The following is a 55,464-nucleotide window of genomic DNA, read 5'->3' as shown; positions in this document are numbered from 1 at the left end:
GGAACGCCGTCGACCCATTCGAGCGTCAGCACTTCGCGATCGGTGCGGCTCCAGTCGACGCTGGGCACGTGAATCTCCGGATCGCCGGCGACATTGTCGGCGAATTCGGACGCGGCCGCCGCCTCGAGACGAAAGTCGGTTTCAAGCCTGACGGTGCGCGCGAGCGTATCGACGACCTCGATCATGCGCAGCCGGCGCGCTTCCGACGAATAGCGCTCAGCCAGCCGCGCGACGCGATACATGTCGCGCAGATCGAGCGCGAATCGGCCTTCAATGCCCGGCCGCAGCACCTTCACCGCAACCTTGCGCACGCCCTCCTTGTATTGCGCCTGGGCGACATGCACCTGCGCGACGGAGGCGGCGGCGACAGGCTCGCCGAACGACACAAACAGCTCGTCGATGCTGCGGCCCAGCGACTTTTCGATGATGGCGACGGCCTTGTCGCGGCCGAACGGCTCCATCCGGTCCTGCAGCGCGGTCAGCGCATCGGCGATCTCGCCCCCGACGATGTCGGGGCGCGTCGCCAGAAACTGCCCGAGCTTCACATAGGACGGGCCGATTTGCGCCAGCGCGCGCACCAGCGCCCGCCCGGCGCCGTCGCGCTTGCCGCCCGCGAAGAGATTGGCGAAACGCACCAGCGGCGCCGCGGCCGGCGGCAGCAGCGCCGGATCGAGGAGCGCAAAGACGCCTTCGCGCGCCATGATATAGCCGGCGCGCGCCAGACGATAGAAATGACCGACGCCAAGGATCACGAACCCGCCGCTCTTTAGATCACGCTGCAGTCGGGCGGAATCGCCCAAAAAGCAGATAAGGTGATCGAAGCCAAAGATTAGAGCGCGGCGTCACGCGAAAAACCGGGTCCCGCTTTTTCGCAGCGCGCTCTTTTGAGATCAGCTCTTCCAGCCGGAATGGATCGCGACCACGCCGCCCGTCAGCCGCTCGAAGCCCGTGCGCCGAAAGCCCGCCTTGCGGATCATCCGTTCGAATTCTTCCGCGCTCGGGAATTTGCGGATCGATTCGACGAGATAGCGGTAGGGCTCGGAATCTCCCGCGACAAGCTTGCCGATCGCCGGAATGACGTTGAACGAATAGGCTTCGTAGAGCTTGTCGAGGCCCGGAACGGCGACCTGCGAAAACTCAAGGCACAGGAAGCGGCCGCCGGGCTTCAGCACGCGATGGGCTTCGGCGAGGGCGACGTCGATGCGCGGCACGTTGCGAATGCCGAAAGCGACCGTGTAGCTGTCGAAATGCGCGTCGGGAAACGGCAGCGATTCGGCATTGGCCTGCACGAACTCGACGCCGGAAACGCCGCGCTCGCGCGCACGATCGCGGCCCACTTCGAGCATATCGCCATTGATGTCGAGCACGACGATTTCCGCGTCATGCGCCGCGCTCGCGGAGATACGAAAAGCGACGTCGCCCGTGCCGCCCGCGACGTCGAGATGGCGAAAGCCCGTGCGCCCCCGCGCATTGACCTTGGCGACGAGCGTGTCCTTCCACAGCCGGTGCATACCTGCGGACATCAGGTCGTTCATGATATCGTAGCGCCGGGCGACCTTGTGGAAGACGTCGTCGACGAGGCCCTGTTTCTCGTTCAAGGGGACCTCGGAATAGCCGAAATGGGTCGAGCCCTCTCGCTCGGAAGTTCGATCAATCATCAGGCGCTCGGGTGACGAGGAAGGAAGGGGAGGGTATAGCCTGTCGCCGAGCCGGTGGCTACGCCCGCGCCGCCCCAGCCCGCCGGCTGTCTGACGGGGTCAATCCACTTCATGCCAGAGCTGCCCGAAGTCGAAACCGTGCGACGGGGATTGGCGCCCGCGCTCGTCGGCGCGACGATCGAGCGCGTCGAACTGAGACGCCACAATCTGCGCTTTGCTTTCCCCGAGCGCTTCGCCGCGCGTCTTCAGGACCGGCGCGTTCTCGACCTTCGCCGGCGCGCGAAATATCTCCTCGCCGATCTCGACGACGGCCATTCGCTGATCATGCATCTTGGCATGAGCGGCTCGTTTCGGATCGATGAAGAAACGCCAGGCGCGTTTCACCACAAGCGCGACAAAAACGCCGTGCATGACCATGTCGTCTTGCATCTCGATCATGGGCGGCGCGTCGTCTACAACGACCCGCGCCGTTTCGGCTACATGCTGCTCATCGCCACGCACGCCATCGATGAGGACAAGCTCTTTCGCGGCCTCGGCGTCGAGCCTTTGAACGGCGAGCTCGACGCCGCGTTCCTTGCCCGAGCCTTTGGCGGACGCGCGGCGCCGGCGAAGGCGCTGCTGCTCGACCAGCGCCTGATCGCCGGCCTCGGCAACATCTACGTCTGCGAGGCGCTGCATCGCGCCCATATTTCGCCGCTGCGCGCCGCGGGCTCGCTCGTTCTCGCCAGCGGCCGGCCGACGGCGGCGCTGGCGCGGCTGCCGGAGGCGATCAAGGATGTCTTGACGGATGCGCTGAAGGCCGGCGGCTCGTCCTTGCGCGATCATCGCCAGATCGACGGCTCGCTCGGCTATTTCCAGCACAGTTTCCGCGTCTACGACCGCGAAGGCGCCGCCTGCCCGACCCCGGGCTGCAAGGGAACGATCACGCGCGTCGTTCAATCCGGCCGCTCGACGTTTTATTGTCCCGGCTGTCAGAAGTAACGCCCTTGCGAGGCGGCCCGCGGCGAGCTTAATAACCCCCATGTCCCAAAATGCAGTCGCGCCAAAGCCGACGCTCGCCGTCGCCGGCCTTTCTAAAACTTATGGCGATCGCCGGGTGGTCGGCCCACTCGATTTCTCGCTGGAGGCCGGCTCCGTCTGCGGGCTGCTCGGCGGCAATGGCGCCGGCAAGACCACGACGATCGGCATGGTGATGGGGCTGATCGAACCGACCCAAGGTTCGGTCCACGCTTTCGGCTGCGACATGTCGCGCGAGCGCTACGGCGCGCTCGGTCGGATGAACTTCGAAAGTCCCTATGTCGACATGCCCCATCGCCTCACCGTGCGACAAAATTTGCGCGTCTTCGGCATGCTCTACGACGTCGCGGATCTTAACGCGAAGATCGAACAGCTTGCGAAGGATCTGGCGCTGGGCGATTTCCTCGACCGCCAGACCGGGCGCCTGTCCGCAGGCCAGAAGACGCGCGTGGCCATCGCCAAATCGCTGATCAACGACCCGCAGCTCTTGCTGCTGGACGAACCGACGGCGTCGCTCGACCCCGACACGGCGGACTGGGTGCGCGCGCGGTTAGAGGCGCATCGGCGCACGCATAATTGCGCCATTCTGCTCGCGTCCCACAATATGAGCGAGGTCGAACGTCTGTGCGACCGTGTCCTGATGTTGAAGGACGGGACGCTCGTCGACGATGATTCGCCCGCAAGCCTCCTGGCGCGCTATGGCCGCGACACGCTCGAAGAAGTATTTCTCGACGTCGCCCGCGGCCGCGTCGACGGAGCCCCGGCATGAATGTTTCCGTCAAGCGCATCGGCGCGATGGTGCTGCGCTACGCCTATCTCCTGCGCGCGTCCTATACGCGCGTGCTCGACATCATCTATTGGCCGACCGTCCAGCTCCTCACCTGGGGATTTCTGCAGACCTATCTCGTGCGCGCCGGCGCTCTCGCGGCCCCTGGCGGGGCGGCGCAGGCCGCCGGCACGCTGATCGGCGCCATTCTTCTGTGGGACATTCTGCTGCGCGGACAACAGGGCTTCTGTTTCTCCTTCATCGAGGAATTGTGGTCGCGCAATCTCCCCAACATTCTGATGAGCCCGCTGCGGCCGGCGGAATTCGTCGGCGCGCTTGTGGCCTTGAGCCTCATTCGATTGGCCGTCGGCGTCCTTCCCGTCACGATCTTTGCGATCCTGTTCTTCGGCTTCAATCTCTGGGCGCTCGGCATCGCTTTCGCCGCTTTCTTCGTCGTGCTGATGCTTTTCGCCTGGAGCATCGGCCTCTTCGTCTCCGGCATTCTGCTGCGTTATGGACTTGGCGCGGAAAACCTCGTCTGGTCGCTGATGTTCTTCGTGCAGCCGCTGGGCGCCGTCTATTATCCTGTGACCACGCTGCCCAACTGGCTGCAGCCGATTTCGTGGATGCTGCCGCCGACCTATGTGTTCGAAGGTCTGCGCGGCGTATTGATCGATCACGTCGTCCGCTGGGATCTGCTGGCGCAGGGCTTCGCGATCGACGTCGTGTTGTTCGCGGCCGCATCGGCGGCGTTCGGCCTGCTGCTGAAAAGCGCACGGCGCGCCGGCACGCTGCTGCAGACGGGAGAATGACGATGGCCGCGAGCCGCGCCGACTCGGCGCTCCATGCGCGCGGGCTTTTCGAGAGTCGCGCCAAAGCGCGCGAGGCGATCGAGGCCGGGCTTGTCACCGTCGACGGCCGCATCGTCAAAAAGCCCTCCGAGCCGATCGCCGCCGACGCGCATATTGTCGCGCAGGCGGCTTACCCCTGGGTGTCGCGCGGCGGCGTGAAGCTTGCGCATGGGCTTGAACAGTTCAGCGTCGATCCGACGGGGCGCTTCTGTCTCGACGTCGGCGCTTCGACGGGCGGATTCACCGACGTTCTGCTGACGCGCGGCGCGCGCCATGTCGTCGCCATCGACGTCGGTCACGGGCAACTTCATGCGCGGTTGCGCGGCGATCCGCGCCTGACATCGCTTGAAGGGCAGGACGCGCGCACGCTGACGGCCGCGCATCTTGCTGAGCCGCCGAGCCTGATCGTGATCGACGCGAGCTTCATTTCGCTTAGCGTCCTGCTGCCGCAGGTCCTTTCGCGCGCCGCGCCGCGCGCCGATCTTCTCGCGCTGATCAAGCCGCAGTTCGAAGCCGGGCGCGCTGCGGTGAAGAAGGGTGTGGTGCGCGACGAGAAGATTCACGCACAGGTTTGCGCGCGCATCGAAGGCGACATCGAAGCTTTGGGCTGGCGTGTAAGCGGCGTCATTCCTTCCCCGATCGAGGGCGGCGACGGCAATCGCGAATTTTTGATTCACGCGGCACGATCATGAGCGTGGAGCGTCTTCGCGTCGAACGGCTTGGCAATCGCGGCGAGGGCGTGGCGCTGCTCGGCGCGCGGCGCGTCTTCATTCCTTATGCGCTGGCCGGCGAGACCGTGACGGCGGAGGTCGACGGCGAGCATGCCCGCCTCGTCGACATCGTCGAAGCGTCGCCGCAGCGCATCGCGCCGATCTGTCCTTACTTTAGCGATTGTGGCGGCTGCGCCGTTCAAACGCTGCGCGCCGACGCCTATGCGGACTGGAAGCGCAGCCTCGTCGAAACGGCGCTCGCCAATGCGGGGCTGACGCTCGACGTCGCGCCGACCGTCGACGCGCATGGCGCCGGCCGGCGGCGCGTGACGTTTCACGCGCGATCTGACTTCCGGAAGGCGCAGGTCGGCTATATGGCGGCGCGTTCGCATCGCATCGTCGAGATCGAGGCCTGCCCCTTGCTCGCGCCCGAACTTGCCGGCGCGCTGCCCGCCGCCCGCGCGATCGCCGCAATTCTCGCGCCGCGGGGCAAGCCGCTCGACATCGCCGTCACGGCGACCCTCGGCGGCCTCGACGTGGAGCTGCGCGGCGCCGGGCCGCTCGACGATTTCGAAATCCGTGCGCTGCTCGCCGCGGCTGACGCGCATGATCTCGCGCGGCTGACGAATCACGGCAAGCTTATCGCCCTACGCCGGGCGCCGCAGATCAAAATCGGCGAGGCGACGCTCACGCTTCCGCCTGGCGCTTTCCTGCAGGCGACGGAGGCAGGCGAAGAAACGCTCGCGGCCCGCGTTCTGAGCGCGACGGCGAAAGCGCAAAACTTCGCCGATCTGTTTTGCGGCGTCGGCGCCTTCGCGCTTCGGCTGGCGCGGCGCGCGCAAGTGAAAGCCTATGATACAGACGCCGGCGCACTCGCGGCGATGCGCGCCGCGGCGCATGCGACGCCAGGTCTGCGCGCACTCGAAGGCGTCGCCCGCGATCTCTTCACGCGTCCGCTCAGCGCCAGTGAACTCAATGAGTTCGACGCCGTCGTGTTCGATCCGCCGCGCGCCGGGGCCGCCGCTCAGGCGGCTGAAATCGCGCGATCGGAAGTTCCGATCGTCGTCGCCGTCTCCTGCCATGCACAAAGTTTCGCCCGCGACGCCGCAATTTTGCTCAAAGGCGGGTACGTCATCCGGGAAATCACGCCGCTCGATCAGTTCCGCTATGCCGCGCATGTCGAGATCGCAGCCGTTTTTGAGAAGTCGAGTGGACGCAAATCCGCAAAACGGCGTCTGCTTGGATGAAATTGTCGGCGCCGGCGTCGCTCTTGCGTGCCAAGAATGTCACAGGACAGTCAAGAAACGCAGAGGCGCGGCCGGGTTCTGGCAGAGCGGAGTTGCCGGGCGCCCAAATCAGGCATAGGATTTGCGAGTGCTCCAGCGTAGCCGGAAATTCAATGATTTCCGAGGTCTGGAAGGAGAACGTCATGATGAATGCGCTTATCGCCGCGACATTATGCAGTATCGTCCTCGCAAGCGCGCCTGTCGCCGCGCGCGCTTATGTCTACGCCCGCCGCAAAGATGATCGCCGCCGTCCCTATCGCTAAGGACAGCGCGACAAAAAGGGCGCATCTTACTGACTGTGACAGCCAATCGGTCTGACGCGCCTCTTTTGCTTTCTCGTCTCGCGGCCATCGTCGGCGAGGCGGCCGTCGTAACGGATGCGACGGCGATGTCCCCTTACCTGGCTGAGCCTCGCGACCTCTATCATGGCCGCGCGCTCTGCGTTCTCAAGCCAGGAAGCCCGCAAGAAGTCGCCGGCGTCCTGGCGCTGTGCAACGAAACCGGCGCGTCCGTAACGCCCCAGGGCGGCAACACCGGACTCGTCGGCGGACAAACCCCCGACCCAGCCGGCGCATCCGTCGTGCTCTCGCTCGAACGTCTCAATCAGATTCGCGCCGTCGACGCGACGGCCGACGCGATGACGGTCGAGGCCGGCGTCACGCTGTCGCAGGCGCAAGACGCCGCGCAGGCCGCCGACCGCTACTTCCCGCTTTCGCTGGCCTCCGAAGGCAGCTGCACCATCGGCGGCAATCTCGCGACCAACGCCGGCGGGGTGCATGTCCTCGCCTATGGCTCGATGCGCGATTTGGTGCTGGGCGTCGAGGTCGCGCTTGCCAACGGACGGCTGCTCTCGACCCTCGGCGCCCTGCGCAAGGACAACACCGGCTACGATTTGACGCGCCTGTTTGTCGGTTCGGAAGGCACGCTCGGCGTCATCACCGCCGCGACGCTGAAGCTTTTCCCGCCCCCGCGCTCCCACGCCGTCGCCTTTCTCGGGCTCCGCGATCCAGCTCAGGCGCTTTTGCTGCTGAACTTCGTCAAAGGCCGTGCGGGTCCGATGCTCCACGCCTTCGAACTCGTGTCGCGGCAGGGCCTCGAACTCGTCCTGCGTCACATTCCTGGGGCGCGCGATCCTCTGGCGCAGCCGCACGACTGGTATGCGCTGATCGAGCTTGCCGCCTTCGCCGATGGCGAAGCCGAGCGCGCCGCAGCCGAGATTCTCGCCGCCGCCATCGACGCCGATCTGGCCCAGGACGCGACCCTGGCGCAATCGCTGGATCAGGCGCGCGCGCTCTGGAAGCTGCGCGAAAGCATGTCGGAAGCCCAGAAGCGCGAAGGCGGCTCGATCAAGCACGACATCGCCGTTCCGGTGAACGCGATTCCGCGCTTCATCGAGGAGGCTGGGCGACGGCTGCGCGACGCTTTCCCGCTGGCGCGGCCGGTGCCCTTCGGCCATATGGGCGACGGCAACATCCACTATAATGTCTCGCAGCCTGTCGGCGCCGATAGAGCGGAATTCATCGCGCGCTGGGCGGAGGTCAACGCCATCGTCCACGGCGTCGTGCATGAGTTCGGCGGCTCGATTTCCGCCGAACATGGAATCGGACGGCTGAAGCGCGATTTATTGCGCGAAACGAAAGACCCCGTTGCGCTCGACGCCATGCGCGCCATCAAGGCGGCGCTCGACCCCAACGGCATCCTCAATCCGGGCGTGTTGCTTTAGCTTCGGCGTTGCGGACAGACGATCTTCACCGTGATCCCGTCCCTGTAGATGAAATATTCGACGCAAGACTGGCCATTGACGTCGACCGGCCGCTTGCCGACGTCGGCGGCGCGCAGGAAATCCGTCATCGACGTATGGCCCTTGTCGTCCCAATCCATTTCCGCCCAGTCGTAGCCTTGCCGCCAGGCCGTGATGGCGCGCGAAAGGAAAAAGAACGCCGGAATCGCCAGGAGCGCGGCGATGGTCGTCACAATGAGCCATTTGCCGAAGCGCGCCGACATGTCATCCTTTCCTGGAACGTTTCACCTCGGTGAGCGCCCATTCAGCGGTTTTTTCCCGACAGGCCGCGCCCTGAAGGCTTTCCTCAGTTTCTTTCACGACGATGTCGCCATGAAAGGCGCGGCAGATTCTGCCTTCCAGCGGATAGGCCTGGCCCACCGGGGTGAAGGAGCCCTTCGCGCCGCTCTGCGGATTGTCCCAATTGACGCTCGTCCCGCTTCCTTGCGGATCGAGCGCGGTGCTCAGCGCGGCGATGGCGCGGCGCTGATCTTCCGAATCGAGCGCGCCGGACAGTTTGGGAGGAGATTTTGGAATCGCGCTTGTGACGTCCGACGCGACGCGTTCCGAATTCCACATGACGGAAGGGTCGGAGGCCATGGGCACGGCGATCGAACAGCCGGCGAGGCCGCCGGCCGTCGCCGTCAGGACAATGAGCCTTGCGCCGCGCGACATTTGAGCAATGACGCAAGCGGCGGTATGTCTGACGCACTGGAACTGCAAAGCGCCACCTTTGAAGCGCCGATCTTTGAATCGGCTTGAGAAAGGACTCTCGCTTGAACGCGTTAACGTCGGGTGACTTTGTCGAGGCCGCCGAACCTTTCGCATTGTTTGGTCAATGGTTCCAGGAGGCTCAACTCAAGGAGCCGAACGATCCCGAGGCGATGGTCTTGGCGACGGCCGACGCGCACGGCCTGCCCGACGCGCGCATGGTGCTCCTGAAGGAATGGACGCCAGAGGGTTTCGTCTTCTACACCAACGCCGAGAGCGCCAAGGGGCGCCAACTCGAGGCCAACATGCAGGCGGCGGGGCTCTTTCACTGGAAGTCGCTGCGCCGGCAGGTGCGGCTGCGCGGACCCGTCAGCCGCGTCAGCGACGCCGAGGCGGACGAATATTTCGCCAGCCGGCCGCGCGATTCCCGCATTGGCGCGTGGGCGAGCCAACAGTCGCGCCCGCTGGAAAGCCGGTTCGCGCTCGAAAAGTCCGTCGCCGTCTTCGCCGCCAAATATGCGGTGGGCGGCATTCCCCGCCCGCCTTATTGGCGCGGCTTTCGAATTGCGCCGGTCGCGATGGAATTCTGGTCCGATCGGCCGTTCCGGCTCCACGACCGCGTCCGCTTTTTCCGGGCCGAGCCGGGTCAAGATTGGCAAAAGGAGCGGCTCTATCCATGACAGGGCAAGCAAAGCGCGCGACGGCGGCGCTCGTTGTGGCGGCGGCCGCGGCGCTTTTTTCGGCCGAGGCCGCCGCGCAGGATCCTTTCGATTTCCTTTTCGGCGGCGGCTACGACGGCCCCCGCCGCGCCCGACGCGCGCCCAGCGCGCCGAGACGGTCGGAACGTCCGCCGCCGCGCAAGCGGGACGGCGCCGCGCAGACCCAAACCAAGCGTCAAAATCAACAATCCCCCGGCGCGCCAGCAACCACCGGCGCGCCGGCGGCGCCAAGCGGACCGGAGGGGCCGCCGCCGCCCTACGATCCCCAGATCACGCGGCTCTCGGAAGTCCTCGGCGCGCTGGCCTTCCTGCGCGACCTCTGCGGGTCGGGCGACGGCGAGGAATGGCGGGGGAAGATGTCGGCGCTGCTCGACGCCGACGCCCCCAGCGGCGCGCGCCGCCAGAGGCTCATGGCGTCGTTCAACCACGGATTTCGCGGCTATGAGCTGACCTATCGGGCCTGCACGCCCAACGCCAAGACGGTGATCTCCCGCTATCTCGCTGAGGCGTCCCGGCTGACCCGCGACATCACCTATCGCTACGGAAACCCCTAAGCGGACTCGCGAAATTAACCTTCCGGCGAGCGTCGCCTCGCGCGGCGCGGGCGGCTTCTCTAGAGTGGCGTCATGAACGAATTGAACGTCGCCTCGCTCTACGACTTGGGCGGGGACCAGCACCGAGCCGCCCTCGCCTATGTCACCGAGGCTTTCGCCGAGGCGATTCTCGCGGGGATCGAAAGCGATTCCTTCGCGCATGCCGCCCTCTGCGCGGCGTTGCGCGAACTGGTGGCCACCTATGGCGAGGAATCGGTGGCGGTGTTCGCGGAAACGCTGCCCGCGAGGCTGCGGGCGGGGGAATTCACCACCGGCTTGAGACATTAGATCACGCTGGATGTGGTCAACGTCCGAATGCGGATCAATCTCAAAAGTTTAGGGCGGGCTCTGCGCCGAAATCGCCGCCACTTTTGCGTAGCGCGCGCCAGTCGCTTGCGGTTATTCGCCGCGTCCCCGCGAATGCGGACTGACTTTTGCACTGCAAGGCCCTAGAACGCCGGACGCCGCGGGCGTAGACGCCCGGCGGCTTTGCACAGCGACTCCTGCGCCTTAAATCCGAAACGACATGCCCCGCACGCTTCTGTGTCTCGCACGACACGGCGAGACCAACTGGAATATCGAAAGGCGCTTTCAGGGCCAGTTCGACATTGCGCTGAACGCCCGCGGACGCGCGCAGGCGGCCGCCCTGGCGAAGGAGCTCGCCGGCGCGCATTTCGACAGAGTCTATTCGAGCGACCTGCGTCGCGCGCTCGCGACAGCGACGCCGATCGCCGGCGCGCGCGGCCTCGACGTCGCCAAGACCCCAGCGCTGCGCGAGAAAGACGACGGCGTTTGGCAGGGCCACACCCATGCGGAAGTGCAGGCGACGCACGCCGACATCTATCCGAACTATCTGACGCGCCGGCCGGATTTCGCCGCGCCGCAAGGCGAAAGCCTGGAACATTTCGCCGAGCGGGTGCGCCGGGCTTTGACCCAGATCGCCCGGGAAAGCGCCGGCGAGACCGTGCTCGTCGTCGCCCATGCGGGCGTGCTCGACATCGCCTGGCGCCTCGCCGCCGGCAAGAGGCTCGACGAAAAGCGCGAGCATCCGGTGCTCAACGCCACGCCGAATTGGATCGCTTATGAGGACGGGAAATGGTCGCTCGTCGACTGGGCGACGCCGGAGGGACGCGCCGAAATCGCCGCGCCATGGGACGGCCGCGAACTGCCACGCCGCGAAGCCGCGCGCGCCTTGATCGTCGATCAGGATAACGACGTCCTGCTGATGCGCTACGCCGGCGGGCTCACGCCGCATTTTCTGGCGCTCGGACATCATCACTTCTGGGCGACGCCGGGCGGCGCGGTCATGGAAGGCGAGGACTTCGAGTCGGCGCTGCGTCGGGAGGTCTATGAAGAGACGGGCCTCACCCTTCTCGATCCCGGTCCGGTCGTCGCGACGCGCGAATTTCCGATGGAGATCGGCGACGACTGGCATCAGGCGGCAGAGCGCTATTTTCTCATCCGCACCGAACGCTTCGCGATCGAGCCGCGCGACCTGACCGAGGAGGAAAAAATCCATGTGCTCGGCTGGCGCTGGTGGAGCGCGGACGAGATCGCGGTCTCGCACGATCTGATTTTCCCCGAAGGGCTCGAGGCGCTGCTGCGAAAGGTCAGCAAGTGATGGGCGCGCTCGAGGCGCGCTCGCACGCGCCTCTCCGGCTATTTCGTCATAAAGACGTCCCTGCGCGGGAATTTCTCGAAGACCGACGGATCCTGCCCGAAATTCGTCGCGAGAATGTCCGTCGGATTGCCGGCGATCCATTGCGACAGATCGATCGTCTGATAATGCGCGTTGTTGAAGACGATCAGCACGCGCACCGTCTCGGTCCCGACATTTTCGAGCGAATGACCCATGCCCTGTGGAATGTAGCCGACGTCGCCTTTCGAGAACGTCTCCTGGCGCCAGCGGCCCTTTGACCCAAACAGCGTGACGCAAAGCTGGCCGCTCAGCACATATTGCCATTCGGACGCATTGGGGTGCCAATGCAGTTCGCGAAGCGAGCCTGGCTCCATTTCCAGAACGACGCCGGTCATCGTCGTCGAAATCGGGAATTGCGAGCCGTCGACGCGCCACTCGATTCCGCCGGGGAACGTCTCGAAGGGCTTCTGCGACAGAAGGCTGTATTTGTGGGTGAGCGGCGGCGGCTTCCATCCCTGCAACGGTCGCGTGGGGGTCTCCGGCGGATTATTGCCCCGTGCGAAATAGACTTCCTGCTTGGGGAAACTGTCGAAGGTCGACGCCGGGACGCCGAAATTCTTGGCGAGCAGCTCCTTGGGCGCATGGCCGAGCCAGTCGCTGATGCTGAAGGTGCCGAATTCGGAGAAATAGCCGTTGTCGAAGACGAGGATGAAATGACACAGGTCTTTTCCCAGCGTCTCGATGACATGGCCATGGCCGCGCGGAAAATACCAAAGATCGCCCGCCTCAAAGTCATTGGTCTCCGAGCATCCCGCCGGATCGATGACGGTGGTGCGCACCCGTCCCTCGGTGACGAAGCCCCATTCGGCGGCGGTCGCGTGCCAATGAAGCTCGCGCATGACGCCCTGCTCCATGCGCATTGAAACGCCGGCGATATCCTTGGAGATCGGCAGCTGCGCGACGGTCGCTTCCTTGCCATAGCTGGCGCCGTCGACGCGTCCTTGAGATTTTTCAAGCTCGAACTTGAACGTCGGCAGCTCGGCGCCCGAGGTCACGGGATCGGGCACATTGTTATGGAAGCTCGTGTGTCCGCCTTCCGAGCTTATCGGGATCGTCAATGAGAACATTACCAGCCCCCGCTATTCTGACTGTGTGTCGCAATCTCTCGTCGCATGACAAGCACATCGGCTGATTCTGAATCGCGACGGCTCAGCTTGCGAGCATGCCTGCTCGGATCGCGCGCGACAAGCCGCGGCTGCGGCGACTGCGCTTCGCCCCGCCGATGAAATTCTCCCGACGCGATTTACATTGGTGACAAAGGGAAGCCTTAAGGCGAAAACTTCTTGCGCAGAAGCGGCCCTTCCCGGCCTTGCCAAGTAGATCCTGTGCCCGGCCGTCCCGGCCCCTCGTGGAGACAAATGTGACGCCAGCGACGACCGCCAACGCGCCCGCTCCGCAACGCGGCGATATGCGCCGCTCCGTGCATGTGCCCGAAGGCGGCAGATTTCTCCGGCGGCTCTTCGTGTTTCTGGGTCCCGGCTATCTCGTCGCCACCGGCTATATGGACCCCGGCAATTGGGCGACGGCGCTCGCCGGCGGCTCGAAATTCGGCACGGCGCTGCTTTTCGTCGCCGTGCTGTCGAGCTTAATGGCGATCGTCCTGCAATCCCTTGCGGCCCGGCTCGGCGTCGGCGCGGAGCTGGATCTCGCGCAGGCCTGCCGGCGGCATTATCCCTTCCCGGCCGCGGTCGGGCTCTGGATCTTGGCGGAAGTCGGCATTTTCGCCACGGATCTCGCCGAAGTGATCGGCACCGCCATCGGCCTGCAATTGCTGTTCGGCCTGCCGCTTGCGGTCGGCATCCTGATCACGGTGCTCGACACCTTTCTGGTGCTTGCTTTGGAGCGGGCCGGCTTTCGCAAGATCGAGCTTTTCGTGGTGGCGATGCTGGCGCTCATCGCCTTTTCCTTCCTCGCGCAACTCATCATGGCGCACCCAGATCTGGCGCAGGTCGCGCAAGGACTCGTGCCGACCCGGCGCTTTTTCACCGATCCCGAGATGCTCTACATCGGCCTCGGCATTCTCGGCGCGACGGTGATGCCGCATAATCTCTTCCTGCACTCTTTCGTCGTGCAGACCCGCGCCGTGGCCGAGCCGCTCGACAAGAAGCGCGAGGCGATTCGCTTCGCGGTGATCGACAGCACGCTGGCGCTGTTTCTCGCGCTGTTCGTCAACGGCGCCATCCTCGTTCTCGCCGCCGCCGTCTTCCACGCGACCGGCCATACCGAAGTCGCGGAGCTTGGCGAGGCCTACAGGCTGATCGCGCCGCTGCTCGGACAACCGGTGGCGGCGACGCTCTTCGCCGTCGCGCTCATCGCCTGCGGGCTCAATTCGACCGTGACCGCCACCCTCACCGGCCAGATCGTCATGGAAGGATTTGTGCGACTGCGGATGAAGCCGGCGACGCGCCGCCTCATCACCCGCTGCATCGCGATCGCGCCGGCGATCGGCGTGACGCTTTACGCCGGCGAATCGGCGACGGCGCAGCTGCTCGTCATGAGCCAGGTGGCGCTGAGCGTGACGCTGCCGTTCGCCGTCGTGCCGCTCGTCGCCTTCACGGCGCAGCGCAGCGTGATGGGAGAACTCGTCGCGCCCAAACGCACCACCGCGCTTGCGGCGCTCATCGCCGTCGTCATCATCGCGCTGAACGCGAAGCTGCTCTGGGACGCCGTAGCGGGCTGAGCCTTTGCGGCTGTGACAAACTGCCCAGCATTGCCAAGCCGACGCATCTGGCTTAACTCGACGCAGTTTTTTGGAGCTGCGTCGAGATGAAACTTCCCAATCAATTCTATCGTCCGCTCGCCATCGGCGCCCCGGCGCCGCTGCGCGAACCGCCCGTCAAGGTCGAGCGGATGATCCATTTCGTGCCGCCGCATCTCGAAAAATTCCGCGCCAAGGTTCCCGAACTCGTCAAACAGGTCGACGTCGTCCTCGGCAATCTCGAGGACGCGATTCCCGCCGACGCCAAGGAAGCCGCCCGCGCCGGCTTCATTGAAATGGCCAAGGCGACCGACTTCGGCTCGACTGGCCTGTGGACGCGCATGAATGCGCTGAACAGCCCCTGGGCGCTCGAGGACATGATCGAGATCGTCGGCGCGGTCGGAAGCAAGCTCGACGTCGTCATGCTGCCCAAGGTCGAGGGACCCTGGGACATCGCCTATCTCGACCAGCTCCTGGCGCAACTCGAAGCGCGGCATCGCGTAACGAAGCCGATCCTTATTCACGCCATTCTGGAGACGGCGGAAGGCGTCAAGAATGTCGACGCCATCGCTTCGGCCTCGCCGCGCATGCATGGCATTTCGCTCGGACCGGCCGATCTCGCCGCGTCCCGGGCGATGAAGACGACCCGGGTCGGCGGCGGCCATCCGGACTACAAGGTCATCGCCGACGCCGAGCCCGGCCAGGACCTGCGCGCCTCGTTCCAGCAGGACCTTTGGCATTACACCATCGCCAAGATGGTCGACGCCTGCGCTTCCGCCGGCATCAAGGCCTTCTATGGCCCCTTCGGCGATTTCTCCGACGCCCCCGCCTGCGAGGCGCAGTTCCGCAACGCCTTTCTGCTCGGCTGCGCCGGCGCCTGGTCGCTGCATCCGTCGCAGATCGCCATCGCCAAGAAGGTCTTCTCGCCCGATCCGCAAGAGGTCGCCTTCGCCAGGCGGGTGCTCGACGCGATGCCGGACGGCACCGGCGCGGTGATGATCGACGGCCGAATGCAGGACGACGCCACCTGGAAGCAGTGCAAGGTCGTCGTCGACCTCGCCAAGCAGGTCGCCGCCAAAGACGCCGACCTCGCCACGCTCTACGGATTCTGAGAGGATTTGGCTGTGGCGCCACGTCCGATTGACGGCTGCGCCCCGGCTGCGTTACTAAAAGGCAAGTAAACAGCGTGTTAAAGGCGCCTTGGAATGCCGCGAGAAAACTCCGCGAAATTTTCTATTGGACAGGTGGTCAAGCATCGCCGCTATCCGTTCCGCGGCGTGATCTATGACGTTGATCCGGTGTTCGCCAACACTGAAGAGTGGTGGCTTTCGATTCCGGAAGAGCTGCGTCCGAACAAGGATCAGCCTTTCTATCACCTCTTCGCCGAGAACGCCGAAACCGAATATGTCGCCTATGTGTCGGAGCAAAATCTGCTGCCCGACAACAGTAACAGGCCGGTGCGCCATCCGCAGGTCGATGAGACCTTCGAGCGCGATGACGACGGCGTCTACCGCATGCGGGCGCCCAAGCGCCACTGAGCGGCGGCGCTCGCGATCGGCCCGCGCGCGGCCGCATTGCGAAAAAAACACGCAGCCGCTGGGATTGACGAGCGCGCGAATCGACCACATTTTGGTTGCAGGTCGAACTTCATCGCGGGAGAGACCGGCGCTCGCGCCGGCGCCGAAGGCGAAACCGCCCCGGAAACGCTCAGGCCCAAAGGACCGCGACGAAGTAGAAACTCTGGAAAGCGGCGAAGCGCGCAAGCGATTCGCCCACCGAAGGGCGTAACCTGACGCTTTTAGCGCAGGGAAATCTCTCAGGTCACCGGACAGAGGGGGCGCGTAGCGAAGTTTGAGCTTTGCTGCGCCAACCATTGTCTGGCGGAGTTGATGGTGACCGAATCCGACGTCGCGACCGCTGCGCCTCCCGCGCTGGTCAAACTCCCGCTCGACGCCGTTCATCGACGTCTCGGCGCGCGCATGGCGCCTTTCGCCGGCTATGAGATGCCGCTGCACTATGAGCAGGGCATCGTCGCCGAAACGCTGCATACGCGGCGTGGCGCAAGCCTGTTCGACGTTTCGCATATGGGTCAGGCGATCCTCGCCGGCGCGCGCGCCGCACGGGCGCTCGAAAGCCTGACGCCGGCCGATTTGGCGTCGCTTTCGCCGGAGCGCACGCGTTACACGCAGCTGCTCAACGAGCGCGGCGGCATTCTCGACGATCTTCTCGTCACCCGTCTGCCAGGCGTCGAGGAGCGGCTGCTGCTTGTGGTCAACGCCTCGCGCAAGCAAGCCGATTTCGCGCTTATCGCGACCGCGTTGCCCCAGTTCGACTTTAATCCTTTGGACCGCGCGTTGCTCGCCCTTCAGGGCCCGCGCGCGTCCTCGGTCCTCGGCGCACTCCTCCCCGGCGCCGAGGACCTTCCTTTCATGGGATGGCGCGCCTTCGACTTCGGCGGCGCGCCGCTCTTCGTGTCGCGCAGCGGCTATACGGGCGAAGACGGATTCGAGCTGTCGCTGCGCGCCGAGCATGCCGAAGACCTTGCGCGCCTGTTGCTGTCGCATGAGGACGTCGCGCCGGCGGGCCTTGGCGCCCGCGACGCCTTGCGGCTGGAGGCCGGCCTGCCGCTCTATGGCCACGACCTCGACGAAACCACCGATCCGGTCGAAGCGGGGCTCGGTTGGTCGATCGGCAAACGCCGACGCATCGAAGGCGGATTTCCCGGCTTCGAACGCATTCGGCGCGCGCTTGAGCGGGGCCCCGCTCGCAGGCGCGTCGGGCTCGAGCCGCAAACAAAGGCGCCGCTGCGGGACGGCGCGGAACTTTCAGCGCACGACGGCGAAGCTGTCGGCCATGTGACGTCGGGCGGCTTTTCGCCGACGCTGCAACGCCCCATCGCGATGGGCTATGTCGCCAGCAATCATGCGAATGTCGGCGCGACGCTTTCGGCGCCGCTGCGCGACAAACGCATCGACGTCACAGTGGCGGCTTTGCCTTTTGTCCCGCATCGCTATTTCAAAGCGCCGGCTGGAAAGGACGCGAGATGACCGATCTTCGCTACTCCAAGGATCATGAATATGTCGCGCTCGATGGCGACCTCGCGACGCTGGGCATATCGGACTATGCGCAGTCGCAGCTCGGCGACATCGTCTTCATCGAACTGCCCGAAGTCGGCAAGAAGGTCGCAAAGGGCAAAGAGATCGCGGTCATCGAGAGCGTAAAGGCCGCCAGCGAAGTCTATTCGCCGGTGAGCGGCGAAGTCGTCGAAGTCAATCCGGAGCTTGGCGAAGCGCCGGCGCTCGTCAACGACGATCCGCTCGGACGCGGGTGGCTCATCAAGGTGAGAGTCAGCGACCCGGGCGAATGCGTATCGCTGATGGACGACGCCGCCTATTCGAGCTTCCTGAAGACGATCTAGAGCAGGTTCGATGAGAACATGCTCCAGCATTTCGATGTTGAGCGATTCCTATCGATCACATGATTCGATGTGATCGGGAAGCGCTCTAAGCGCGAGGAAAAGAACGATGCGCTACCATCCGCTGTCAGAGGCCGACAGAAGCGCGATGCTCGCGACGATCGGCGTCTCGTCGATCGAAGCGCTCTACGCCGACGCGCCGCCCGCGACGCTGCTCAGGACGCCGCTCGACCTGCCTAACGGCAAGTCGGAGCAGGGCGTCGAGCGTTTCTTCGCAAGGCTTGCCGCCCGCAATATGCCTGCGTCGCGCGCGCCATTCTTCATCGGCGCCGGCGCTTATAAGCATCACATTCCGGCAAGCGTCGATCATCTCATTCAACGTTCGGAATTCTTGACGAGCTACACGCCCTATCAGCCGGAGATCTCGCAGGGCACGCTGCAATATCTCTTCGAGTTCCAGACCCAGGTCGCTCTCTTGACGGGCATGGAGGTCGCCAACGCCTCGATGTACGACGGCTCGACGGCGACCGCCGAAGCCGTGCTCATGGCGCATCGCGTGACGAAACGGCGCAAGGCGCTGCTCTCTGGCGGCCTGCATCCGCATTACGCCGAAGTGGTCCGCACCATCTCGCGACTCGCCGAAGACGAAGTCGAGACGATGGCGCCGGACATTCGCGCCGCCGAAGATCTCGTCGCCCGCATCGACGACACGTTGTCTTGCGTCGTCGTGCAAACGCCCGACGTCTTCGGCAATTTGCGCGATCTGACGAAGATTGCGCAAGCTTGCCACGCGAACGGCGCGCTTCTCATCGCCGTCTTCACCGAAGCCGTGTCGCTTGGTCTCCTCAAATCGCCGGGCGCGATGGGCGCCGACATCGTCGTCGGCGAAGGACAGTCGATCGGCAATTCGCTCAATTTCGGCGGACCTTACGTCGGCCTCTTCGCGACGCGGCATGAATTCCTGCGGCAGATGCCCGGCCGCCTCGCCGGCGAAAGCGTCGACGCCGACGGCAGGCGCTCCTATGTGCTGACGCTTTCGACCCGCGAACAGCACATCCGCCGCGACAAGGCGACGTCCAACATCTGCACCAACTCCGGCCTCTGCGCGCTCGCCTTCACCATCCATCTGACCTTGCTTGGCGAAGCCGGACTGACGCGGCTCGCGCGCGCCAATCACGCTAACGCGGTTTTGCTGGCGCAGATGCTCGCTGACGTTTCAAAGGTCGAAGTCCTCAACGAGACTTTCTTCAACGAGTTTACGCTTCGCGTCGAAGGCGACGCCGCCGCGCTTATTGAGAGAATGGCGGCGCGCGGCGTTCTCGCCGGCGTTCCCGTCGCGCGGCTTCTGCCGCACGCCGCGCTTGACGATCTTCTCCTCGTCGCCACCACCGAAGTGAATACGCAAGAAGATCGCGACGCGTTCGTCGCGGCGCTTAAGGAGTCGCTCTGATGCTCGACAGACCCGCAGTCGTCGAACCGCTCGATGACGACAAAACGCCTGCGACCTTCACCGGCAATCGCGGGCTCGATCTGGAAGAGCCGCTGATCTTCGAGATCGGCCGGCTCGACGCGACCGGCGTCGATGTCGACGATCCTGCGCCCGTCGCGACGCGGCTCGGCGCGCTGGAGCGCAATGCGCCCATCGGTCTTCCGGGACTGACCGAACCGGAGACGATGCGCCATTACGTGCGTCTGTCGCGCAAGAATTATTCGATCGACGCCGGGCTCTATCCGCTCGGCTCCTGCACGATGAAACACAATCCGCGCAGCAATGAGAAGATCGCGCGCTATGAAGGTTTCGCGGATCTGCATCCGCTGCAGCCGCAATCGACCGCGCAGGGCGCGCTGGAGTTGATGCAGATTCTCGCCGACTGGCTGATGACGCTCACCAATATGCAGGCGGTCGCGATGTCGCCGAAGGCCGGCGCGCATGGCGAACTCTGCGGCATGATGGCGATCAAGTCTGCGATTGCGGCGAGAGGCGAAGCCGCGACGCGCAATGTCGTCCTCATTCCGCAGTCCGCGCACGGCACCAATCCGGCGACAGCGGCGCTGCTCGGCTTTTCGGTGCGCGTCGTTCCGGCGGCGGCGGATGGAACCGTGCGCGCCGAGGCTGTCAAAGACGCGCTCGCGCCGGACGTCGCCGCGATCATGCTGACCAACCCCAATACCTGCGGGCTGTTCGAGCGCGAGATCGTCGAGATCGCCGACGCGATGCACGAGGCCGGCGGCTACTTCTATTGCGACGGCGCGAATTTCAACGCCATCGCCGGCGTCGCGCGTCCGGGCGACTTCGGCGTCGACGCCATGCACATCAATCTGCACAAGACCTTCTCGACGCCGCATGGCGGCGGCGGACCTGGCGCCGGCCCAGTCGTTCTCTCGGAGCGTCTCGCGCCTTTCGCGCCGGTTCCGTTCATTCGCCGCAATAGCGACGCGCTGGAGCTTGTCGAAGCGGCTGAGGGCACGCAGAGCTTTGGGCGCCTGACCGCTTTTCATGGGCAGATGGGCATGTTCGTGCGGGCGCTCGCCTATATGCTGGCGCATGGCGGGGACGGAGTCGCCCAGGCCTCGAAAGACGCCGTGCTGTCGGCGAATTATGTCCGCGCGTCGCTGCGTGACGTGATGACTCAGCCGTTCGGCGATCGCATCTGCATGCATGAAGTTCTGTTCGACGACGCCTGGCTGCGCGGCACCGGCGTGACGACGCTCGATTTCGCCAAGGCGATGATCGACGAGGGCTATCATCCGATGACGATCTATTTTCCGCTCGTCGTCCACGGCGCCATGCTCATCGAGCCGACGGAATCGGAATCGAAAGCCTCGCTCGATCTCTTCATCGCGACGCTGCGCGATCTTGCGCGGAGCGCCAAAGCCGGCGAGGTCGCGCGCTTTGGCCCCGCGCCGCGATTGGCGCCGCGCCGGCGCGTCGATGAGGCGCTGGCGGCGAGGAAGCCTGTGCTGCGTTGGGAGAAGAAAACGGCGACGATTTAGCAGTGGATCGTTAATGACGGAATCGCATTGCGAGTCCGTCTCACACGAACAACACCCTTGACGCGTTCGCTCGGCCTGTCTTTCCCAGCAGGCCGTAGGCCTGACCGGGAACCCAGAGCAACGTCGCGAAAGATTATTTTTTCTGGATTCCCGATCGCGCGCTATGCGCGCGTCGGGAATGACATTCGAACCGTTCGATAGACGCGATATCAGAGCGCCGGCGGCCCAGTGCGCGGCGGCAGAATCGGCAGCACGACCTCCGGCTGGCGCCCGGTTAGCGAATCCAGGAAGGCGACGATCTTGTCGGTCTCGTCGGCGCTGAGTTCGACGCCGAGCTGGCTTTCGCCCATCACCGCCACGGCCTTCTTCAGATCGAAGGTCGCGCCGGTGTGGAAATAGGGCGCCGTCAGTTCGACATTGCGCAGCGAAGGAACCTTGAAGGCGTATTTGTCGGCGATCGTCTTGGTGACCGCGAAGCGGCCCAAGTCGTCCGGCGGCAGAAATTCCGCGGTCGGCTGTTTGACGACGCCGAAACGCGCATACATGCCGCCGCCGACGTTGACGCCGTTATGGCAGGTGACGCAGCCCTTCTCGATGAAGAGCTTCAGACCATCCTTCTGCGTCTCGGACAGCGCCTGATCGTCGCCTTTGAGCCAGCGGTCGAACGGCGCGTCGGGCGTGATCAGCGTCGCTTCGAACAACGCGATGGCCCGGCCGATATTGTCATAGGCGACGGGATCGCTCTGTTCGGGAAAGGCCAATTTGAAGGCCGCCACATAGCCGGGGATCTTCTTGAATTGCTCGACGGCGCGCTGCTTTGCGGCCGCATGTTCCGTCGGATTGATCGGCATCGGCCCCCCGCGCGTCTTCAACATCGCCTTGGGATTGGCCATCACCGAATTGACCACCTGGTCGGAAAGATTGGCGGCGCGCCCGTCCCAATACTGGGACTTGTTGAAAATGGCGTTCAACACCGTGAGGACTTCGCGGCCGGCGAGCTGCGCATTATGCCCGCCCGAGAGCGCGCCGCCGTCGACGCCGCCCATGCTCAGATTGTGACAGTCGGCGCAGCTGACGTCGCCGCTGCCGGAAAGTCGCGGCTCGAAATACAGCATCTTGCCGAGCGCGAGTTTTTCCGGCGTCGCGGTCTCTCCAGGAATCGCCGGCGGGCTTGAGGGAATCGGCTGGAAAAGCTCCTTCGCCTTGTCCCTCAGGCCTGCCTCGGCGAAAGCCGGGCCGCCGACAAGAAGCGCGACAAGAGAGACTATCGAAGAAAGACGCATGGCGGATTTCACCCGGATGGAAGCGGCGCAAGAGGTTGAAGCTTATACCACAGCTGCATGGGCGCGCGGCTAGAGGCGTCGGTCGGCGGCTAAGCGTCACACGTCATTGGCTCGCCCAGAGAATGCGGGCCATCCAGCTGACCTCGTCGCGCGGAATCGTGCGGTCGGGGTAGGCCGGATTGACCGAACGCAGTTCGATGGTTCGCGCCGTCTCGCGCTTCAGCTCCTTGGCCATGATCTCGCCCGCGGTGGTCTTCACCACCACCCGGTCGCCGCGCCGCACCGGCGCCGCCGGCGAGACGATCACCACATCGCCGTCGCGATACAGCGGCGCCATGGAGTCGCCTGAAATCTCGAGCGCGTAGGAATGTTCGTCGGTCTCGGCGAGCACGTCGATCTCGTCCCAGCCGGCGCCGGTGGCGAAGCCCGCATCGTCGAAAAAGCCGCCGACCCCCGCCTGGGCGAGGCCGATCAGCGGCCGCGTATGGCGCCAGCGGCCGGCGGCGCTGTTCTCCATCACCAGGGACATGAACTCGTCGAGCCCGGCGCCGGTCGCCTGCAACACTTTGGCGATCGATTCGGTCGACGGCCAGCGCTGGCGCCCGCTCGTCGTTTCGCGCTTGGAGCGATTGAAGGTCGTGGGATCGAGGCCGGCTTTGCGCGCGAGGCCCGACGGCGTCATGCCATATCGCTCGCCGAGCGCGTCGATCGCCGCCCAGATCTGAGCATGGGTGAGAATGTCGGACATGGCTGGCCGCGTTCGGAACAATTTCCTAGTGGGTAGGAATATATCTATTAACTATGCCGCACAATAGGAAATCGGCGCTGCCGGCTTGGCGCGCGCGAGGCCGGGCGCCATAACCCCTCCTCCCTGCGTCGTCTTCCATGCCGCGCGCGCTAACTCGCCGAGTCTCATGCCTTCCTCGCCCGAGCCCGCGCCAAATCGCCTGCGCCACCCTTTCCTCACGCTCTGGCTTGGGGTTCTCGTCGCCATCATCGTCGCGGGGGGCGCGGCCTTGGCCGCTGTCGCGATCCTTGGCCTCGGCGAATTTCTGTCGCTCGTGAACCGCCTGCCGACGCCGACGCTTCGGACGGCCGCCGTCGCAGCGATCTTCGCGGCGACCTATCTCGTGCTCGCGATCGGCAAGCTGCCCTATTATCGGCTCGACCGCGCCGGCGGCGCGCTGCTCGGCGCGAGCCTGATGATCGGCGTCGGCGCCTTGAGCCTCGACGAGGCCTACCGCGCCATCGATTTCGACGCCATCACTTTGCTGCTCGGCATGATGATCGTCGTCGCCAATCTGCGCCTTTCCGGCTTCTTCCGCCGCGCCGCCGATTGGCTGGCGGACGTCGCCCGGCGTCCGATCTTTCTGCTCGCGGCGGTCGCGGCGGCGACCGGATTCTTCTCCGCCTTTCTCGTCAATGACGCGATCTGTCTGGTCATGCCGCCGCTGGTCGTGGATTTGGCGCGTCGGCTGAAGCGTGATCCGACGCCCTATGTGCTTGCGATCCCGCTCGCCTCCAATGTCGGCAGCGTCGCGACGATCACCGGCAATCCGCAAAATATGATCATCGCGACCGCCTCGGGCATTTCCTACGGCGACTTCGCTGAGGCGCTCTGGCCGATCGCCCTCGCCGGCGTCGCGCTCACGATCCTTTTTGTGGCGCTCGCCTTTCCGCGCGAATTCTTTTCGCGCGAGAGACTGACGCCGATCGTCGCGGCGCCGCGCCCCTTTCATCGCGCGCTCGCCTCAAAAGCGCTGCTGATCACCGCGGCGATGATCGGCTTCTTTTTCGCTGGCGTTCCGCCCGCCAAGGCGGCGATCGTCGCCGGCGGGCTGCTGCTGCTCACGCGGCGCATCGGCTCGAAGAAAATCTACAGCGAAATCGACTGGCCGCTGCTCCTGATGTTCGCCGGACTCTTCATCGTCGTCTGCGCCTTCGACAAGGTTGTGCTGACGCAAGGCGAGATCGCGGACGTCGGACGGCTCAAACTCGATGACGCATCGACGCTCGCGTTCGTCTCCGCCGTGCTGTCCAACATCGTCAGCAATGTGCCAGCGGTCCTCGCGTTAAAACCGTTCATTGTCGGACTGAGCGATCCGAGGCGCGCCTGGCTGATTGTGGCGATGGCCTCGACGCTCGCCGGCAATTTCACGCTCGTCGGCTCGATCGCCAATCTCATCGTCGTCGAACGGGCGCGCGCGCTGGGCGTCACGATCGGCTTCTGGACCTATTTTAGGGTCGGCGCGCCGCTGACGCTGGCGACGATCGCGCTCGGACTGTGGAGGTTGTGAGAAGGCTCTACGCCTCCTCCCCGCTTTCTTCCGCGGCGCGTCCCGATATGCGCCGGCGCGTATGTTCGCGCCTGATCTTTCGATTGCGCTCCGCATGCCGCGCGCGCGTCTTGTCGTCGGACGGCTGCAGCAGCTTGCGGAACTCGTCGCGCTTTTCGTGGATCGAGGCGATGACGAAACCCATCGGCACGCCGATGTCGACGAGCACGGTTTCGGCGAGCTGCAGACTGGCTTCGACCGTTTCGGGAATCGCGTCGGTTGCGCCGAGCTTATAGAGTTCGGTGGCGTGGTCGGCGTCGCGGGCCCGCGCGACGATGGTGAGATCGCCGCGGATGTCATGCGCCAGACGGACGATCTCGCCGGCCGCGTGAACATTTTCGATCGTCACGACGAGCGCACGGGCCTGCGCCACGCCGCAGCGCATCAGAAACTCGCGCCGCGTCGCATTGCCCCAGTAGATTTCGACGCCGTCCTCGCGCCCCGCGGTCACCAGCGACACGACGTTTTCGACGGCGACGAACGGGATGTCGTGGCGCTTCAGCATTTCGCCGACAAGGCTGCCGATCCGGCCGTAGCCGACGATCACGACGCGGTCCTCGGCGACTTCCGCCGCCGGCGCGAGATCCGCATACAGCTGTTCGTCCTCGGCTTCCGTCGCCGGCGGGACAAGAGCGGCGCCGATCCGGCCAAGAAGGGGAATGGCGAAAATGCTGATCGTGACGACGATCATCGCGTCGGCGCCATAGTGACCCGGCAGCACGCCGACGGCCATCGCCGAGGTCAGCAGCGCGAAGGCGAATTCGCCGCCCGGCGCCAGCAGCAGCGACGCCTCGGCTGAGGGGCGCCATTCGACGCCAAAGAGCCGCGCAAGAACGAAGATGATCGCGCCCTTAACCGCGATCAGCCCGGCGGCGTATATGAAGATCGGAAGGGGATCCGCAGCGACGGCGCCCATGTCGAGACCGGCGCCGACCGAAACGAAGAAGAGCCCGAGCAACAGGCCCTTGAACGGCTCGATCGTCACCTCGACCTCGCGCCGGAACTCCGTCTCCGCGAGCAGCAGCCCGGCGATGAAGGCGCCAAGGCCCATGGAGAATCCGGCGGCCGCCGAAAGCGCCGCCTCGCCGATAACGACGAGCAGGCAGGCGGCCATGAACAGTTCGGTCAGCTGCACGGCCGCGACCATGCGAAACAACGGGCGCAGCAGCAGCCTTCCGATGAAGATCAGCGCGCCCATGGCGAGAAAGGCCCGCCCAAACGCCCACGCCGCCTGTTCGCCGGTGAAGCCGCCGTTCTTGGCTTCGGCGAGCGCGGAAACGAGAAAAAGCGCCGGCGCAACGGCAAGGTCCTGAAACAGCAACACCGAGAAGGCGACGCGTCCGGAGGTCTTGTTTAAGCGCCGCGCCTCGGCGAGCACCGGCAAGACCACCGCCGTCGACGACATGGCGAGAGCGATGCCCATCAACATCGAGGGGCCGAATTCGACGTTAAAATGATAGTAGCCGACAGTCGCGAGCACGCTTGCGCACACCACCAGCTGAGCGAGCCCCAGTCCAAAGACGAGCCGCCGCAGGCGGGCGAGACGCTCCCAGGACAGTTCGAGGCCGATCATGAACAGCAGGAAGACCAGCCCGAATTCGGCGAGATTGGAGACGCCCTCGACATTGGTGATGGTGAAATTGCGCGCCCATTCATGATCGCCCGCCAGTCGGCCGAGACCGAACGGCCCGAGCGCAGCGCCGGCAAAGAGAAAGCCCAGCACCGGCGACACCTTGATGCGATGAAACAGCGGGACGACGACCCCCGCCGTGGCGAGAAAGACCAGCGCCTCGCGATAGGATTCAAGATGGATGGAACTCGTCATGCCGCCTCGTTGCTCGCGCGCTGGTCCTTCGCGAAGGATAAATGGGTCACGCGGCGATTGGCGACGAAACAGCAAGAGTCGCGCCGCCGGACGAGCTTAGGGGAAGCCCGACAGGCGCGGCCATGGCGCTGCGCGCGAGATCAGTCCGATTGACGGCCGAACTCTATCCGATTCGGCGGCTGTCTCGCGCCCGCAGCGTCGGAACGCTTGATAATAGTTATTGGTCGGTGACATGTTAACCACAGGAGGATCGTGTCATGGCCATCAGCGCTGACTTGGGAAGCCAGCTTGAGGCCTTCGTCGCCAAGCTGGTGGCGTCGGGCCGCTACAATTCAAAGAGCGAGGTCTTGCGCGAGGGGGTTCGTCTCATTCAGGAGCGCGAGGCCCATCTTGCCGCCCTGGACGCCTCGATTGCGAGGGGCATCGCCGACGCTGACGCCGGACGCGCCAAGCCCGCGAAGGCGGTGTTCGATCGCCTTGAGGCTAAATTCAAGGCCAAGGCCGCTATTTGCATTTTGGCGATTCCGCCAAAATGCGGCGTGATCTAAAGCCCAAGCAGGCGCTCATAGACCTGCAGCGTGGCGCGCTGCATCTGCTCCACCGAGAAGCGCTCCTGCGCGTTTCGGCGCGCCCGCAGCGCCAGGTCGTCATGCGCCGAGGCCTGCAGGCTCAGCGCCTCGGCGATGGCGTCCGCCAGGGCGACCGGATCGCCGGGCGGAGTCCGCCAGCCTGTCGCAAGGTGGCGCGGGGTCTGCGGCGGCGCCAGGACGATCTCCGGCGCGGCGCCGATGTCGGAAATGATCACCGGCGCCCCCATCGCCTGCGCTTCGACGGCGATCCGCCCGAACGCCTCCGGCTCCGTCGCCGGCGCGACGATGACGGCGGCGGCCATATAGGCGGCGGGCATGTCTTCGCAGTAGCCGGCGTTGCGGATCACGTCACGCAGGCCGGCCTGCTCGATCTGCGTTTCGAGGGCGCGGCGAAGCGAGTCGCTGCGCGGGTCGCCGACGAAAATGACGCGCAGATCGCAGACGCCTTGCTTGATCAGCCGCTTGGTCGCCTCGACCAGAACCAAATGGCCCTTGCGCGCGGAAAGCCGCGACGGCAGCAGCACGACGCGATCATGCGCCGCGACGCCCCACGCCGCGCGCAGCCGCTCGACGCGGCGCCGGTCGACGGCGGCGGGCGAGAAGGCGCGCAGATCCGCGCCGCGTGGAATGACGACGATGCGATCCGCGCTTTCCGGATGCAATTCCCGGATGCGCTGGGCGGCGAATTCCGAAATGGCGATCACCGCGTCGCCCGCCGACATGATGGCGTTGTAGCGCTGCTTGATCGCCGACGCGCCGCTATAGGCGCTGTGATAGGTCGTGACCAGCTTTGCACCGGTCTGACGCGTCGCGTAATAGGCGACCCAAGCGGGCGCGCGCGAGCGCGCATGCACGATGTCGACGCCTTCGTCGCGGATGATTTTCGCCAGCCGCACCGAATTCAGCGCCATCGCGAAGGGATTTTTCGTCGCCGCCGGAAACGGCGCCCAGACGCCGCCTTTCGACTGCAGCTCGCTGACCATGCGGCCGCCGCGTGACGCCACAAGACAGCGGGCGCCGACCCGGCTTAACGCCTCGGCCACGTCCACCGTCGCGCGCTCCGCCCCGCCCGACTGGAGATCGGGCACGATCTGCAGGATCGTTCGTCCGGCCAGTCGCTGGCCGGGGGCGGCGATCGTGGCGGTTTGTTGCGACATCGCTGGGCTAACGCAAGCCCCGGACAGAAGCGTCCGGCTGCGGCATTCTGTTGCGAGATCCTTTACCAACTGTGAGCAAACCGCCTATTTCCAATCGCGTCGCCTCTTCGATCCCAAGTGAACCTGAGTGAACCTGCTTGTCGGACACGCTCGACTTCCTCGACATTCAAAATCCCGCGGGCGGCGTCTGGCGCCTCGCGCGGCGATGGCGCGCCGCGACGGCCGAGGCCGGCAACGCGCCGGGCCTCGTCTGGCTTGGAGGCTTCGCCTCCGATATGGACGGAACCAAGGCGAGCGCCCTCGACGCATGGGCGCAGGCGCGGGGGCGCGCCTTTCTGCGCTTCGACTATTCGGGCCACGGCCGCTCGTCCGGCAAATTCGAGGAGGGCTGCATCGGCGACTGGCTGGAGCAGAGTCTCGCCGTATTCGAGCGCTCGACGCAAGGGCCGCAGATCGTCATTGGCAGTTCGATGGGGGGCTGGATCGCGCTGCTGCTGGCGCGGCGGCTCGCCGAAAAAGGCGAAAGCGCCCGGCTCGCCGGACTAATCCTGCTCGCGCCGGCGGTGGACTTCACCGAGGCGCTGATGTGGGAAGGCTTTGACGAAGCGACCCGCCGCGAACTCATGGAAAAGGGCGTCCTGCCCGCCAAGGAGCCGGATCACGGGCCGGTCACGCGAAGGCTGATCGAAGAGGGGCGCAAGCATCTGCTGCTCGGCGGCCTCATGCGCGCTTATGCGCGCGTGCATATTCTGCAGGGCATGCGCGATGACGCCGTGCCCTGGCGGCATGCGCTGACGATCGTCGAGCATCTGAACGCCGACCCCGTCACGCTGACCTTTATCGCCGACGGCGATCATCGGCTGTCCCGCCCCGAAGATCTCGCGCAGCTCGCCGCCGCGGTGGAGACGATGAGCGCCCCGCCGCCGGGCGAGCCGCCGCCGACGCTGTTTGATTGAGGGGGGCGGCTACCCGGTTCGCTCCTGACAAGCGCCCCCGCCGCGCGGCGCTTGACACCTCCGCCGGCCCCATCGATGTTGCCGAACGAATTGTTCGGCATATCGAACGCTAGGATGATCGCTTGTCCGTATTGTCAGAGGCGCGGCCGGCCTGCAGCGAGGGCTTCGCGCCAAAAACCGTCGTTTTTCCTCCGGACCGACCGCTTTTGACGGACGGCGGCGGCCGCATTGCCCCGCTCACCGTGGCGTACGAGACCCGTGGAACGCTCAACGCCGCGCGCAGCAACGCCATCCTGCTGTGCCATGCGCTCACCGGCGACCAATATGCCGCAGGCGTCAATCCCGTCACCCGCAAGCCCGGCTGGTGGGAGGCGATGGTTGGGCCCGGCAAGCCTTTCGACACCGACCGCTATTTCCTGATCTGCTCGAATGTGGTCGGCGGCTGCCTGGGCACGACCGGCCCGGCGTCGATCAACCCCGCGACCGGCAAGCCCTATGGCGTCGACTTCCCGGTCGTCACCATCCGCGACATGGTGCGCGCGCAGGCGATGCTCATCGATCATCTTGGCATCGAGACGCTGTTTTGCGTCGCCGGCGGCTCGATGGGCGGCATGCAGGTGCTGCAATGGGCGGCGAGCTATCCGGAGCGGGTCTTCTCGGCCATGCCGATCGCCACCGCCGCCAAACATTCGGCCCAAAACATCGCCTTTCACGAAGTCGGCCGACAGGCGGTGATGGCCGATCCGGACTGGCGCTCGGGGCGCTATCAGGAGCAGGGCGTGCGGCCCGAGAAGGGGCTCGCGGTGGCGCGCATGTCGGCGCACATCACTTATCTCTCGGAAGCGGCGCTGCAGCGTAAGTTCGGCCGCAAGCTGCAGGACCGCAGCGCGCCGACCTTCTCATTCGACGCGGATTTTCAGGTCGAGAACTATCTGCGCTACCAGGGCCTCGCCTTCGTCGAGCGGTTCGACGCCAATTCCTATCTCTTTGTCACCCGCGCCTGCGACTACTTTGATCTTGCCGCCGACTATGGCGGTTCGCTGGCCATGGCCTTCAAGGACACCAAGACGCGCTTTTGCGTCGTCTCCTTCACGTCGGACTGGCTCTATCCCACCTCGGACTCGCGCGCCATCGTTCACGCGCTCAACGCCGGCGGCGCCTCGGTGTCCTTCGTCGAAATCGAATCCGACAAGGGGCACGACGCGTTCCTGCTGCACGAGCCGATGTTCATCGCGACGACGCGCGGCTTTCTCGATTCAGCCGCAAACGCGCGTGGGCTCGCGCCTGACGGAACCTCGAAATGAACGTCACGCCTGCGGCGAACGCGCCTGAGCGGCCCGCGCAGCCGCTCGAGCAACCGCGTCTCGATCTCGCGGTCATCGCCGAGATGGTCGCGCCCGGCGCGCGCGTGCTCGATGTCGGCTGCGGCGACGGCGCGTTGCTGCAGCTCCTGGCGCAGAAGAAGGGCGTCGACGGGCGCGGCGTCGAACTCTCGCAGCGCGGCGTCAACGAATGCGTGGCGAAAGGACTCTCCGTCATTCAAGGCGACGCCGACACCGACCTCTCCGATTATCCGGACGACGGATTCGACTATGTGATTCTTTCCCAGACGCTGCAGGCGACAAGGCGCCCGCGCGCGGCGCTCGCCAATATGCTGCGCATCGGTCGACGCGCGATCATCTCATTTCCCAATTTCGGCTATTGGCGCGTGCGCGCGCAGTTCGCCTTTGGCGGCCGCATGCCGGTCACCGGGCGACTCGACTATCACTGGCATGACACGCCGAACATTCATCTTTGCACCATCCGTGACTTCGTCGAGATCGTCGACGAACTCGGCGCGCACATCGAGCGCGGAGTCGCCTTTGATCGCGCCGGCGCGCCGATCCGCTTCAGCGCGCCTTGGTGGGTTTGGAATCTCTTCGGCGAACAGGCTGTGTTTCTGCTGGAGCGTGGCGATCAACGACTCTGACCCGTGCGACGGTTTGTCCCGCATTCGTCGCCTTTCGCGGGCTGACGGTTCGCGTTAGCCTTCCCGTTGGCGGCGTTAAGAGAAACATGCGCAGGAGGGAGCGGCGGCGCCTCCGCTTCATGCGTCGTGTCATCCCTTGGATGACGCGCGTAATTCCGCGCGCTTCGGGAGGAGGCGCGAGCTTGACAGTCGACACCGGCCCCGCCGTGCGAGGCTATGACAGCGTCTCGCAAAAGAGCCGAGCCGATCCGTGCGCGCCGCAGCCGGCGGGCTTGGGGGATCTGCGCAGCGCGACGCTCTTCGCCGGGGTCGACGAAGCGACGTTGTCGCGTCTGTCGGCGGACGCCTGGATCGAGTCGTTCCAGGACGGCGATGTGCTTTTCCATCAGGGCGCTGTCGTCACCGACCTCGCATTCGTTTTGAGCGGCTATGTGAAGCTGCTGCGCATTTCGTCTTCGGGACGCCAAACGCTCATCGGCATTCGCTCGGACGGCGAAATCATCGGCGAGGCCCCAACCGACGCCGATGAGAGTCACACGCTCTCCGCCAAGGCGGTCGGCGCGACTCGCGCGCTCAAGCTGCCGGCGGCGCTGTTCGCTCGGCTCCTCAAGGAGTCGCCGTCGCTCTGCGCCGCGGTGATGCAAGACTCCAAGGAGAGCATCGCGCGTCTCCTCGGCGAGATCGAGTCGCTCAAGAGCCAGAACGCCGATCAGCGCCTCGCCAGTTTCCTGCTCGGCCTCTGCCCGCCGGGCGAAGACCGGTGCCGCTTCCGCCTGCCCTATGACAAGCGCCTGATCGCCGCGCGTCTCGGCGTCAAGCAGGAGACGCTGTCGCGCGCTTTCGCCAAACTCCGCGCGCATGGCGTCCGCACGGAGACACGCAACGTGCATGTCGAAAGCGTGTTGCATCTCGCGGACCAGTGCGACCGGCTCGGTCGGCCGCCGCGTCTTGCGTTCGGACGGCGCAAGATCGAGACGCGGCACGACGCCGCTTAGGCGCCGGCTCGCGATCAAAAGTGAAATCCGGATTTTCGCGCGAGGCGCGCTATAAGCCGTAAGGTAGTTCCCCGGCTTTGCCGGAGGCGGTAGAAGCATGCGCAGAGCGGAAATGCTTTGGCCCCTCGCCGTCGGGCGTGAAGAAAGCGTCGGAAAGTACGGCGTTCGGCGAAATATTGGCGGCGCGCAATGGCTTCTCACGGCAACAAGAATGAAAAGCCGATTCCAGATGACACGGCATTTTGGCGAAATCGCCAAAATGCAAATAGCGTGATCGCTTCCAAAAGCTTAGAGCGCGCTCTAAGGATCGGCTTGCTCCTCGCTGGCGTCGAGATGCTTTTCTTTTCCGTCGCCGCTCGCGGGCAGGCGATTTCGCCCGACGCGCTGACGCACGCCTATCCAGATCAAATCGCCGGTCGCGACGACGCCGGAATCATATTCCGCGACGGAACAAGACAAAATCTCTCTGACGGCAGGACCGACAAGAGCTTCGACGAGAAGCTGAGAAACGCCTCGCTCCTAGATCAGTTGAGCCTTCCCTATCCCAAGGGCGCGCTGACGAAGCCTCCCGGACCGCAGGACGATCCGGGGCGCTTCCGCAACGCCGCCTTCTTCGACAAAATGTATGGGGATTGCGACAAGGGCGAAACGCAGAAGCATTTGACCGATATTCCCTGGTTCACCGGCAAGGTGCGAGTCACCACGATCAATGGCGTCGCCGAAAGGTTGCGCGCGGTCGCCACGGAAATCGATCGTCTGCCGCAGGACATTAAGCGCCACGCTCATCCGAGCGCCGGCGCCTTCAATTGCCGCGTTGTGAAGGACACTGGCAAACGCAGCATGCACGCCTATGGCGCGGCGATCGATCTCAACACCGCCTTCTCTGATTATTGGCTCTGGCGCAAAGGCGGTTACCGCAATCGGATTCCTTACGAGATCGTCGAAATTTTCGAACGCCATGGGTTCATCTGGGGCGGCAAATGGGGGCATTTTGACACGATGCATTTCGAATACCGGCCGGAATTTTTCGACACGCCGCCAGGCAGCGAAGAGAAAAAACAACACAGTGATTGAAAAGAACTGCGCAGATCGTACGTAATATCAATTAAAGGGAGGGACTTCCGATGAGAACACAGAAGATTTTCACGGCGCTTAGCCTTATCGGCGCGCTAGGCGCGGGATCGATGGGGGTCGTCGCGCCGACCCCGGCGGCGGCGCAGGATCCGGCTTACATGTCTTGCGGGGATCTCTGGTACGCACGCAACCGGATCTACGCGCGTAACGGCCATTGCTTCAATACCGACCGTGGGCGGGCCGCCTTCGGAGCCGGCTGTTTTCCACCTTACGGGCGGCTGAGCGGTTGGGAGAAAAGCCGCGTCAATCAGCTTCAAATGTGGGAGCGCCGCAAAGGGTGCTGATCTGACGCCCGCGCCTCTAATTTTCAGACGCGCATTCACGGTCGGAGAAATGGCCGATATGTTCGTCGCCGTCGACTGAACGCGCCTGCGTCGCAAATTCGGCGTCGGCTCTTGGTCAATTGCGCAGATGCATTTGCCGGGGAATTGTCATGATCGCCATTAAATCAATTGGGCTGCTTTTCTTGTCCATCATCGCGCCCGCGGCCGCTCAGGCGGGGGCGAGCAACGGCTCCAATGCGCTCGCGCTTGCGGCGATCGTCGGCGAATTGTCGCCTCAAACGAGCGCCCCCAATAAAAAGCTTCTTGCGGCTTTCTTCAGCGGTAAGGCGGACGCGCCGCACGCCAAGGATCTGCGCATTGCGGTCAGAGCTGACGCGATCGACTGCCGCGCCGGCAATGTCGACATCACCTCCCGCGCCTGCGAGCTGACCTTCGGCGCCAAGAAGATCGAATTGCAGGGCCGGAAGGCGCATGAACTCTATGCGACCTTGATCGAGAACGGCGTTGTGTTGGAAGGCGCGGCAGGCACAACCCACGCGTCGATCACCGGGCTCGACTGCATCGTCGACGCCGACGAGGTGGCGGAAAAGGCCGGCGGCGGCGCGCGCTGCGCCTTCAATCCTTAAAAGTTGCGCCGTCGCGCGCCCTTGTCTTTGGCGCGACTTTGGCCGAGAAGGCGCGTCCATGGACAGGAGTTCTAAATGGCTGCGCCGGGCGTCACGGTCTTTGTTTGCGTCTCCTGCCGCGACGGCGGCGACGCCGACATGCGTCCTGGCGCGCTTTTGTTGGAGGCGCTGCGCACGCGGCTTGACGAGCGCAAACTCGATATCGCCGTCGAACCGGTGGAATGCCTCGCGGTGTGCAAGCGCCCGGCGACGGTCGCCTTCGCCGGCGGCGGCAAATGGACGTATGTGATCGGCGATCTCGACAGCGGCGTCCATCTCGACGAGCTGATCGACTCGGCGCAAAGCTTCGCCGCGACGGACAATGGCATCGTCGCCTGGAAGGACAGGCCGGCGTGTTTCAAGAAGGGCGTCGTGTCGCGCACGCCGCCGCTCTCTTGAGCGCTATTTCGCCGCTCGCGCCCGTTCGATCGCCTCGCTGATCAGCGCGCGCGCTTCGGCGGCGTCGCCCCATCCGGCGATCTTGGCCCATTTGCCGGGCTCGAGATCCTTATAATGCACGAAGAAGTGCTCGATCCGTCGCCAGGTCATCTCCTGCAGGTCGGTGTAATTCTTGACGTCGACATAGCGCTGCGTGAGCCGCGCCGATGGCACGGCGACGATCTTTTCGTCGCCGCCAGCTTCATCCGTCATGCGCAGCACGCCGATCGGCCGGACCGCGATAACCGCGCCCGGCGCCACCGGACGGGTGTTGGCGACGAGCACGTCGCAAGGATCGCCGTCGTCGGAAAGCGTATGCGGGATGAAGCCGTAATTGCCGGGATAGCGCATCGCCGTATAGAGGAACCGATCGACGAACAGCGTGCCGGAAGCCTTGTCGAGTTCATATTTGATCGGCTCGCCGCCGAGCGGCACCTCGACGATGACATTGACTTCGTGCGGCGGATTCGCGCCGATGGGAATGGCGTCGAGACGCATTCAAGTTCTCCGATTGAGATAGATGGCGCTGCCTGAACGGCCGGCGCAGTATTGGGTTGTCGAGGGAGGTCGCGCAACACGCCTGGCGAGGATCGCGGCGTTGCGCGGTCAGTATCCTCACAGTGCTTCGCGTTTATGTCGCCAAATTTGCTTTACCGCACCGGGGCGGAAACGAAGCCGAAGGCGACGCGCGTCAGCATGTCCGCGCCGAAGCGCTCCTCGGCGCGGCGGACGGTCTGGCCGCCGAGGCTGCGATAGAAGGCGAGCGCCTTCTCATTGTCGGCGAGCGCCCAGACGATGGTGGAGAGATAGCCATGCTCGGCGAGCTCGCGCCGGGTGGCGTTGAACAGCCGGCGACCCAAGCCAAGCCCTTGCTGCTCAGGGGCCAAATAGATCTCAAAGATCTCACCGGAATAGGGCATCGACGGCACGCGGTTTCGCCCAAAGGTCGAGTAGCCGACGATCGCATCATCGAAGTCGAGCACGAGAAGACCGGTGCCGCGCACGATCGCCGAATGCCACCAGTTGGGACCGCGGCGAGCGATCATCCGCTCAAGCTCGGCGCCGGGTATGACGCCACGATAGGCGTAGCGCCACGAGGCGTCGTGAACGCGCGTGATCTGCTCTGCGTCTCCGGGACGCGCATGGCGGATGGAGAATGCGGTTTTGACCATGCCTTTGATGTTAGGTCCCATCGGTTCGTTTCGGCAAGAGCCATAAGCGTTTCAGCCGCAAAAATTCCGCTCGTCGGGACGCTTAGGCGTTTGGCGTCATTGCCCGTTCACTTTATGACGCTCGCGAACCGCGTTCGATGGCTGGCGGCGACGCGGCGCTTGCGGCGAAGGGCGCTCTTGCGCTATTCTCGCCGTGATTGCGGCCAACGCCGCCGGAACGGGACGAGATCGTTGCCCCACGCAACCGCCTCTGCGAATGACAATGTGACGCCTGTGCGCGCACACGGAGTCGCTCGTCCGCGTTCCCTGCCGCTTTTCGGCCTGCTGCTTCTTAGTCGCCCCTGAGCGCCCGACGGGCTCACGCCCAGGCCTTCAGGGGACATGTCATGCAGTCAGACGACTAGAGCCCCTCAGCGGGCGCGGCACAGCAGGATTTCAAAACCGATGAGCAACACGTCACAGCCCGGCGCCGTCGCAGATAATGACGCGCGCGTCCTGATTTTCGACACCACCCTGCGCGACGGCGAGCAATCGCCCGGCGCCTCGATGACCCTGGAAGAGAAGCTCGAGGTCGCGGATCTCCTCGACCAATTAGGCGTCGATATTATCGAGGCCGGCTTCCCGATCGCCAGTCCCGGCGATTTTGAGAGCGTCAGCGAAGTTGCGCGGCGGGTCAAGAACGCCTCCGTCGCCGGATTGGCGCGCGCGTCCGAGAAGGACATCGACCGTTGCGCCGAAGCGCTGCGGGAGGCGAAGCGCCCGCGCATTCACACCTTCATCTCCACCTCGCCGGTGCATATGAAATACAAGCTCCAGCTAGAGCCGGAGCGCGTCTTGGAGATGGTCGCCGCCTCGGTGACGCGCGCGCGCAATCACGTCGCCGACGTCGAATGGTCGGCGGAGGACGGCACCCGCACGGAGCTCGATTTTCTCTGCCGCTGCGTGGAGGCCGCGATTACGGCGGGCGCAACCACGATCAATATTCCAGATACGGTCGGCTACATCACGCCCACGGAATATGAGCAGCTGTTCCGCACGGTGCGCGAGCGGGTGCCCAATTCCGACAAGGCGATCTTCTCGGTGCATTGTCACGACGATCTGGGGCTGGCGGTCGCCAATTCGCTCGCCGGCGTGCGCGGCGGCGCGCGGCAGGTGGAATGCACCATCAATGGCATCGGCGAGCGCGCCGGCAACGCCGCGCTCGAAGAAATCGTGATGTCGATGAAGACGCGCGCCGACGCGCTGCCGTTCTTCACTGATATCGACGCCAAGCTGTTGACGCGCGCGTCGAAGCTGGTCTCGGCGGTCACGTCCTTTCCGGTGCAATACAACAAGGCGATCGTCGGGCGGAACGCTTTCGCGCATGAGAGCGGCATCCATCAGGACGGCATGCTCAAGAATGCGCACACCTATGAGATCATGACGCCGGAGAGCGTCGGGGTTTCAAAAACGTCGCTGGTCATGGGCAAGCATTCGGGCCGCCACGCCTTCCGCGAAAAGCTGAAGGAGCTCGGCTACGATCTCGGCGAGAACGCTTTGCTGGACGCGTTCAACCGTTTCAAGGATTTGGCCGACCGCAAGAAATTCGTTTACGACGAAGATCTGGTCGCGCTGGTCGACGACGAGATCGTCAACGCTCATGATCACATCAAGGTCGAGGCGTTGATGGTGATGGCCGGCACGCATGGCCCGCAATCGGCGGCGCTCACGCTCGACGTCGACGGCCAGAAGCTGACGCATCAGGCGACCGGCAACGGCCCCGTCGACGCCATCTTCAACGCCATCAAGGCGCTTGCGCCGCATGACGCCACGCTGGAGCTGTTCCAGGTCCACGTCGTCACCGAAGGCACCGACGCGCAAGCGGAAGTCTCCGTGCGCCTCTCCGAAAACGGCAAGTCGGTGACGGGCCGCGGCGCCGATCCCGACACGCTCGTCGCTTCGGCGCGCGCCTATGTCTCGGCGCTCAACCGACTGATGGCGAAGCGCGCGCGCGGCAAGCCCGAGGCGATGCAGGCGATCTAGCGTCCTCAGCGCATGAAGCTCCCGCCGGCTGGCGACCGGCGGGAGGCTTTGCATAAGGCGGCCGCGAGCCGACCGGCGTCCTGGAATCGATGCGCAGCGGACCCAAGATGTTGCGAGCCACGCCGACAAGACGGTGAGCCTGTTGGGGGACGCTTGCGCGCCCGCGCAACCGCAAAAAAATATTCAAAGCCTCCATCGGCGAAAGAACGCGGTTGAAAAAACGGCAGGACGCGTGCGGGTCGACAAGACGCGCGACTAGCCTCAAGAAATCGTTGAAGAAATAACGCAGCGCTCAGCCAACGTCTAAGCCGCTGATCGCCGCTGCAATGGAAATGCGCGCGCGCGCCTTCCGCAGCCATGGCCAAGCGGCCTTGCAACCCGAGGAACGTCGGGTCTATCCTCGAAATTGGGGCAATTCGCGTTTTTTTCAAACGGGCGAAGACGAGCGCGCTTTTGGCGCAGGGGGCAGTAATGACGATTCCAATCGAGCGTATCATCATACGACATCTGTCGGGCTCGAAAGCCAATCAGATCGAACAGCTGCCCGTCGGCGACTCGCGCGAATTCACTATCGGCCGCGATCCCGCGTCGAAGATCGCTTTCGATCCTGTCGGCGACAGCGTCGTCAGCCGCAAACATGCGCTCATCCGCATCATGGGCGAAGGCGACAATATCTCCTTCAAGCTCTCGGACGCCGGCAGCAGCAACGGCACTTTTCTCAATGGCGAGCGGGTGAACGGCGAGGTCGAACTTCTTCCCGAAGACACGATCGAACTTGGCGCCAAGGGTCCGAAATTCGCCTTCGACGTGCAGCCGCGGCCCGCAAGTTTCGCCGCCAGAACTAAGGTGATCGGCGTCGCAGACACGGCGGCGACACGCGTCATCAAGACCGCCGAAGCCGCCGCCTCGACGGCGGTGAACGCCGCCGCGACCGGCGCCAGCACGGCGGCAGGAGCGAACGCCGACGGCGGAGCGCCAAAGAAGAGTGGAATCGGCCACGAGACTGTGCAGCGGCTCATCGGCGAAGAGCGCGGCAAGGCCAATCGAAACATGACCGGCGCGATCGCCGCGGTGGTCGCGTTCTTTGTACTCGGCGGCGCGGCGCTCTACTGGGCTCAGCATCGCGAACTCGAGCGAAGAGACGCCGAAGACAAGCTCGCCCAAACCGAGACGGATGAAAGGCTGTCGCGCATCCCCGGCGACGTCAATCTCAAGATCGGCATGAAGCCGCGCGAGATCTATGACAAGTTCGCGAAAGCGACTGTCCAAGTCGGCATGATGTGGCGGCTGTACGATAAGCAGACCGGAAGGCCCATCCAGCACAAGACGATCGACTACAAAGGCCGGCGCTATCCCGCCTATGTGCAGCTGCCGAACAATCTCGGCGTCGTGCGCTGGCTGACCCTTGAAGACGATCACATCACCAATCTCATGGTCGGCGGCGGCGGCACTGGCAGCGGCTTCGTCATCAGCGAGCAGGGCTATATTCTCACCAACAAGCATGTCGCCGCCGGCTGGCAGGTCGCCTATGGCGCCGAAGGCGGCAGGGAGGGCATTCTCTACGATTACGTCGTCGTCGCATCGGGAAAGAAGCGCAAAGCCAAATTCAAGGAGCCGAAGCTCATCGATCTCTATGATTCGGCTTATGCCGACGTCTTCCACTGGATCCCGGAATCCGGCGGCTACATCTTCAAGACCGACGATCCGACGACGGCGCTGGCGGGAAACACCCCTGATCCAAATTCCAACAACAAGGCGTCTTTCGTCGGCCGCAACGAGGTTCTCGAGGTCAAGTTTCATGGCAGCCGTTTGGGCGTGAACGCCAGTCTCGTGCGGACGTCGGCGGACGCCGACGCGGCGCTCGTCAAAATCGATTCGCCCCAGACTTTGACCAAAGTGGATATGGCGCCCAACGCCGCCGTCGAGATCGGCGAGAACATCACCGTGCTCGGCTATCCCGCCGTCTCGGTCGAAAATTTCGTGCTGCGGCAAACCGAAGAGCGCGGCCGCATTCGCAGCCAGCTCGAAAAGATCACCGAGGCGACCGTCACCGAAGGCATCGTGTCGAAGACCGCGAGCGGCGTGAAGTCGACGGAGGGCGGCACCTTCGCCAGCGACATGGGCGACGTTTACCAGCTCAGCGTCGTCGCCACAGGATCAGGCAACAGCGGCGGGCCGGTGTTCAACTCCTCCGGCAAGGTCATTGGTCTGTTCACCTACAGCCGCAATGTTGGCGACACCAAAGCGACCATGGCGGTTCCGATCAAATATGGCGCCGAACTCACCCAGGCGCAGCGCGAATAGCAAAGGGTCCGTCCTCCCATGACGGCGAACCAGCCAGAAGATCCGTTGCGCATCGCAGGCGCCATCCGCACGGATGTCGGATGCGTCAGGCAGCTCAACGAAGACTCCGTCGCCTTCATCGCAAGCGCCGGCCCGTCGCAGGCGCGCGACCACGGCGCGCTGGCGCTTGTCGCCGACGGCATGGGCGGCCACGCCGCCGGCGAAGTGGCGAGCGCGCTCGCGCTCGAAGTCGTGCGGCGCGTCTATTACTCGCTCGACAAGATCGCTTCCGAGGCGCTGCGGGCCGCTTTTGACGCCGCCAATCGGGCGATCTTCGACTACGCCGCCAAACATCCTGATTGCGCCGGCATGGGAACGACCTGCACGGCGCTCGGCGTCAGGGACGGTCTTCTGTGGCTGGCGCATGTCGGCGACAGCCGCGCCTATCTGATGCGCGACGGGCGGCTCGCCCAACTTTCCGACGATCAGACGCTGCACGCGCAATTGGTGCGCGACGGCGTGATGTCGCCGGAGGACGCAGGCAAAGGCGCCGGAAGCAATGTCATTCTGCAGGCGCTCGGCACGCGTCTCGACGTCGAGCCGACGATCTGGACGGAAGGCCTGCCGCTGCGACAGGGCGACATCGTGATCTTGTGCTCCGACGGCTTAACCAATCTCGTCTCCGACGCAAGGATCGCCGAAGTGGTCTCAACAAACCCGCCGCCGGAGGCCTGCCGGCTCTTGATCGAAGCCGCGCGCCGCGGCGGCGGACACGACAATATTTCGGTGGGCGTCTTTGTCGCGGAAACCGACGGCGCCGGTCGGATGGCCGATCAAGCGGCCACGAAGCGGATTAACATCGCAGACCCGCCGACGGGCGCCCTGACGGCGAAGATCGACGCCGTCGCGGAGGGTTGAGCATGACCGACCCGCAGATGATCGGACACTATCGCATCGTCAAGCTGCTCGGCGTCGGCGCGATGGGCAAGGTGCACGCCGCGCTCGACACCTTTCTCGAGCGCGAAGTGGCGATCAAATCCCTGCGCGCGGAACTCACGCAGGATCCCGACTTCGTCGGACGTTTCCGCGCCGAAGCGACGAGTCTCGCCAAACTCAACCACCCCAACATCACGACGCTGTATTCGCCGGTGCTGCAGGGCAGCGACCTCTACATGGTCATGGAGCTTATCAACGGCCGGCCGCTCGACGAGATCTTGAGGGAGCGCGGCAAGCCGCTTGGCGTCAAGGAAAGTCTCGCCATCATCGCGCAGGCGGCGGACGGACTCGCCTATGCGCATCAGATGGGCGTCATTCACCGCGACATTAAGCCGTCGAACCTCATGGTCGCCGACGACGGCCGAATCAAAATCATGGATTTCGGCATCGCGCGGGTGCGCGGCAGCGTGCGTCTCACGCGCGCCGGCACGGCGGTCGGCACGCCGCTTTACATGTCGCCGGAGCAGTGCCGCGGCGGCGAAGGCGACGAGAGGAGCGATCTCTATTCGTTGGCCGTCGTGCTTTACGAGATGCTTGCCGGCGCGCCGCCATTTTCCGGCGCGACCGAATATGACCTCACTCAGGCGCAGATCCACGCCGAGGCGCCGCCGCTCGTGCCGCGCATATCGGGCGTCACGCCGGAAATTGAATCGGCGATCATGACGGCCCTGTCGAAACGTCCGGAGCAACGGTTCCCGAATATGCGCGCCTTCAGCGACGCGCTCGGCGCCACGGCGCTGCGCATCGACGCCTCGAGCATTATTCGAAGCGCGGGACATCTCGTCCAGGATTCGACGGCCGAGCGCGACGTGCCGACGCCCGAGCACATGTCGACGAAGCTTATCGCCCTCGCGAAAAGTCGCAGCGCGACGCTCGTGCGCCGCTTCAAGCGGCTGCATCCTGCGGCGCAAGGCGCTTCCCTCGGCATCGCTGCTGCGGCGCTCGCCACGTTGGCTTTTCTCGCGCTGATCGAGCCGTCGTCGCCAGCACGAGACGAACGCCAGACCCGAATCGATCCAGGCGACGGCGACCACCGCCCCATCAGCAGAGTCAACGATGCGCCGATCGCTCGGGGCGGCGACTGCAATTCGCAGTTTGCGACGCGGAACGATCCTTTGGGCTGCAATTGGCGCCAGCCATCCTCTTCAAGCTCGAGCGCTTCGATTTCCGAGCTGCGCGCGGCGATGAAGGATCGCGGACGATGGGACGTCGCCTTCCCTCTTGCGCAAAAATTGGCGGAGTCCGGCGATAAGGAAGCGCAGTATCATCTCGCCACTCTCTACGCGAAGGCGCCAGGCCGGCAGAATTTCTCGGAGGCCTTCAACTGGTTCAAAAAATCCGCGACGCAGGGCTACGCCGACGCGCAGGCGTCGCTCGGCGTCATGTACAAGGACGGCATGACGCCCGACGGCAGGCAAGACCCGGCCGAAGCGGTGCGCTGGTTCGAGCAGGCGGAAGCGCAAAACAACGGCAGAGCGCAATATTGGCTCGGCGAAGCCTATGAGAAGGGCCTGGCAGGACTGGACGTTAGTCGCAGCAAGGCCGAAGAACTCTATTACAAGGCGAGTTTGCAGGACGTCCCCGACGCCGCCGATGCCTTGCAGAGACTCAAGCGGCGACGCGGCCGGCGTTAAAGTCCGCCCTTGCTGAATTGTCCGCCGCCGCCAGAACCGCCGCCGCCATCGCCACCCCCGCCGCCGCCGCCGCCGCCGCGATGACGGCGATGGTGCGCGACATGTACGCGTCCGCGATGACGCGCGTAGTGGGACCGCGCATGATGATAGCCGCCGTAATGGCGCCGATGATATCGGAAGCGAAACCCTCCGAGCATCGCGCCGATGAGACCCAGCTGCGCGGATGCCGGCTCGGGCTCCAGAACGACCAAAGGCAGCGTGAAGGCGCCGAGCAAGAGAGCTCGGCGCGAAAGCCGACGGTCGGCGCCGTCGTCATTGTCAGTCATGGAACTCGCCCCCGCAGACGGTAGGCGATGATATTGTTCTCGCGGCTGCGTCCTGTCAATTTGCCGCGCGCTTCGTCAAAGATCGCGTCGCTTCTTGAAAGATCGCGCTTAGGCCAACGGTCGCCGTTGGCCCCGCCTTTCACATTGTCGTGGATGCAGGATATTCCCGAAGCCGCAAAGATTTGGAGCAGGGATAATGGGCGAGATCGAGAATCGCGGCGACGCGCCGGCCGACTTTGTCGACGCGCGCGCGGACGGACCGGGAGTCATCCGCATCTCCGACGATGATCCAGCCGCGCCCTTCTATCGATTGCTGTCGAAACTGCGCGCGCCTGTCGCGATGCGAGACATGATGATGGCGCCCGTGCGCGCCTGTTACAGAGGCGAGGGGCTGGCGATCGACCCGGCGGAACTGCCGCCGGGCGCCGCGCAGCTTTATCCGCAGGTCTCGGTTTCGACGCTCGCCGTTCCTTCGGACGCCGGTCCGATCCGCTGCGAATGTTACGCGCCGCCCGGTGACGGTCCAAAACCGCTGATGCTGTATGTGCATGGCGGCGGCTTTGTCGTGGGACGATCCGAGGACACGGCCTATGTCACCAGCCGCATCGCCACCGAAAACAATATCATCGTGGTCAGCGTCAATTATCGCTGGGCGCCCGAATGGCCCTTTCCCGCCGGCCTCGACGATTGCATGGCGGTTCTGCGCTGGATGCGTGACACAGGCGCCGACATCGGCGGCGACGCATCGCGCATCTTGGTATGCGGCGATTCCGCCGGTGGCAATCTTGCAGCGGCGTTGCCGCTAAGAGGGCGCGAGGAACGCATATCCATTCTCGCGGCCGTGCTTTTATGTCCGGTCACGGATTTTCACTTCGAAAATTATGCGTCCTACGAGCGGCTTGCCCCGACGGGCGTCGTGATCGACGCGGCTTTCATGGGATTCGCGCGGGGCGCCTATCTGACGAAATCGCAGCAGTGGCGGGACCCCTGGGCGAGCCCGGCGCTCGGCGATTTGAACGGCTATCCGCGAACTCTGCTCATCAGCGGAACCGCAGATCCGCTCGTCGACGACAATCGCGCCTTTGCCGAGAAATTGACGGCTGCGGGGGTCGAGGTCACGCATTTTTTTGGCGAGGCCATGCCGCACGGCTTCTATTTCTTCCCCGGCGTCTTGAAGGAGAGCGACGCAGCCTTCGCGGCGATCAGGAGATTCGTCCCCACTGCGCTGCAAAGTTGAGTCAATACAATCCCCTCTTCGCTGCGCACGAAGCAAAGCTCAAGCATTGGTTTTTGATCTTAGTTGCTGTTTGGCCACGCATTAGCCATTCATTATCGTTTAAATAAGAAATTCGCCTTAGTACCGAAGGTGCTCAACCGCAGTTTGGAGCGGCACATGCGCTTGCGAACGCGCTCTCGCGCCCGGCTTTTTTCCAAGGTGGCGGTGACCGCCGCCGCGACGCTTGGCTTGGCGCGGACGCCTGTCCTGGCGCAGGGCTTTTATTTCTGGGGCGACCGCGAGCCTCTCATCAATGCGGTTCCAGCGCCAGAGCGCGTCGCGCGCCCGCAACGCCCGGCCGCACGAAAAAAAATCTCTCGTCCAGCGAGCGACAATAGCGGCGCGGCGCCTTTGCTCGACGCCAAGCCCGAGGCTCCACGGCTCGATCGGCCGCTCTTCGTCGTCGCCTCCATCGCCGACCAGCAGGTGTCGATCTACAACCATAGCGGCCTGGTCGCGCGTTCGGCGATCTCGACAGGCATCGCCGGACATCCGACGCCGAAAGGCATTTTCACCATCATCGGCCGCGAACGGTTCCACCGATCCAACATCTATTCCAGCGCGCCGATGCCCTTCATGCAGCGGATCACCTGGTCCGGCATCGCCATGCATCTTGGAGTCGTGCCGGGGCATCCCGCCTCGCATGGCTGCATCCGGCTTCCCGCCGCATTCGCGGCGAAGGTCTGGGGCATGACCAGAATCGGCGAGCGGGTCGTGATCTCGCCGCATGACGTGTTTCCCGCCGAATTCGAACACCCCTTGCTGCCCGCGCCGATGATGCGCGCGTCCGAAAAGGGCGCGCCAGGGGGCGACTCTCAACAGCCTCTCCACGCCGCCGCAGATCGCCCCGCCCAACCTGAGGCGGAGCAGCCCAAGGCCAAAACCAGCGAAACAGCTGCGGGTACGGACCCGCTAAAGCAGCCCCTTGCCGCGGGCGATCCGCCGGCGGCCAAACCGCAGGACCAGGCGCAGACGCCTAAACTCGACGCCGGGGCCGACGTGACTGGAACCGCCAAAGCCGCGACGGCCGCTGATCTGCAGCAGCCCCTCCCCGTCGAAGCCGACGCGCCTGCCACGCATTCGCAGCAACAAGCCGAGCAGTCCGAAGTGGAAATCGGCGACAAGGTCGCTTCGGGGGACGCAGCCGCGCCCGCTGCAGACTCGCAGCAGCCGGCGCTCGACTCAGCCGCCAAGCCCGCCGCTAAGATCGAGCACAACGCGGATCAGCCCAAACCCGCAACCGCGGCAGATAAACCGTCGTCCTCGGTTCCCTCGACCCCAGCCGCCGTCGCTGAACGGCTAACGGTAAATCCGCATCAATACGCCCAGCAGCTCAAGGCCAAGGCCGTGGCTGAAGCCGCCGCTGCCAGCAAGTCGATCAAGGCTTTGTCCGCTGAAGTGGTCATCAAGCAAAAAGAGGCCGCGCGCGCCGCGCCGGCGCTCCGCGCCGCAGAAGCCGCCCAGGCTTTGGCCCGCGTTAAAGCGGACGCGGCCGCTGCATTGCACGGCGCGGCAACGGCGGCGGCCGCCAGTCAGCAGGAGCCGGCCGTGGCGGCGGAACGCAGCGCGACGGCGGGCGACGAGCAGGCCAAAGCCGGCGCCGACCGCCTGACGAGAGCCTATGGCGAAGCTCTCCTCACTGAGGACGCGGCGTTGCTGGCTCAGACGAACGCCGACTCCGCGTTGGTCGAAGCCACGGCAAAGCTCGAACAGGCGAGAACGGCCGTCGCCGCCGGGGACTCGGATCTGGCCGACGTCGAACGGCGTTTGGATGAGGCGAGAACGACCGCCGCCGCCGCCGCAACCGCTCAAAGAGACGCCGAGCGGCGCTTGGCGCCCATCTCGGTGCTGATCAGCAAGAAGGATCGGCGGATCTATGTTCGCCAGGGCCTGTCGCCGCTTTTCGACGCGCCGATCGAGATCCGCGATCCGGACGCGCCGCTCGGCTCGCATCTTTATATTGCGACGGCGGCCAAGGACGACGGAAGCTCGCTCAAATGGTCGGTCCTGTCGATGCCGGAAGCGCAGACGGAGCGCAGGAAGAATCTGGCGTCGGCCGACGCCAAAGCCGACATGTCCTGGGATTGGCGCCCTGCGAGCGCGACCCCGTCCGAGGCGCTGGAGCGCGTCGACATCCCAAAAGACGTTCGCGAGCGGATCGCAGAACGGCTGTGGACTGGGGCGTCGCTCATCATCTCGGACCAGCCCGTCAGCGGCGAGACCGGAAACGACGGCACGGATCTGACGATCAAATTGCGCTAGCCCGCTCGCGCCGCGCCTCCATCGGTTCTCCCGCGCGCGACGGCGATTTTGATCGGCAGTTGGAAGCTGCGCCTGTATTCTCCCCGCGTCATGCCCGCGAGCGCGATATTGCCGCTGAGCGCACTATCCGGAGGCGCGCCTGCGTCCATCCACAATGAGAGGTGAGCGATGAACCTGGACATGAACAAGCTCGACTCGCTGCTCGGAACGGTCGTCAATGAACTGGGCGCCGCTTCCAACGCGGCGCTGGTGATCATCGGAGACAAGCTCGGCCTGTTCCGCGCGCTTTCGCAAGGCGCCGCCACCTCCGCCGAACTCGCCGACAAGACTGGCACGCATGAACGCTATGTGCGCGAATGGCTGTCCGCGCAGGCGGCCTCCGGCTTCGTCGATTATGACGCCGAAGCGCGCAAATTTTCGATGTCGCCGGAACAGACGGCGGTGTTTGCCGCCGAGGACAGCCCCGCCTTCATGGTGGGAGGCTTCAGCCTGATGTCGGCGATTTTTCACGACGAACCGAAACTGGCCGAAGCCTTCAAGAGCGGCAAGGGCATGCATTGGGGCGACCATTGCAATTGTCTATTCTGCGGCGTGGAACGCTTTTTCCGGCCGGGCTACCGAACGCATCTCGTCGCCGAATGGCTGCCGGCGCTAGACGGGGTGACCGCCAAGCTCGAGCGCGGCGCGAACGTCGCCGACGTCGGCTGCGGACATGGCGTCTCGACCCTGCTCATGGCCGACGCCTTTCCGAACTCGGAATTTGTCGGGATCGACTACCATGAGGGTTCGATCGCGCACGCAAGGGAGAAGGCGAACGGCCGCAAGAACGTGCGCTTCGAAGTGGCGCGGGCGCAGGATTTCGCCGGCGCGCGCTACGACCTCGTGACGATGTTCGATTCGCTGCACGACATGGGCGATCCCGTCGGCGCCGTCGCGCATATTCGCGAGGTCTTGGCGGATGATGGAACGCTGATGCTGATCGAGCCGGCGGCCGGCGACAGCCTGGCGGACAATCTGAACCCCGTAGGGCGGGTCTATTACGCCGGTTCGACCCACATCTGCGTGCCGACGTCGCTCAATCAGGACGTCGGACTCGCGCTCGGCGCCCAGGCCGGGGCAAAGCGCATCGGCGAGGTCGTGCGCGAAGGCGGCTTCTCCCATTTCCGCAAGGCGGCGGCGACGCCGTTCAATATGATCCTCGAGGCGCGGCTCTAGGGCGACATGAAAAACGCCTGTCGGATGTCTAACGGACGGGCGTTCGAGTTCTGCCGTGCTACGGCGTTGGCGGCCGATTGATCGTTACCTCGCCGCCTGGCGGCAACTGATCGATGACCAGCAATTTGACCGGAACGGCCCCGACCGTCGCGCCGAAATGCCAGCGGTCGACGCTCTCTATGACGAATTCTCCAGCATGATAGACGCGCGACGAGGCATCGCCCTGCTGGACCATCAGTTCCCCTTCAAGAATATAGGCATAGCGCTGATACGGATGCTTGTGTTCCGGCAATCTGACGCCGGGCGCCAGAGTGTACATCGAAGCCACGACCTCCAAGGGCCCCTGCGGTAGCGTGATCGGCTGCCCAGTGGCGGTTTTCGTGGTCCTGGCGATTTCCGTGACGACTTCGGCTGGCGCAGGCTCCTTCGCGACGGCCGCCCCGACCAAATTGAAAGCGACGCTCAGGATCGCGACAAAACCCAGGCGAATCATCTGCTGCTCCATTCGCAATCTGCTTCTTGCATTCGCCATATAGACACCGTTTCCGCGATCGCCGGTTCTTTTAAACCGCCATTAAACGGCCATACCGAATATCCTGCCGACGCCCGCCGTCAGCGCCAGCGCCAATGCGCCCCAGAACGTCACGCGCACCGCGGCGCGCAGGACGCCGGCGCCGCCGGCTTTCGCGCCAATGGCGCCAAGCAGCGCGAGGCACCCTAAAGACGCGGCCGAGACGATGGGGATGATCGCGTCGTGCGGCGCGATCCCGCCGATGAGCAGCGGCAGCGCGGCGCCCGCGGCAAAGGTGACGGCCGAGGTCAGCGCCGCCTGCACCGGCCGCGCGCTGGCGATGTCGGAGATGCCCAATTCGTCGCGCGCGTGCGCGGTCAGCGCGTCCTTCTCCATCAGCTGCAACGCGACTTCCCGCGCCAGCTCAAGGTCGACGCCGCGCTCGACATAGATCTGCGCAAGCTCCTCTCTTTCGAGTTCGGCATAATCGCTCAATTCTTCGCGTTCGCGCGCGAGGTCGGCCTTTTCGGTATCGGATTGAGAGCTGACCGAAACATATTCGCCCGCCGCCATCGACATCGCGCCGGCCACCAACCCCGCCGCGCCAGCGACGAGCACATCATTGCGTGACGCTTCAGCGGCGGCGACGCCGACGATCAGACTCGCCGTCGACACGATGCCGTCATTGGCGCCGAGCACCGCCGCCCGCAGCCAGCCGATGCGCTGGACGAGATGACTTTCCCGGTGGACGCGAAGCCGGCTCATGTTCCCTCTTGGTCGGCGCTGCGTTGCAAGCGCACGCTATTCCTCACGTGTCGTGTCGATGGCTAAATCAAGGGCCGCGACGCGCCGCGCCGAAGCCGACCAGTTCGCGATGCTCAGGGCGTTATCGGCGAGCCAATTCAGCGAAAGCTGCACCTGCAAAAAGGCTGCGGCGGCCTGCATCAGATCTCCGAGCGTCAAATCGCCGGCAAGATATTTCGGCGCGCCAAGCAACAGGGGGACGGCGGGAGCCAGAAGATTGTTGGCGTGCGTTAAAAAAACAATTTTTGTCTGCCCCTGGATGACGCTGCCCCAGGTCATTGCGAGCAGAAAGAGAAATCTGTCGAAGGGATTGCCGCTCTGCGCGTCGATCTCGGGCAGCCGATCCGGAATGATCGGAACCCCTTTAACGACAGGATGACGCAGATAATCGCCGATATCGCGATCGATGTCCTCGTCGGCTTCCACCACCGCTCTCGATTCGAACTCATGACGAGCGCGGGTGAGCGCATAGCGGAAATTCCCCTCCGCCGCCGCCTTTGCTTCGACGCTTGCCACCAGCGGTCGCCCCAGCACCCACATGCAAAACGACGTCACCACCGAATAGACGAAGACCGCGAGCACCAGATAGCCGGGGATGACGACGCCGAGAAACTCATAGGATCCCCCGACTTGCCACAGAACGATGATGAAGGCGGCCGACACCAAAAAAATATTGATGACGCCGCCGGCGAGATCGACAAAAAGCTCGATCGCCAGCCGGCCGTCATCGGCGATGCGGGCCTCCGGATTATCGATGGCGGGGGATATGGCGCAGGCTTGGCGAGATTCGTTGACGAGCCATTTCTCGATGAGCGAGGCGGTGAGCCACAATCGCCAGTTGACCTGAAGTCTCATACGAAACTGCGTTGTGGCGATCGCGGCAAGACCGACGCCGACGGCCAGAATGGCGAGCTGAAGAATTCCTCCGGTGACTTCATCGACTTTATGCGTTTGAAGCGCGTCGAAGAAGCTTTTGCTCCAACGAGTCACGGCCAGAGCCATGTAAGTGTTCACGACGAGGCAGATGAGAAATCCGATTGACAGAAACCACGCGGTGCGTCGCGTTTGGCCGCTCCAATAGCCCATCGCAAGCCGTAGGAACCGCTGAATCACGTCGTTCCCTTTGAGCGAGATTTGTGCGATCGGCTCGAGTATTGCGCTGCGCGCACGAGCGACAAGACCCTATTCATGCTTCGCTTTGTAGCTGGTCTGGGCGCAGCAGGAAACGCCGGCGGATCGCGGGGGGCGTTTGGCGCCGGTCGGAATGTGGGATTTAACAGCCGAGCCTTGGACGGCGCGTCCGCATTGCCAAGTGACCCATAGAGTGGTACATATGCCCCTATAGAGTTGCGGCATGATCGAGAGCTTTCGGGACGATTGGTGGCGCGCCTTCTTTGTCGACGACGTACGCTCAAAGAAAATCCCGCCCGATCTCGAAAACCGCCTGTTCCGCAAACTACAGATGATCGACGATGCGGCGACGGATCAGGATCTGCGTGTCCCGCCGAGCAATCACTTCGAGAAACTGCGCGGCGATCTGGCCGACTTTCATTCGATCCGGGTGAACAAGCAGTGGCGACTCATCTTTCAATGGGATGGCGCTAACGGTGAAGCATCCGGCGTCTATCTGGACAACCACAGTCACCAGTGAGGCGAGCCATGTTGATGACGACGCGCAAGCCCGTGACGGTGGCGGAGATTCTGGTCGAGGAGTTCATGGAGCCGATGGGACTGACCCAGACCGCGCTGGCGGAGGCGATGGGCGTCCAGCGCAAGCATGTCAACGAACTATGCAATGACCGCAGGAACGTGACGGCGCCGACCGCGCTCATTCTCGCCCGCGTGTTCGGCAACAGCCCCGACTTCTGGCTGAACGTGCAGCGACGCAGCGATCTTTGGGAGGCGATGCATTCGCCGCGCGAGCGCAAGCGGATCGAACGGGCGAAGCCGTTGAAGGCCGTCGCGTGATGCGCGCCGGCGCTGCGTTGAGGCAGCCCGGAGATTGCCGCACCCGAGATAGCGCCGCCGTACTCGCGAAGCGAGCGTCAGGGTAGAGTCGGAATGTTCCCTTTGATCGAAAACAGCGCGATCATGTCGGCATGTTTCAACCAGCTATCTGGCTATGACACCTCGTAATCTCAAAGATGCTTTCTCCGCGACAGAAACGGCGCACTGCAAGACTATTGACGCCTATGCTCGCGGCCGCCAAATCGACCTTGCTCGATCCATTGGAGGACGAGCGAAGGTCTATTTGGACCTCTGCTTTTGGATCATTGCCCGCGAAGTTGAGGATGGCACAGAGACCCGCGATGCCTCGCGAGAACTGCTCTGCCTGCTTCGGAGCGGCGTCTCGGAAGGCAAGCTCGTATGCCCTATCAGCGAAAGCACCTTCGTCGAAGTGATGAAGCAGGCGAACACGCCAACCCGTCGTATCGCGACCGCTCAATTGATCGACGAACTCAGCCTCGGCGTCAGTCTCACGACCGGCCGCGCGCGCATCGGAACTGAGATCGCGCGCTTCTTCTATAGTTGTAACAACGAGCGAAATCTTTACGCCATGCAGGAGTTGGTGTGGACGAAACTGAGTTACGCACTTGGCTATGTTCATCCCTCGCTGCCGAACCTCGACAAAGCAACCGAATTCGCGCTCCAGAAGAGCTTTTTCGACAAGATGTGGGGAATAGGTCTTTCGGAGATGGTCGAGACCATGGGGGACGTGGGCCTGCCGTTTAGGAACGAGATTCGGCAGAGCGCATCAAATATCGACGCAGACATAAAGGCGCACATGCCCACGCTGAAGAGCTATCAGCGGACTTACAGAGACGAGATCGTCGGTGGGCTTGACGTGTGCAGCGACCTTGCGGCTGACGTGATGGCCAGCATGGCTGAACGTGCTGGTAAGGCGCCCACCGAACGCGGGTCGCCATCGTGGATCGAGTGCGAAAGGATGTGCCGCAATCTTCTTATCGCCGCGTTTCAGAAACCCGGCACAAAACAGGCTCTGCGCACGATCCATGCGCTGGCCAGCCTCCACGCTGGTCTGCGGTGGAACAAGATGACAACCTTCGAAGAGAATCATTTCTACGACTTCGAACATGCGGCGGCAGCGCTGGCTTACTGTGACGCCTTCTTGACGGAGGGCTTTCTGAGCAGTCTCGCCCACTCAAGGCACACGGGTCTCTGCGACATAAACGGCTGCCGAGTCACAGCCAATGTCGACGAGGCTCTGTCCATCGTGCGTGACCTTATCGGTCGTCGCTCAGCGGGCAATTCCGATGGAAAAGCTGGATGACCTTGCCGCCCGTCATTTGGAGGAACGTCCGCCTGACCCCGAGCGTCTTTCCGAAATCCTAGCCTCCGTTATCAAGGGGCGGCAGGGTCTCGCGCGAGCGTCGCCGCGAGCATACCCCGAACTCATCCGTCTTTGCGGCGCTACTGGCGGAGGGGGCGTCCGTCGCAATTGGGATTTTCGGGGTTTCGATAACACGCTCTGAAATGGATTTTTGTTCATCGTTATTAGTAGTTTGTGTGAATTCTCAGTAGCATGTTGTCTCTGGACATTCCACCCAATCCGGCGCATTAAGTGGGACCGATAATGGGACCATGAGATGTGGGTATGGCGGGTCGAACCCTCAACAAGCTGAGCGCGACGCAAGCGGCCAAGCTCCGTAAGCCAGGACGCCATTCCGATGGCGGCGGCCTCTATCTGTTCATCGACCAGCAGGGCCGGCAGCGTTGGATTTTCATGTATGCGCGGAATGGCAAGCGCACCGAACTCGGCATTGGCGGCAGGCGCGACCTGTCGCTCGCCAAGGCGCGGAGCGAGGCCGTGAAGCTGCGCGAGATACTGGCGGCCGGCGGCGATCCCAGAGCCGCGCGCGCCAAGGATGATCGCATCCCCACATTCGGGGAATGCGCCGACGCCTATGTGGAAGCGATGCGGCCGTCCTGGCGCAACGCCAAGCACGCGGCGCAATGGACGATGACGCTCACCAAATACGCCAGGCCCATGCGCGGCAAGCAGGTGAACGAGATCGGCACGCAGGATGTCCTCGGCGTGTTGCAAGGCTTATGGAACCGCACGCCCGAGACGGCCGAGCGCCTGCGCGGCCGGATCGAGAATGTGTTGGACGCCGCCAAGGCCAAGGGCTGCCGCTCAGGCGAGAACCCGGCGCGTTGGCGTGGGCATCTCGACCAACTCCTGCCCAAGCGCCAGCGGCTTTCGCGTGGGCATCATGCGGCTTTGCCCTATGACGCCATCCCCGAATTCATGGCTGACCTCAGAGGGCGCAGCGCGGTGGCGCCTCGGGCGCTGGAGTTCGCCATTCTCACCGCCGCCCGTTCCGGCGAGGTGATGGGCGCACAATGGGATGAGATCGACACGGAGAAGAAGGTCTGGATCATCCCGGCCGCCCGCATGAAGGCGGGACGGGAGCATCGCACGCCCCTGTCGCCGCGCGCGTTGAAGATCGTGGAGGCGATGGCGAAGCTCGGGACGGAGGGTTATTTGTTTCCCGGTCCCAAGCCAAACAAGCCGCTGTCATCCATGGCGATGGCGATGCTGCTACGCCGGATGAAGGCGGAGATCACCGTTCACGGCTTTCGTTCCACCTTTCGCGATTGGGCTTCGGAGACGACAGGCTTTCCTCATGAGGTTTGCGAAATGGCGCTGGCTCACGCCATCGGCAACAAGGCCGAAGCCGCCTATCGGCGAGGCGACCTCTTCGACAAGCGCCGCAAGCTCATGGAGGCCTGGGCCAGCTATTGCGCGAAGAAGGCTGGCGACAAAGTTGCGCCGTTGCGCAAAGCAAGCCAGGCAGCTTGAAGGCGCGCCTACGACGCGCGATCCGCATACTCGGCGCGATAGCCGGCGGGATCGGCGATCCAGCGATTGACGGCGGATTCATGCCAACCTGCGCCATTGACGCTGATCGGTACTTGGCGCGGGAATGTGCCTTCGGCGATCTTGCGATAGAGCGTCGAGCGGGACAGGCCGGTGCGGGCAAGCACGGTCTTTATGCGGATGATCCGTTCAGCGTCGGCCACGGGACCTTCTTCCATTCTCTGGTGTTTCGTGAAGCACGTTGGAAACAGAATTGGTGGCCTGGATTTCGCGCGCAAGAGCGCTCTAGCAGGTGTAGCGCGAGAGGGGGCTTACGGCGGCAGAAACAGGCAACCGGAAACAGCTATCGGCGTTCGACAACGCAAGATGGCGCGCGGTGGCTGCAGAGAGCTATGGCGCGAACATGCTCGGCGGCGCGCAACCCCCAGAGAAGCGAAATCAGGTCCATGCGCGAAGTATCCGCCTGACGGCGGCATGCTCAGGCTCGTCTGGCCGTTCGTCATGTTCCTTGGCTCCGAGAATTTTCATACGCGGTCCGCGCTCCCTCTAGTATTTGTAATTGAGGCTTGCGGCGACGGTCGTTGGCTCGCCGTGATAGAGGGCGCCGTTTGATGTCCAGTTGGATTGGTTCGTCAGATTTGCGGCGTTGAGTTCGAATTTGAGATTGTCGTTGAAGCTATAGGCGAGGGAAGCGCCGAGCATTTGCTGGGGCGCGAGGGTGAAGCCGTAGGTGTTGGGCAGCGTCGCCTCGAGGCGGCTGGCGTAATAGTAGCTTGCGCCGAGTTCGAGCCCCTTGAGGTCGCCCGAATCGAATGTGTAATTGGCGGAAAAGTTGTAAACGCGCCTTGGCGCGCCCAAGAGATCGCTGCCCTGCTGCGAGGGGATATTGTCGTCCTTCGACACGAGCGCATGCAGGAACGTGGCGGCGGCGTTGATTTTGAGATTCGGCAGGATCTCGCCGCCGAGGTTGACCTCAACGCCATGGCTATGCTGCTGGCCGGTGACGACGGAATAGAAGCCGCTCGGATTCGCCGGATTGGGGATCGCGACATTGTCGCGGGTGATGTCAAAGAGCCCGACCTCGAAGCTCATCTTGCGATCGAGAAACTCGCGCCGCAAGCCCAGCTCATACTGGGTGTCCTGCTGCGGCGGCGGCGCTTCGCCGCTTTGGACCCGCACGCCGGTGTTGGGGATGAGCGATTTGCCGTAAGCGGCGAAGAATTGCGTCTCTTCATTCGGCCGAAAGAGGATGCCGGCGCGCGGCGAAATATAGCCCTTTACGCCTTTGCTCAGGCTCGATGTCGGCTCTCCCGTCAGCGCGCCGAGCGGGTCGAAGACGCGTTCACGCTGGGCGAGGAGATCGTAGCGCCCGCCGATCAGGATGCGCCAGTTCTCGCTCAGATCGATGAGGTCCTGGCCATAAACCGAGCGGCTGATGGCGCGCGCCACGCCATTCGACCAATAGGCCCCGGCATAGCTGACGCCGGGCGAATAGACGGGCGCGAAGATATTGAGCGGCGCCGCCGCGTAGCGCGCGACGTCATTGTTGTAGCCGAAGTAGAAGTCCCAATGTTCGAGGCCGAGAAAGACG

General features: G+C 64.2%; 55 protein-coding genes and 1 riboswitch (1 of these 56 only partly in view). Of the genes, 38 read left to right on the top strand and 17 right to left on the bottom strand.

The genetic code is table 11. The features are described 5' to 3' along the window. Both ubiB and ubiE read right to left on the bottom strand, forming a co-directional pair. Window positions 1-752: the start of a 2-polyprenylphenol 6-hydroxylase gene (ubiB, locus tag IYY11_RS08215; protein WP_196403418.1), read on the bottom strand. Its footprint begins 814 nt before the window's first position; the window shows 752 of its 1,566 coding nt (coding positions 1-752); the start codon lies at window positions 750-752; the stop codon falls past the left edge of the window. Between the two features lie 138 nt (window positions 753-890). Beyond that, window positions 891-1,661: a bifunctional demethylmenaquinone methyltransferase/2-methoxy-6-polyprenyl-1,4-benzoquinol methylase UbiE gene (gene ubiE / locus IYY11_RS08210; RefSeq protein WP_196403511.1), complete on the bottom strand. Its 771-nt coding sequence runs from the start codon at window positions 1,659-1,661 to the stop codon at window positions 891-893. A 108-nt stretch (window positions 1,662-1,769) separates the two neighbouring features. On the opposite strand from ubiE, the gene mutM reads away from it, so the two are divergent. The 6 genes from mutM (at window position 1,770) to IYY11_RS08180 (ending at window position 8,011) form a co-directional block, all read left to right on the top strand. Next, on the top strand, window positions 1,770-2,639 hold the full coding sequence (gene mutM / locus IYY11_RS08205) for a bifunctional DNA-formamidopyrimidine glycosylase/DNA-(apurinic or apyrimidinic site) lyase (RefSeq protein WP_196403417.1): 870 nt from the start codon (window positions 1,770-1,772) through the stop codon (window positions 2,637-2,639). A gap of 40 nt (window positions 2,640-2,679) precedes the next feature. Continuing rightward, a complete protein-coding gene (locus IYY11_RS08200; RefSeq protein ID WP_196403416.1) occupies window positions 2,680-3,444 on the top strand; it encodes an ABC transporter ATP-binding protein in 765 nt (254 codons plus the stop codon). Continuing rightward, the gene (locus tag IYY11_RS08195) at window positions 3,441-4,253 is read left to right on the top strand and encodes an ABC transporter permease (RefSeq protein WP_196403415.1); all 813 of its coding nucleotides are present in this window, start codon (window positions 3,441-3,443) and stop codon (window positions 4,251-4,253) included. The genes IYY11_RS08200 and IYY11_RS08195 overlap by 4 nt, the downstream gene beginning before the upstream one ends. A gap of 2 nt (window positions 4,254-4,255) precedes the next feature. Continuing rightward, complete coding sequence (locus tag IYY11_RS08190; RefSeq protein ID WP_246719770.1) at window positions 4,256-4,984, top strand: TlyA family RNA methyltransferase; 729 nt, start codon at window positions 4,256-4,258, stop codon at window positions 4,982-4,984. After that, window positions 4,981-6,249, top strand: coding sequence for a class I SAM-dependent RNA methyltransferase (locus IYY11_RS08185; protein ID WP_196403413.1), 1,269 nt, complete (start codon window positions 4,981-4,983; stop codon window positions 6,247-6,249). The genes IYY11_RS08190 and IYY11_RS08185 overlap by 4 nt, the downstream gene beginning before the upstream one ends. Window positions 6,250-6,586: 337 nt before the next feature. Continuing rightward, complete coding sequence (locus IYY11_RS08180; protein ID WP_196403412.1) at window positions 6,587-8,011, top strand: FAD-binding oxidoreductase; 1,425 nt, start codon at window positions 6,587-6,589, stop codon at window positions 8,009-8,011. Here IYY11_RS08180 and IYY11_RS08175 read toward each other — a convergent pair. Next, window positions 8,008-8,292 carry a hypothetical protein gene (locus tag IYY11_RS08175; RefSeq protein ID WP_196403411.1) on the bottom strand — a complete coding sequence of 95 codons (285 nt, stop codon included), beginning with the start codon at window positions 8,290-8,292 and terminating at the stop codon, window positions 8,008-8,010. The two genes, IYY11_RS08180 and IYY11_RS08175, sit on opposite strands and share 4 nt — an antisense overlap. 1 nt (window position 8,293) lies before the next feature. Then, window positions 8,294-8,743, bottom strand: a complete 450-nt coding sequence (locus IYY11_RS08170) for an RT0821/Lpp0805 family surface protein (protein WP_196403410.1) — start codon at window positions 8,741-8,743, stop codon at window positions 8,294-8,296. A 101-nt stretch (window positions 8,744-8,844) separates the two neighbouring features. On the opposite strand from IYY11_RS08170, the gene pdxH reads away from it, so the two are divergent. From pdxH to IYY11_RS08150, 4 genes are all read left to right on the top strand, one after another. Continuing rightward, window positions 8,845-9,459 carry a pyridoxamine 5'-phosphate oxidase gene (pdxH, locus tag IYY11_RS08165; RefSeq protein ID WP_196403409.1) on the top strand — a complete coding sequence of 205 codons (615 nt, stop codon included), beginning with the start codon at window positions 8,845-8,847 and terminating at the stop codon, window positions 9,457-9,459. Next, window positions 9,456-10,052 (top strand): TIGR02301 family protein, encoded by a 597-nt coding sequence (locus IYY11_RS08160; RefSeq protein WP_196403408.1) that lies wholly within the window; start codon window positions 9,456-9,458, stop codon window positions 10,050-10,052. Before pdxH ends, IYY11_RS08160 begins: the two co-directional genes overlap by 4 nt. 72 nt (window positions 10,053-10,124) lie before the next feature. Continuing rightward, a complete protein-coding gene (locus IYY11_RS08155; RefSeq protein ID WP_018406540.1) occupies window positions 10,125-10,379 on the top strand; it encodes a hypothetical protein in 255 nt (84 codons plus the stop codon). Window positions 10,380-10,617: 238 nt separating this feature from the next. Beyond that, the gene (locus tag IYY11_RS08150) at window positions 10,618-11,712 is read left to right on the top strand and encodes a histidine phosphatase family protein (protein ID WP_196403407.1); all 1,095 of its coding nucleotides are present in this window, start codon (window positions 10,618-10,620) and stop codon (window positions 11,710-11,712) included. 38 nt (window positions 11,713-11,750) lie between these two features. Here IYY11_RS08150 and IYY11_RS08145 read toward each other — a convergent pair whose 3' ends face one another. Next, entirely contained in the window at window positions 11,751-12,857 is a 1,107-nt protein-coding gene (locus tag IYY11_RS08145; protein WP_196403406.1) for a cupin domain-containing protein, read from the bottom strand. 281 nt (window positions 12,858-13,138) lie between these two features. On the opposite strand from IYY11_RS08145, the gene IYY11_RS08140 reads away from it, so the two are divergent. The 7 genes from IYY11_RS08140 to gcvPB all read left to right on the top strand — a co-directional run bounded on the left by IYY11_RS08140 (window position 13,139) and on the right by gcvPB (window position 20,897). After that, complete coding sequence (locus tag IYY11_RS08140; RefSeq protein ID WP_196403405.1) at window positions 13,139-14,470, top strand: Nramp family divalent metal transporter; 1,332 nt, start codon at window positions 13,139-13,141, stop codon at window positions 14,468-14,470. An 86-nt stretch (window positions 14,471-14,556) separates the two neighbouring features. Further along, window positions 14,557-15,600: an HpcH/HpaI aldolase/citrate lyase family protein gene (locus IYY11_RS08135; RefSeq protein ID WP_196403404.1), complete on the top strand. Its 1,044-nt coding sequence runs from the start codon at window positions 14,557-14,559 to the stop codon at window positions 15,598-15,600. Between the two features lie 93 nt (window positions 15,601-15,693). Beyond that, entirely contained in the window at window positions 15,694-16,026 is a 333-nt protein-coding gene (gene hspQ, locus IYY11_RS08130) for a heat shock protein HspQ (protein ID WP_018406534.1), read from the top strand. Between the two features lie 105 nt (window positions 16,027-16,131). Further along, window positions 16,132-16,222: riboswitch (glycine riboswitch) on the top strand. Between the two features lie 155 nt (window positions 16,223-16,377). Next, window positions 16,378-17,535 (top strand): glycine cleavage system aminomethyltransferase GcvT, encoded by a 1,158-nt coding sequence (gene gcvT / locus IYY11_RS08125; RefSeq protein ID WP_196403403.1) that lies wholly within the window; start codon window positions 16,378-16,380, stop codon window positions 17,533-17,535. Next, window positions 17,532-17,906, top strand: a complete 375-nt coding sequence (gene gcvH / locus IYY11_RS08120; RefSeq protein ID WP_196403402.1) for a glycine cleavage system protein GcvH — start codon at window positions 17,532-17,534, stop codon at window positions 17,904-17,906. Before gcvT ends, gcvH begins: the two co-directional genes overlap by 4 nt. 106 nt (window positions 17,907-18,012) lie before the next feature. Further along, the gene (gene gcvPA, locus IYY11_RS08115; RefSeq protein WP_196403401.1) at window positions 18,013-19,353 is read left to right on the top strand and encodes an aminomethyl-transferring glycine dehydrogenase subunit GcvPA; all 1,341 of its coding nucleotides are present in this window, start codon (window positions 18,013-18,015) and stop codon (window positions 19,351-19,353) included. Then, a complete protein-coding gene (gcvPB, locus tag IYY11_RS08110; RefSeq protein ID WP_196403400.1) occupies window positions 19,353-20,897 on the top strand; it encodes an aminomethyl-transferring glycine dehydrogenase subunit GcvPB in 1,545 nt (514 codons plus the stop codon). Before gcvPA ends, gcvPB begins: the two co-directional genes overlap by 1 nt. A 209-nt stretch (window positions 20,898-21,106) precedes the next feature. Here the strand turns inward: gcvPB and IYY11_RS08105 are convergent, their stop codons facing one another. Both IYY11_RS08105 and IYY11_RS08100 read right to left on the bottom strand, forming a co-directional pair. After that, window positions 21,107-22,180 carry a cytochrome-c peroxidase gene (locus tag IYY11_RS08105; protein ID WP_196403399.1) on the bottom strand — a complete coding sequence of 358 codons (1,074 nt, stop codon included), beginning with the start codon at window positions 22,178-22,180 and terminating at the stop codon, window positions 21,107-21,109. Between the two features lie 103 nt (window positions 22,181-22,283). Beyond that, window positions 22,284-22,928, bottom strand: coding sequence for a helix-turn-helix transcriptional regulator (locus IYY11_RS08100; protein ID WP_196403398.1), 645 nt, complete (start codon window positions 22,926-22,928; stop codon window positions 22,284-22,286). Between the two features lie 166 nt (window positions 22,929-23,094). On the opposite strand from IYY11_RS08100, the gene IYY11_RS08095 reads away from it, so the two are divergent. After that, window positions 23,095-24,477 (top strand): anion transporter, encoded by a 1,383-nt coding sequence (locus IYY11_RS08095; protein WP_196403397.1) that lies wholly within the window; start codon window positions 23,095-23,097, stop codon window positions 24,475-24,477. A 7-nt stretch (window positions 24,478-24,484) separates the two neighbouring features. Here IYY11_RS08095 and IYY11_RS08090 read toward each other — a convergent pair whose 3' ends face one another. Beyond that, window positions 24,485-26,341 carry a cation:proton antiporter gene (locus IYY11_RS08090; RefSeq protein ID WP_196403396.1) on the bottom strand — a complete coding sequence of 619 codons (1,857 nt, stop codon included), beginning with the start codon at window positions 26,339-26,341 and terminating at the stop codon, window positions 24,485-24,487. Between the two features lie 257 nt (window positions 26,342-26,598). On the opposite strand from IYY11_RS08090, the gene IYY11_RS08085 reads away from it, so the two are divergent. Then, complete coding sequence (locus IYY11_RS08085; protein WP_196403395.1) at window positions 26,599-26,889, top strand: type II toxin-antitoxin system ParD family antitoxin; 291 nt, start codon at window positions 26,599-26,601, stop codon at window positions 26,887-26,889. Here the strand turns inward: IYY11_RS08085 and IYY11_RS08080 are convergent. Further along, window positions 26,886-28,088 (bottom strand): glycosyltransferase family 4 protein, encoded by a 1,203-nt coding sequence (locus tag IYY11_RS08080; protein ID WP_196403394.1) that lies wholly within the window; start codon window positions 28,086-28,088, stop codon window positions 26,886-26,888. The two genes, IYY11_RS08085 and IYY11_RS08080, sit on opposite strands and share 4 nt — an antisense overlap. A 137-nt stretch (window positions 28,089-28,225) precedes the next feature. On the opposite strand from IYY11_RS08080, the gene IYY11_RS08075 reads away from it, so the two are divergent. From IYY11_RS08075 to IYY11_RS08040, 8 genes are all read left to right on the top strand, one after another. Further along, window positions 28,226-29,044, top strand: coding sequence for a carboxylesterase (locus IYY11_RS08075; protein ID WP_196403393.1), 819 nt, complete (start codon window positions 28,226-28,228; stop codon window positions 29,042-29,044). 131 nt (window positions 29,045-29,175) lie between these two features. Then, a complete protein-coding gene (locus IYY11_RS08070; RefSeq protein WP_196403510.1) occupies window positions 29,176-30,348 on the top strand; it encodes a homoserine O-acetyltransferase in 1,173 nt (390 codons plus the stop codon). Then, a complete protein-coding gene (gene metW, locus IYY11_RS08065; protein WP_196403392.1) occupies window positions 30,345-31,013 on the top strand; it encodes a methionine biosynthesis protein MetW in 669 nt (222 codons plus the stop codon). The genes IYY11_RS08070 and metW overlap by 4 nt, the downstream gene beginning before the upstream one ends. A gap of 182 nt (window positions 31,014-31,195) precedes the next feature. Further along, window positions 31,196-32,008: a Crp/Fnr family transcriptional regulator gene (locus tag IYY11_RS08060; RefSeq protein WP_246719768.1), complete on the top strand. Its 813-nt coding sequence runs from the start codon at window positions 31,196-31,198 to the stop codon at window positions 32,006-32,008. A gap of 333 nt (window positions 32,009-32,341) precedes the next feature. Further along, on the top strand, window positions 32,342-33,082 hold the full coding sequence (locus IYY11_RS08055) for a M15 family metallopeptidase (protein ID WP_246719766.1): 741 nt from the start codon (window positions 32,342-32,344) through the stop codon (window positions 33,080-33,082). Window positions 33,083-33,132: 50 nt separating this feature from the next. Next, window positions 33,133-33,426, top strand: coding sequence for a YARHG domain-containing protein (locus IYY11_RS08050; RefSeq protein WP_196403390.1), 294 nt, complete (start codon window positions 33,133-33,135; stop codon window positions 33,424-33,426). A gap of 149 nt (window positions 33,427-33,575) precedes the next feature. Next, on the top strand, window positions 33,576-34,052 hold the full coding sequence (locus IYY11_RS08045) for a hypothetical protein (RefSeq protein ID WP_196403389.1): 477 nt from the start codon (window positions 33,576-33,578) through the stop codon (window positions 34,050-34,052). Window positions 34,053-34,127: 75 nt separating this feature from the next. Next, complete coding sequence (locus IYY11_RS08040) at window positions 34,128-34,490, top strand: DUF1636 family protein (protein WP_196403388.1); 363 nt, start codon at window positions 34,128-34,130, stop codon at window positions 34,488-34,490. A gap of 3 nt (window positions 34,491-34,493) precedes the next feature. On the opposite strand, the gene ppa is transcribed toward IYY11_RS08040, so the two are convergent. Beyond that, window positions 34,494-35,027 carry an inorganic diphosphatase gene (gene ppa / locus IYY11_RS08035; RefSeq protein WP_196403387.1) on the bottom strand — a complete coding sequence of 178 codons (534 nt, stop codon included), beginning with the start codon at window positions 35,025-35,027 and terminating at the stop codon, window positions 34,494-34,496. Between the two features lie 152 nt (window positions 35,028-35,179). After that, window positions 35,180-35,701 carry a GNAT family N-acetyltransferase gene (locus tag IYY11_RS08030; RefSeq protein ID WP_196403508.1) on the bottom strand — a complete coding sequence of 174 codons (522 nt, stop codon included), beginning with the start codon at window positions 35,699-35,701 and terminating at the stop codon, window positions 35,180-35,182. 444 nt (window positions 35,702-36,145) lie between these two features. On the opposite strand from IYY11_RS08030, the gene IYY11_RS08025 reads away from it, so the two are divergent. The 4 genes from IYY11_RS08025 to IYY11_RS08010 all read left to right on the top strand — a co-directional run bounded on the left by IYY11_RS08025 (window position 36,146) and on the right by IYY11_RS08010 (window position 42,636). Next, window positions 36,146-37,723 (top strand): 2-isopropylmalate synthase, encoded by a 1,578-nt coding sequence (locus IYY11_RS08025; RefSeq protein WP_196403386.1) that lies wholly within the window; start codon window positions 36,146-36,148, stop codon window positions 37,721-37,723. Window positions 37,724-38,194: 471 nt separating this feature from the next. After that, complete coding sequence (locus IYY11_RS08020; RefSeq protein ID WP_196403385.1) at window positions 38,195-40,027, top strand: trypsin-like peptidase domain-containing protein; 1,833 nt, start codon at window positions 38,195-38,197, stop codon at window positions 40,025-40,027. An 18-nt stretch (window positions 40,028-40,045) separates the two neighbouring features. Further along, on the top strand, window positions 40,046-40,924 hold the full coding sequence (locus tag IYY11_RS08015) for a PP2C family serine/threonine-protein phosphatase (RefSeq protein ID WP_196403384.1): 879 nt from the start codon (window positions 40,046-40,048) through the stop codon (window positions 40,922-40,924). Window positions 40,925-40,926: 2 nt separating this feature from the next. Then, complete coding sequence (locus IYY11_RS08010; RefSeq protein ID WP_196403383.1) at window positions 40,927-42,636, top strand: serine/threonine-protein kinase; 1,710 nt, start codon at window positions 40,927-40,929, stop codon at window positions 42,634-42,636. Here IYY11_RS08010 and IYY11_RS22405 read toward each other — a convergent pair. Continuing rightward, a complete protein-coding gene (locus tag IYY11_RS22405; RefSeq protein ID WP_210331273.1) occupies window positions 42,633-42,962 on the bottom strand; it encodes a hypothetical protein in 330 nt (109 codons plus the stop codon). The two genes, IYY11_RS08010 and IYY11_RS22405, sit on opposite strands and share 4 nt — an antisense overlap. Window positions 42,963-43,158: 196 nt before the next feature. Between IYY11_RS22405 and IYY11_RS08000 the strand changes: the two genes are divergently transcribed. The 3 genes from IYY11_RS08000 (at window position 43,159) to IYY11_RS07990 (ending at window position 47,715) form a co-directional block, all read left to right on the top strand. Next, the gene (locus tag IYY11_RS08000; RefSeq protein WP_196403382.1) at window positions 43,159-44,199 is read left to right on the top strand and encodes an alpha/beta hydrolase; all 1,041 of its coding nucleotides are present in this window, start codon (window positions 43,159-43,161) and stop codon (window positions 44,197-44,199) included. A 156-nt stretch (window positions 44,200-44,355) separates the two neighbouring features. Further along, a complete protein-coding gene (locus IYY11_RS07995; RefSeq protein ID WP_196403381.1) occupies window positions 44,356-46,500 on the top strand; it encodes a L,D-transpeptidase family protein in 2,145 nt (714 codons plus the stop codon). 168 nt (window positions 46,501-46,668) lie between these two features. Continuing rightward, window positions 46,669-47,715, top strand: coding sequence for a class I SAM-dependent methyltransferase (locus IYY11_RS07990; RefSeq protein ID WP_196403380.1), 1,047 nt, complete (start codon window positions 46,669-46,671; stop codon window positions 47,713-47,715). A gap of 58 nt (window positions 47,716-47,773) precedes the next feature. Here IYY11_RS07990 and IYY11_RS07985 read toward each other — a convergent pair whose 3' ends face one another. From IYY11_RS07985 to IYY11_RS07975, 3 genes are all read right to left on the bottom strand, one after another. Further along, window positions 47,774-48,208 carry a cupin domain-containing protein gene (locus tag IYY11_RS07985; protein WP_246719764.1) on the bottom strand — a complete coding sequence of 145 codons (435 nt, stop codon included), beginning with the start codon at window positions 48,206-48,208 and terminating at the stop codon, window positions 47,774-47,776. An 81-nt stretch (window positions 48,209-48,289) separates the two neighbouring features. Next, window positions 48,290-48,991 (bottom strand): VIT family protein, encoded by a 702-nt coding sequence (locus IYY11_RS07980; RefSeq protein WP_196403378.1) that lies wholly within the window; start codon window positions 48,989-48,991, stop codon window positions 48,290-48,292. A 36-nt stretch (window positions 48,992-49,027) separates the two neighbouring features. Beyond that, window positions 49,028-50,143, bottom strand: coding sequence for an SbmA/BacA-like family transporter (locus IYY11_RS07975; protein ID WP_196403377.1), 1,116 nt, complete (start codon window positions 50,141-50,143; stop codon window positions 49,028-49,030). Between the two features lie 241 nt (window positions 50,144-50,384). On the opposite strand from IYY11_RS07975, the gene IYY11_RS07970 reads away from it, so the two are divergent. The 4 genes from IYY11_RS07970 to IYY11_RS07955 all read left to right on the top strand — a co-directional run bounded on the left by IYY11_RS07970 (window position 50,385) and on the right by IYY11_RS07955 (window position 53,855). Next, on the top strand, window positions 50,385-50,681 hold the full coding sequence (locus IYY11_RS07970) for a type II toxin-antitoxin system RelE/ParE family toxin (protein ID WP_196403376.1): 297 nt from the start codon (window positions 50,385-50,387) through the stop codon (window positions 50,679-50,681). Between the two features lie 8 nt (window positions 50,682-50,689). Then, entirely contained in the window at window positions 50,690-50,998 is a 309-nt protein-coding gene (locus tag IYY11_RS07965; protein ID WP_196403375.1) for a HigA family addiction module antitoxin, read from the top strand. Window positions 50,999-51,152: 154 nt separating this feature from the next. Further along, complete coding sequence (locus IYY11_RS07960; protein WP_196403374.1) at window positions 51,153-52,322, top strand: hypothetical protein; 1,170 nt, start codon at window positions 51,153-51,155, stop codon at window positions 52,320-52,322. A gap of 324 nt (window positions 52,323-52,646) precedes the next feature. After that, the gene (locus tag IYY11_RS07955) at window positions 52,647-53,855 is read left to right on the top strand and encodes a site-specific integrase (protein WP_196403373.1); all 1,209 of its coding nucleotides are present in this window, start codon (window positions 52,647-52,649) and stop codon (window positions 53,853-53,855) included. 8 nt (window positions 53,856-53,863) lie between these two features. Here the strand turns inward: IYY11_RS07955 and IYY11_RS07950 are convergent, their stop codons facing one another. Both IYY11_RS07950 and IYY11_RS07945 read right to left on the bottom strand, forming a co-directional pair. Next, window positions 53,864-54,076 (bottom strand): AlpA family transcriptional regulator, encoded by a 213-nt coding sequence (locus tag IYY11_RS07950; RefSeq protein ID WP_196403372.1) that lies wholly within the window; start codon window positions 54,074-54,076, stop codon window positions 53,864-53,866. Window positions 54,077-54,419: 343 nt separating this feature from the next. Next, the coding region (locus IYY11_RS07945) for a TonB-dependent siderophore receptor (RefSeq protein WP_196403371.1) at window positions 54,420-55,464 on the bottom strand (1,045 nt) is incomplete at its 5' end.

This window comes from Methylocystis sp. H62 (genome assembly GCF_015709515.1).
Taxonomy (GTDB): domain Bacteria; phylum Pseudomonadota; class Alphaproteobacteria; order Rhizobiales; family Beijerinckiaceae; genus Methylocystis.
Note: the sequence above shows the minus strand (reverse complement) of the source record. Positions and strands in the feature narration are given on the sequence as shown.

What these genes read in the sequence shown, in the direction of transcription:
- mutM (WP_196403417.1), top strand. Translation starts at nt 1,770, where the DNA reads ATGCCAGAGCTGCCCGAAGTCGAAACCGTGCGACGGGGATTGGCGCCC.
- IYY11_RS08200 (WP_196403416.1), top strand. Translation starts at nt 2,680, where the DNA reads ATGTCCCAAAATGCAGTCGCGCCAAAGCCGACGCTCGCCGTCGCCGGC.
- IYY11_RS08195 (WP_196403415.1), top strand. Translation starts at nt 3,441, where the DNA reads ATGAATGTTTCCGTCAAGCGCATCGGCGCGATGGTGCTGCGCTACGCC.
- IYY11_RS08190 (WP_246719770.1), top strand. Translation starts at nt 4,256, where the DNA reads ATGGCCGCGAGCCGCGCCGACTCGGCGCTCCATGCGCGCGGGCTTTTC.
- IYY11_RS08185 (WP_196403413.1), top strand. Translation starts at nt 4,981, where the DNA reads ATGAGCGTGGAGCGTCTTCGCGTCGAACGGCTTGGCAATCGCGGCGAG.
- IYY11_RS08175 (WP_196403411.1), bottom strand. Translation starts at nt 8,292, where the DNA reads ATGTCGGCGCGCTTCGGCAAATGGCTCATTGTGACGACCATCGCCGCG.
- IYY11_RS08170 (WP_196403410.1), bottom strand. Translation starts at nt 8,743, where the DNA reads ATGTCGCGCGGCGCAAGGCTCATTGTCCTGACGGCGACGGCCGGCGGC.
- IYY11_RS08160 (WP_196403408.1), top strand. Translation starts at nt 9,456, where the DNA reads ATGACAGGGCAAGCAAAGCGCGCGACGGCGGCGCTCGTTGTGGCGGCG.
- IYY11_RS08155 (WP_018406540.1), top strand. Translation starts at nt 10,125, where the DNA reads ATGAACGAATTGAACGTCGCCTCGCTCTACGACTTGGGCGGGGACCAG.
- IYY11_RS08150 (WP_196403407.1), top strand. Translation starts at nt 10,618, where the DNA reads ATGCCCCGCACGCTTCTGTGTCTCGCACGACACGGCGAGACCAACTGG.
- IYY11_RS08145 (WP_196403406.1), bottom strand. Translation starts at nt 12,857, where the DNA reads ATGTTCTCATTGACGATCCCGATAAGCTCGGAAGGCGGACACACGAGC.
- IYY11_RS08135 (WP_196403404.1), top strand. Translation starts at nt 14,557, where the DNA reads ATGAAACTTCCCAATCAATTCTATCGTCCGCTCGCCATCGGCGCCCCG.
- hspQ (WP_018406534.1), top strand. Translation starts at nt 15,694, where the DNA reads ATGCCGCGAGAAAACTCCGCGAAATTTTCTATTGGACAGGTGGTCAAG.
- gcvT (WP_196403403.1), top strand. Translation starts at nt 16,378, where the DNA reads ATGGTGACCGAATCCGACGTCGCGACCGCTGCGCCTCCCGCGCTGGTC.
- gcvH (WP_196403402.1), top strand. Translation starts at nt 17,532, where the DNA reads ATGACCGATCTTCGCTACTCCAAGGATCATGAATATGTCGCGCTCGAT.
- gcvPA (WP_196403401.1), top strand. Translation starts at nt 18,013, where the DNA reads ATGCGCTACCATCCGCTGTCAGAGGCCGACAGAAGCGCGATGCTCGCG.
- gcvPB (WP_196403400.1), top strand. Translation starts at nt 19,353, where the DNA reads ATGCTCGACAGACCCGCAGTCGTCGAACCGCTCGATGACGACAAAACG.
- IYY11_RS08105 (WP_196403399.1), bottom strand. Translation starts at nt 22,180, where the DNA reads ATGCGTCTTTCTTCGATAGTCTCTCTTGTCGCGCTTCTTGTCGGCGGC.
- IYY11_RS08100 (WP_196403398.1), bottom strand. Translation starts at nt 22,928, where the DNA reads ATGTCCGACATTCTCACCCATGCTCAGATCTGGGCGGCGATCGACGCG.
- IYY11_RS08095 (WP_196403397.1), top strand. Translation starts at nt 23,095, where the DNA reads ATGCCTTCCTCGCCCGAGCCCGCGCCAAATCGCCTGCGCCACCCTTTC.
- IYY11_RS08090 (WP_196403396.1), bottom strand. Translation starts at nt 26,341, where the DNA reads ATGACGAGTTCCATCCATCTTGAATCCTATCGCGAGGCGCTGGTCTTT.
- IYY11_RS08085 (WP_196403395.1), top strand. Translation starts at nt 26,599, where the DNA reads ATGGCCATCAGCGCTGACTTGGGAAGCCAGCTTGAGGCCTTCGTCGCC.
- IYY11_RS08080 (WP_196403394.1), bottom strand. Translation starts at nt 28,088, where the DNA reads ATGTCGCAACAAACCGCCACGATCGCCGCCCCCGGCCAGCGACTGGCC.
- metW (WP_196403392.1), top strand. Translation starts at nt 30,345, where the DNA reads ATGAACGTCACGCCTGCGGCGAACGCGCCTGAGCGGCCCGCGCAGCCG.
- IYY11_RS08055 (WP_246719766.1), top strand. Translation starts at nt 32,342, where the DNA reads ATGCTTTTCTTTTCCGTCGCCGCTCGCGGGCAGGCGATTTCGCCCGAC.
- IYY11_RS08050 (WP_196403390.1), top strand. Translation starts at nt 33,133, where the DNA reads ATGAGAACACAGAAGATTTTCACGGCGCTTAGCCTTATCGGCGCGCTA.
- IYY11_RS08045 (WP_196403389.1), top strand. Translation starts at nt 33,576, where the DNA reads ATGATCGCCATTAAATCAATTGGGCTGCTTTTCTTGTCCATCATCGCG.
- IYY11_RS08040 (WP_196403388.1), top strand. Translation starts at nt 34,128, where the DNA reads ATGGCTGCGCCGGGCGTCACGGTCTTTGTTTGCGTCTCCTGCCGCGAC.
- ppa (WP_196403387.1), bottom strand. Translation starts at nt 35,027, where the DNA reads ATGCGTCTCGACGCCATTCCCATCGGCGCGAATCCGCCGCACGAAGTC.
- IYY11_RS08030 (WP_196403508.1), bottom strand. Translation starts at nt 35,701, where the DNA reads ATGGTCAAAACCGCATTCTCCATCCGCCATGCGCGTCCCGGAGACGCA.
- IYY11_RS08025 (WP_196403386.1), top strand. Translation starts at nt 36,146, where the DNA reads ATGAGCAACACGTCACAGCCCGGCGCCGTCGCAGATAATGACGCGCGC.
- IYY11_RS08020 (WP_196403385.1), top strand. Translation starts at nt 38,195, where the DNA reads ATGACGATTCCAATCGAGCGTATCATCATACGACATCTGTCGGGCTCG.
- IYY11_RS08015 (WP_196403384.1), top strand. Translation starts at nt 40,046, where the DNA reads ATGACGGCGAACCAGCCAGAAGATCCGTTGCGCATCGCAGGCGCCATC.
- IYY11_RS08010 (WP_196403383.1), top strand. Translation starts at nt 40,927, where the DNA reads ATGACCGACCCGCAGATGATCGGACACTATCGCATCGTCAAGCTGCTC.
- IYY11_RS22405 (WP_210331273.1), bottom strand. Translation starts at nt 42,962, where the DNA reads ATGACTGACAATGACGACGGCGCCGACCGTCGGCTTTCGCGCCGAGCT.
- IYY11_RS08000 (WP_196403382.1), top strand. Translation starts at nt 43,159, where the DNA reads ATGGGCGAGATCGAGAATCGCGGCGACGCGCCGGCCGACTTTGTCGAC.
- IYY11_RS07995 (WP_196403381.1), top strand. Translation starts at nt 44,356, where the DNA reads ATGCGCTTGCGAACGCGCTCTCGCGCCCGGCTTTTTTCCAAGGTGGCG.
- IYY11_RS07990 (WP_196403380.1), top strand. Translation starts at nt 46,669, where the DNA reads ATGAACCTGGACATGAACAAGCTCGACTCGCTGCTCGGAACGGTCGTC.
- IYY11_RS07985 (WP_246719764.1), bottom strand. Translation starts at nt 48,208, where the DNA reads ATGATTCGCCTGGGTTTTGTCGCGATCCTGAGCGTCGCTTTCAATTTG.
- IYY11_RS07980 (WP_196403378.1), bottom strand. Translation starts at nt 48,991, where the DNA reads ATGAGCCGGCTTCGCGTCCACCGGGAAAGTCATCTCGTCCAGCGCATC.
- IYY11_RS07970 (WP_196403376.1), top strand. Translation starts at nt 50,385, where the DNA reads ATGATCGAGAGCTTTCGGGACGATTGGTGGCGCGCCTTCTTTGTCGAC.
- IYY11_RS07965 (WP_196403375.1), top strand. Translation starts at nt 50,690, where the DNA reads ATGTTGATGACGACGCGCAAGCCCGTGACGGTGGCGGAGATTCTGGTC.
- IYY11_RS07960 (WP_196403374.1), top strand. Translation starts at nt 51,153, where the DNA reads ATGACACCTCGTAATCTCAAAGATGCTTTCTCCGCGACAGAAACGGCG.
- IYY11_RS07955 (WP_196403373.1), top strand. Translation starts at nt 52,647, where the DNA reads ATGGCGGGTCGAACCCTCAACAAGCTGAGCGCGACGCAAGCGGCCAAG.